Source organism: Thermobifida fusca NBRC 14071 = JCM 3263, assembly GCF_001592045.1.
GTDB lineage: Bacteria > Actinomycetota > Actinomycetes > Streptosporangiales > Streptosporangiaceae > Thermobifida > Thermobifida fusca.
In genome coordinates this window covers 1-56,057 of the sequence record NZ_BCWB01000016.1, presented here as the reverse complement: position 1 = coordinate 56,057, position 56,057 = coordinate 1, and the positions used below count along the sequence as shown (strand labels likewise).

Sequence of the window (56,057 nt, the reverse complement as noted above, 5' to 3'; positions counted from 1 at the left end):
GCACAGACCAGCGGATTGTCGCGGGAACGGAACAAAGGGGGGAGAATCATGACCACAGCCAAGGACATCATGCACGAGGGTGTCCAGTGCATTGAGACGAACACGAACCTGGTGACCGCGGCGCGCATGATGCGGGACCTCGGAGTCGGTGCTCTGCCGATCTGCGGGGAGGACAACCGACTGAAGGGCATCATCACGGACCGCGACATCGTGGTGAAGTGCCTGGCGGAAGGCAAGGACCCGAACACCTGTAACGCGATCGAGCTCGCCGAGGGCACCCCGTTCTACGTGGACGCCTCCGACGACATTGAGACCTTGCTGCAGGAGATGACGCAGCACAAGGTCAAGCGGATGCCGGTGATCGAGAACAAGCAGCTCGTCGGCATTGTGAGCGAGGCGGACCTTGCCCAGCACTTGCCGGAGGAAGAGCTCGGCCGGTTCGTGGAGGCGATCAAGTCGGGCCCGCCCGACCACATCGTCTGAGCCGGGTGGCGTGATGACCGCGGGCGGTTCTCTGCCCGGCGGCGGGGGACCGCCCGCCGGTCCGCATGGCTGCCGGCCGCTAGGCGGGCAGTCCGAGTTCCCGGGCGATGACCATCCGCTGGATTTCTGAGGTGCCTTCGCCGATTTCGAGGATTTTGGCGTCGCGGTAGAAGCGTCCGACCGGGTATTCGTTCATGAACCCGTAGCCCCCGAAGATCTGGGTGGCGTCGCGGGCGTTGTCCATGGCCGCGTGGGACGCGACGAGTTTGGCGATGGCGGCTTCTTTTTTGAACGGCTGCCCGGCCAGCAGGCGTGCGGCCGCGTCGTAGTAGGCGAGCCGGGCGGTGTGCACGCGGGCGGCCATGTCCGCGATCTTGAATTGGATCGCCTGGTAGCGGCCGATTTCGCGGCCGAAGGCGACGCGCTGGCCGACGTAGCGCAGGCATTCGTCGACGCAGCCTTGGGCGAGTCCGACGGCGAGCGCGGCGATAGCGATGCGGCCTTCGTCGAGGATACTCAGGAATTGGGCGTAGCCGCGGCCGCGTTCGCCGAGGAGGTTGGCTTCAGGGACCCGGCAGTCGGTGAACACGAGTTCGTTGGTGTCGGAGGCGCACCAGCCGACTTTGGAGTACCGCTGGCCAATAGTGAAGCCGGGAGTGCCGGCGGGGACGATGATCGCGGAGATTTCGGGGCGTCCGTCGGGCCGTTGTCCGGTGACCGCGGTGACGGTGACGAGCGCGGTGATGTCGGTGCCGGAGTTGGTGATGAAGCTTTTGGTGCCGTTGATGACCCATTCTCCGGCATCGAGGCGGGCGGTGGTGCGGGTGGCGCCCGCATCGGAGCCGCCTTCGGGTTCGGTGAGGCCGAACGCGCCGAGGGCTTCTCCGGAGCAGAGCCGGGGCAGCCAGGTGGCTTGCTGTTCAGGGGTGCCGAACCGGTAGATCGGCATTGCGCCGAGGGAGACGGCGGCTTCCAGGGTGATGGCGACGGACGAGTCGACGCGGGCGAGTTCTTCCAGGGCGAGGCAGAGCGCCAGGTAGTCGCCGCCCATGCCGCCGACGTCTTCGGGGAACGGCAGGCCGAACAGGCCCATGCGCCCCATGGCGGCGACGATCTCGTAGGGGAAGGCGGCGCGTTCGTAGTAGTCGCCGATGACAGGCGCGACTTCGGTGCGGGCGAATTCGGCGACGGTGCGGCGCAGTTCTTCGTGTTCGTCGCTGAGACGGTAGGACATCAGCGCGGCTCCTCGGTAGCAGCAGTGGTCGACGGAACGTGGGTGGCGGCCGGGGCGGCCGCCGGGGTGACGACGGCGAGGAGGGCATCAAGGGGAACGGACTGTCCGGGACGGGCGTGCAGTTCGGTGACGGTGCCGTCGACGGGTGCGGCCACGGGGTGCTCCATTTTCATGGCTTCGACGACGGCGAGGGTCTGTCCGGCGCGGACGGTGTCGCCGACGGCGACGGGCACGTCGAGGACGGTGCCGGGCATGGGGCTGCGCACGGCGCCGTCGGCGTGCCCGCTGGTGCGGCGCAGCGGGGCGGTGCGGGGGGCGTCGCGGAAGCACCAGGCCGCGCCCGCATGGCCGAGCCACAGGTCGTGCCCGTCCGTGGCGCGGGTGTAGTGGCGGGCCTGGCCCGCGTAGGTGACGTGCAGGCTGCGCCCGTCTGGGGAGCGGACCGCGGTGGCTTCGTGCGGGTCGGCGTCGGCGACGCGCACGTGGAAGCGGTGCGGGTGGTCGTGGTCGGCGCGGACGCGCACGGTGACGGGGTCGCTGCCGGGCGAGTGGAGCCGCCACACGGTCCACGCGGGTTCGCCGAGCCGCCACCCGTCGGGGATGGTGAACCGGTTGGCGGGGTCGCTGGTCGCGACCAGGTCGAGGTGCCGGTCGAGGGCCGCGGCGGCGAGCACGTCGGGGCCTGCCTGGAGGGCTGGGGCGAGCTCGGGGTGGAGGTGTTCGACGAGCCCGGTGCTGAGCTGTCCGGCGGCGACGTCGGGGTGGGCGAGCAGGGCGCGGAGGAACGCGGTGTTGGTGCCGCAGCCGAGCAGTGTGGTGCGGGCGAGGGCCGCGTCGGCGCGGCGGAGCGCACTAGCGCGGTCGTGGTCCCAGACGACGAGTTTGGCGAGCAGCGGGTCGTAGGCGGAGGTGACGGTGGTGCCTTCGCTGATGCCGGAGTCGACGCGGATGCCGGGCCCGTGGGGTTCGGCGACGTGGAGGATGCGGCCGCCGGTGGGCAGGAAGTTCCGCGCCGGGTCTTCCGCATAGATGCGGCATTCGATCGCGTGCCCCTGCCAGGTGATGTCGTCTTGGGTGAACGGCAGGGCTTCGCCGAGGGCGATGCGGAGTTGCGCTTCCACCAGGTCGATGCCGCGGGTGCCGCGGATGGCGGTGACGGCTTCGGTGACGGGGTGTTCGACTTGGAGCCGCGTGTTCATTTCGAGGAAGAAGAAGCGGTCGGTGTCGTCCCCGGGCACGATGAATTCCACGGTGCCCGCCCCCACGTACCCGCAGGCGCGTGCCGCGGCCACAGCGGCCTGGCCCATGGCGTTCCGCTGCTCGGGGGTGAGCAGCGGGGAGGGGGCTTCTTCCACGATCTTCTGGTGGCGGCGCTGGAGGCTGCATTCGCGTTCCCCCAGGTGGACGATGGTGCCGTGCGTGTCGGCGAGGATTTGCACTTCGATGTGGCGGGGGCGGGCGACGTACCGTTCCGCGAGCAGGGTGGCGTCGCCGAAGGCGGCGCGGGCTTCGCGGCGGGCGGCGGCTGCGGCGTCCGCGAGCTCGTCCGGGCTGTGGACGAGCCGCATGCCTTTCCCGCCGCCGCCAGCGGAGGGTTTGAGGAGCAGGGGGTAGCCGATCTGTGCGGCTGCGGCGGTGAGGTCGGTTGCGGACAGGGGGTGGCCGGGGTCTTCCGCGAATCCGGGGAGGACGGGCACTCCGGCGGCGGCCACGGTCTGTTTGGCGCGGATTTTGTCGCCCATGGCGGCGATCGAGTCCGGGGTCGGGCCGACGAAGACGAGTCCGGCCGCAGTGCAGGCGCGGGCGAAGCCGGCGTTTTCGGCGAGGAACCCGTAGCCGGGGTGGATGAGGGCTGCTCCGCTGGCGTGTGCCGCGGCGATGATCGCGTCCCCGTCCAGGTAGTCGGGGATGCGTAGCGCGCTGTCGGCGGCGCGCACGTGGGGCGCGTCCGCGTCCTGGTCGGTGTAGACGGCGATGGCGGGCAGGGCGAGCTGCCGCAGGGTGCGGATGATCCGCACGGCGATTTCGCCCCGGTTGGCGACGAGGACAGCGGGGGCGGTGCGTAGCGGTGCGGGAAACGGTGTGGTCATCGCGGTGCTCCGTTCTGCTGCGGGCTACATGCGGAAGACGCCGTAGCCCACCGGGTCGAGCGGGGCGTGGCGGGCGGCGGAGAGGGCGAGGGCGAGGACGGTGCGGGTGTCGACGGGGTCGATGACGCCGTCGTCCCACAGGCGCGCCGTGGAGTAGTAGGGGTTGCCTTGCTCTTCGTAGCGCGCCCGGATGGGGGCTTTGAACGCTTCTTCCTCTTCAGCGGACCAGTCTTCGCCGCGTGCGGCTTTCTGGTCGCGGCGTACGGTGGCGAGCACGGAGGCGGCTTGTTCCCCGCCCATGACGGAGATGCGGGCGTTCGGCCACATCCACAGGAAGCGCGGCGAGTAGGCGCGCCCGCACATGCTGTAGTTTCCGGCGCCGAAGGAGCCGCCGATGATGACGGTGAATTTGGGGACGCGGGCGCAGGCGACGGCGGTGACCATTTTCGCGCCGTGTTTGGCGATGCCGCCGGCTTCGTAGTCGCGGCCCACCATGAACCCGGAGATGTTCTGCAGGAAGACGAGGGGGATGGCGCGCCGGTCGCACAGTTCGATGAAGTGGGCGCCTTTGAGCGCGGATTCGGAGAACAGGATGCCGTTGTTGGCGATGATGCCGACGGGGTGACCGTGCAGGTGCGCGAACCCGGTGACGAGGGTGGGCCCGTAGTCGGCTTTGAATTCGGTGAATTCGCTGGCGTCGACGAGCCGTGCGATGACTTCCCGCACGTCGTAGGGGGTGCGGGTGTCGGTGGGGATGATGCCGTACAGTTCCGCGGGGTCGGCTGCGGGGGGCCGGGGTTCGCGCACGTCCCAGGCGGGTGCGGGCCGCGGGCCGAGGGTGGCGACGATGCGGCGGACGATGGCGAGGGCGTGTGCGTCGTCGTCGGCGATGTGGTCGACGACTCCGGAGACGCGGGCGTGGACGTCGCCGCCGCCGAGTTCTTCCGCGGTGACGACTTCGCCGGTGGCGGCTTTCACGAGCGGGGGCCCGCCGAGGAAGATGGTGCCTTGGTTGCGGACGATGACGGCTTCGTCGCTCATGGCGGGCACGTAGGCGCCGCCGGCAGTGCAGGAGCCGAGGACCGCGGCGATCTGCGGGATGCCGCGCTGCGACATGGTGGCCTGGTTGTAGAAGATGCGGCCGAAGTGGTCGCGGTCGGGGAAGACTTCGTCCTGCATGGGCAGGAACGCGCCGCCGGAGTCGACGAGGTAGATGCACGGCAGGTGGTTGTGCAGGGCGACTTCTTGGGCGCGGAGGTGTTTTTTGACGGTCATCGGATAGTAGCTGCCGCCTTTGACGGTGGCGTCGTTGGCGACGATGACGGTTTCGCGTCCGGAGACGCGTCCGATGCCGGTGATGATCCCTGCGGCGGGTGCGTCGTTCCCGTCGGGGCCGTACATGCCGTGGGCGGCGAGCGGGGAGAGTTCGAGGAAGGGCGTGCCCGGGTCGAGGAGGGCGTCGATCCGTTCGCGGGCGAGGAGTTTGCCGCGGGCTTTGTGGCGTTCGCGGGCGTGCGGGGGCCCGCCGCGGGCCGCGTCGGCCAGGCGGCGGCGGAGTTCCGCGGCGAGGGCGCGGTTGGTTTCGGCGTTGGCGTGGAAGGCGGGGCTGGTCGGGTCGATAGCGGAGGTGAGTGTGGCCGTCCCGCTCATGGTTCCTCCCCCTCCGATGTTAATGAGCATTAACAGGACCGATGTTAATACTTGCTAACATTGGCGTCCAGGATTTGGGGACCATTCGGGAGGTCACGCGTGCGTACCCGCGGGGGAGACCGTCGGGCAGCGATCCTGCGTGCGGCCGCTGAGCTGTTCGCCGCCCGTGGTTTTCGCAGCGTGTCCATCGAGGACTTGGGACGCGCTGTCGGCACGACCGGTCCCGCGCTCTACCGCCATTTCCCCGGCAAGGAAGCGCTGCTGGCGGAGGTGCTGCTCGACATCAGCGAACGGCTGCTGCGCCAGGGCACCGAGCACGTGGCCGCCCACCCGGATCCGAACGACGCGTTGGATGCGCTGCTCCGCGGCCATATCGCTTTCGCACTGGCCGAACCGGCGCTCATCACGGTGCACGACCGGGAACTGCTGCACGTGCCCGAAGAGCCGCGCCGGAAGATCCGCCGCCTCCAGCGCGCCTACCTGGAACAGTGGGTGGACGTCCTGGCCGCGGTGCGTCCCACCACCCCCACGCCGGTGCTGCGCACCGCGGTGCACGCCACGTTCGGCCTGCTCAACTCGACCCCGCACAGCGCGGGGGAACTGGACCGGGACCATCTGGCCGAGCTGCTGTTCACGATGGCCCGCACGGCACTGCTCGCCGCGGGGAAGTAGTCCGCGGGCGTGTTTGGCGCCCTAGTCCACGGGCAGCGGGAAGGGCGAGCAGACGCCTGACAGGGGAGGTCCGACGATGGCACGGCCGCGCATCGTCGTGGTCGGCGCGGGTTTTGCGGGTCTGACCGCGCTGCGCCGACTCGAACAGAGGATTCCAGAAGGCAAGGCCGAGATCGTACTCGTCGCACCCAACGACTACATGCTCTACCAGCCGCTGCTGCCCCAAGTGGCGTCCGGCCTGCTGACCCCGCAGTCGATCGCTGTCTCTCTGCACCGGCAACTGCACCGCACCCACATCATTCCGGGGATCGCCGTCGGCTTGGACACGGACCGGAACACGGTGGTGGTCCGCAAGATCTCCGGCGAGTACTCCTATGAGCGCTACGACCGGCTGATTCTGGCGCCCGGCAGCGTGACCCGGACGTTCAACATCCCCGGGCTGATCGAGCACGCCCGCGGCAACAAGAACCTGGCCGAGGCGGTGTACTTGCGCGACCACGTGCTGGCCCAGCTGGAGTTGGCGAACGCCAGCGACGACCCGGCGGAGCGCGACGAGCGGTGCACGTTCATCGTGGTGGGCGGCGGCTACACAGGGGTGGAGACCGCGGCGTCCTTGGAGCTGCTGTGCGAGGCAGCGTGCAAGCAGTATCCGAAGCTGCGCCCGCACATCCAGTGGAACGTAGTGGACATCGCCCCCCGCTTGATGCCGGAGCTGGGCGAGCATCTGGGGCAGAAGACGATGGAGCTGCTGCGCCAGCGCGGGATCGAAGTGTCGCTGGGGGTGTCGGTCCGCGAGGTGACCGAGGACAAGGTGACGTTGACCGACGACCGGGTGCTGCCGTGCCGCACGTTGATCTGGACGGCGGGCACTGCGCCGAGCCCGCTGATCGCGGCGACCGGGCTGCCCACGGAACGCGGGAAGCTCTCGGTGGGCGCGGACTTGTCGGTGCCCGGGCATCCGGAGATTTTCGGGATCGGTGATTCCGCCGCCGTCCCCGATTTGAGCAAGGGCGAGGACGGGGCGCTGTGCCCGCCTACCGCCCAGCACGCGTCCACCCAGGGGCCGGTGGCGGCCGACAACGTGATTGCTTCGCTGCTGGGCCGGTCGACGAAGCACTACTACTACCGGGACCGCGGCCTGCTCGTGGATTTGAGCGGCCGGGACGCGGTGGCCCGCCCCTTCGGGGTGGAGTTCAACGGGACCGCGGCCTTGGCGTTGACCCGGGCCTACCACTTGTATTCGCTGCCGTCGGGACCGGCCCGGATGCGGGTGGCCGCCAACTGGCTGATCCAGGCGCTGCTGGGCTGCGACGTGTCCCGCCTGGGGTTCCTCAACCGCAGCGTGGAGACGCTGGTGGACGTGGAGGAGTACTCCCGCTACCTCAAACCCGAGCAGGCCAAGGAGCGGGTGGGGCTGGCCGTGGGCGGATAGCCGCCCCACTGCCGTGGTCCGGTACGGCGGGGCACTCGGGTGTGCGGTGCCAGGTGCTGCGGCCGCCGTACCGGAGCGGGCCGGGGTCAGGCGACGACTTCGTAGCCTGCTTCCGCTACCGCGGCGCGGATCTGCTCGTCGCTGAGCGGGGCCGTGCTGTCGATTTCGACCCGCCCGCTCTCCAGGTCCACCCGCACGTCGGTCACCCCGGGCAGTTCGCTGATTTCTTCCTTCACCGAGCTCACGCAGTGCCCGCAGGTCATGCCGGTGACGGTGATGGTGGTACTGGCCATGGTGACCCTCGTCTCTTGGTCGGTGTCCACAAACGGTCAGGAGCGGACCAGTCGGGCGATCGCTTCGGACGCTTCGCGGACCTTCGTTTCGGCTTCGCTGCCGCCGTTGGCGAGGGCGTTGGCCACGCAGTGGTGGAGGTGCTCCTCGAGGAGCGACAGGGCAAAGGATTGGAGCGCCTTCGTTACCGCGGAGGTCTGGGTGAGGATGTCGATGCAGTAGGCGTCGTCCTCGACCATCCGCTGGAGGCCGCGTACTTGTCCTTCGATCCGGCGGAGCCGGTTGAGGTGCTGCCGCTTGTTGTCGTGGTAGCCGTAGGCGGCCATCGCGGTGTTCTCCTGTCGACTGGTCGCTTCCTCGAACAATGATACCCCCCACGGGTATTTCCGGGGTGGGGCGGACAGACCGGGAGCCCAGGCTTCCCGGCTCATTGCTGCTGGTTGTCGCGGTCGCTGGGAGCCGGGCGGGCCGGGTGCAGGCCGAGGCGGCGCAGCTCGAGGGCGGCGAGTTCCGCCACGACCCGCTCGTCTCCGGAGCGCCACGCCTCCGCCGGGTCGTCGTGGAGGCGGCACAGCGCGGGCACGGGCGCGGCGGTCAGGGCGCGCAGCGCGAGCAGGCGGGTCCCGGCCTCGCCGGGAAGCCGGGTGAGCTGCCGGGCCTGGCTGGCCTGCCGGATCCAGCGGAGCCGGACGGGCAGCCAGGCGCCGAGCGCGACCGCGACCGCCAGCACCGCGACAGCCACCGCGGTGAGCAGGGCGAATTCCGCCGCGGTCTGCTGGAGTCCTGTTCCGGCGGCGCTGAGGTCGTCCCCGGTCGCTTCCAGCCGGGCCAGGGGCGCGGCCAGGTCGTCGCCGACGAACGGCACGTTCCGCGCTGCTTCGGCTGCGCTGGCCATGTGGCTGGCGAGGCCGTCGCCCGCGTCGTGGAGGAGGACGCCGGGGCGGGCGAGCGCCGCCAGGGCCCGGTGCAGCGCGACCGCAGTCCACACTCCGAGCGCGATCCAGGCGAGCGCGAGCAGGTCGCCGCCGAGTTGCAGGGCACGGCGCAGGGGACGGTCAGCGTAGATCGTCATGGGGCTCCCAGAGAACAGCGATCAGGGGGTGTCGGACGATACAGGTGTGTCCGGCGTCGACAGTGGGTGTTCCCCCGCCCGCCGCAGCCAATCCGGCGTTCCGGGCATACCTCCGCATACCGTCAATGACCTGCAAAACGTGGCGTGGTGGGCTTGTATGCCGGAGCGCACGGGCTGAGCATGGGGGCATGAACGGACAGCACACTCGTGAAGAGGAGCTCATCCGGCAGATCGGGGAGCTGGTCACCGAGGAGCGTGCGCTGCGGCAGCAGCCCGGGCACCGGTTGAGCGCCGCCGAGTACGAGCGGATCAAACAGGTGGAGCGCGCGTTGGACCAGTGCTGGGATCTGCTGCGCCAACGGCGGGCGAAAGAGGAGTTCGGCGAAAATCCCGACGAAGCGCGCCCGCGCTCTATTTCCCAGGTCGAAGAGTACCAACAGTAATCTTCATGGAATTCGCGGTGTACGGGGAAAACCTCAGCAAAGTAATCCGCGTCTCATCGGCTGAAAGATCCCCTTACGTCTCCTCGCGAGGCGACGGAAGAAAAGGCACCGCGAGTGGAAATACTGACCGGAATTGGCCTGTCATCGTCGGCCGGCCTGAACGCTTACGTTCCTCTCCTGGTGGCGGGGCTGCTTTCCCGCTACACCGATCTACTGTCGCTTGGTCCTTCCTGGCAGTGGCTGGAAAGCCCGTGGGCACTGGGAATTCTGGCTGTCCTGCTGATTGTTGAACTGTGCGCGGACAAGATCCCCGCGTTGGACCACATCAACGACATCATCCAGACCGTGGTGCGCCCCACTTCCGGCGGCATTGTCTTCGGTGCGAGCGGAAGCGCGGTACTGGGGGAGCCCGAGGTCGCGGGTGATGCGGCTGCGGCCAGTGTCGGGGGAGACGTCAGCGTGTGGCTGGCGGTTGTCGGTGCGGCGATCGCCCTCTTCTTCCATTTGATGAAGGCCGCGATCCGCCTGCTGGTCAACATGCTCAGCGTCGGAGTCGGCGCGCCGGTGCTCAGCACGATGGAGGACGCCGCCAGTGTGGCGATGGCGATCCTCGCCGTGCTGCTGCCGGTCCTGGTCGTCATCGCAGTCGTGGCCACGGCCGGGCTCGGGATCTGGCTGCTGGTGCGGTTGCGCCGTCGGCGCAAGCAGAAGAAGGCGGAGAAGGCGGCGCAGCAGGACCACCAGCAATGGCCGGAGGCGCAGCAGCCGCACGCCTAGCCCGGTGACAGCGGAAGCTTAGAGTACAGGTGTGGTAGAGCAATCCCTGAGTGTGCGCAACGGTATCCGACACATCGTCTGGGACTGGAACGGCACGCTTCTCGACGACAATCACGCCAATCTCGCCGCGGCCAACCACGTGTGCGAGATGTTCGGCGTGCCGCCGATGACGTTGGAGGACTGGCGGAAGATCTTCCGCCGCCCTCTGGTCCCGTTCTACGAGGAGCTGTTGGGCCGTCCGCTGAGCGATGAGGAATGGCAGCGGCTGGACGCCGCCTACAACAGCTACTATCAGCGGCTCCTGCCGTCCTGCCGGCTCGCTGACGGTGCGGTGGACACGTTGCACCAGTGGCGTCGCGCGGGCGGTACGCAGTCGCTGCTGTCCATGGCCGCCCACGACCACCTGGTTCCGGTGATCACCGAGTTCGGCCTGGTGTCGCACTTCACCCGGGTGGACGGGCGGCAGCGGACCACCGACGCCGATTCGAAGGCCGAGCACCTGGCTGCCCACTTGGACGCCCAGGGCATCGACCCGGCCACGGTGGTGCTCATCGGGGATATCGACGATGACGCGCACGCGGCCCGCATGGTGGGCGCCAAAGCGGTTCTGGTGGCCACGGGGCTGATGAGCAGGGAACGGCTGGAAGCCACCGGGCACCCGGTTGCTGATTCGCTCACCGAGGCGGTGCAGCTCGTGCACGGCTGAGGCGGGCGAGCATGGCAACGGGGCGGCACCCGTGGTGGGCGCCGCCCCGCAGCATGTGTGGCGACGTGGAACCGACTGGGGTCAGCCGAGGGCGACCTTGCGGGCGTCCTCGAACCGCTTGGCCACGTCGGCCCAGTTCACCACGTTCCAGAACGCCTTCACGTAGTCGGCCTTGACGTTCTTGTACTGCAGGTAGAAGGCGTGCTCCCACATGTCGAGCATGAGCAGCGGGTAGGAGCCGGCAGCCAGGTTGCCCTGGTGGTCGTAGAGCTGCTCGATGATGAGCCGCTGGCCGAGGATGTCCCAGGCGAGGATCGCCCAGCCCGAGCCCTGGATGCCGGTGGCGGCGGCACTGAAGTGGGCGCGGAAGGCGTCGAAGGATCCGAAGGCGTCGTCGATGGCAGCGCCGAGCTCGCCTTCCGGCTTGTCGCCGCCGTCCGGCGACAGGTTCGGCCAGAACACGGTGTGGTTGACGTGGCCGGCCAGGTTGAAGGCGAGGTTCTTCTGCAGCAGGTTGACCTTGCTCAGGTCGCCCTTCTCCCGGGCCTCCGCCAGCTGCTCCAGAGCGTCGTTGGCGCCCTTGACGTAGGCGGCGTGGTGCTTGTCGTGGTGCAGCTCCATGATCTCGCCCGAGATCCACGGCTCCAGAGCGGAGTAGTCGTAGGGCAGTTCAGGAAGCGTGTACGGCGCGGACATCTACGCACCTTTCAATCTCTAGAGATCTGACAGTTGACCCCTGCGAAAGCTCGCTGAACAGAAAACTATCAGCCCACGGGAGTTCTGTTCGGTATCGCCTCTGCCACAGGGGTTTTCGACGGTTGCGACCCGCCTTCGCCCTTCGCTACCCGCTGCGGTTTTCCTCATGCGTACGCCCGCGTTGAGCTGGCTTTTCCGGACGGCTGTCCGGTTGCGGCCAGGCGGCGGCCCGGGGAGTGTATCCCCGTGGTCGCCGGGGGCGGCCGCAGGGGTGCGGCCACCCCCGGGGCCTGGCTAGGGGACGACGAGGCTGAGCGCTTCGGCGACGAGCGCGGGCCGGTCTTCCCCGTCGATTTCGACCTCGTGCCGCATGGTGAGCAGGATGCCTTTGGGGGTTTCTTTGGCTTCGGCGAGTTCGAGGCTGTCGCGGATGCGGGAGCCCACCCGCACCGGTTGGAGGAAGCGGACTTTGTTGAGCCCGTAGTTGATGGCCATGGCAGGGGATTTCTGCAGCCGGTAGATCTGCCAGGCGAACATGGGCAGCAGGGACAGGGTGAGGAAGCCGTGGGCGATGGTGCTGCCGAACGGTCCGGCAGCGGCGCGTTCCACGTCGACGTGGATCCACTGGTGGTCGCCGGTGGCGTCGGCGAAGGTGCTGATCTGGTCTTGGGTGACGGTGTGCCACGGGCTGTGTCCCAGGTGGCTGCCTTGCGCGGCGGCGAGCGCGTGGATGTCGGCGAATTCCCGCATGCGTGCTGCGCCCCTTTCTCAGTCCGGTCGGCACCCCACCACGAGGAACCGACTGGTTGGTATGGCTTGGGGATTACAGTACCGCCCCGCGAACGGGGACGGGCCGGACGCTCCCCGCTTGCGGGGCGGAGGGTGCCGCGGGCCCCGCAGCCTAGCCGTAGAGCAGCTCTTCCAGGCGGCGCTGGGGCACTTCCAGGTATTGGGCGATGTCGGGCAGGGACAGGCCCGCCTCGGTGAGGCCCTGCACGATCTCCCGCACTTTGACCGTGGCGATGCGGGTGGCTTCGTCAGCCATGTGCACCGCCCGCCGCGCCTCTACTGCGAGCTGGTCGAGATCCTTGTTCACCTGGGGCTGCAAGTCGATGTGGACGGTGCGCTCGTCCAAAGAGAGCTGGGCGCAGACGAACTCCTTGGCTCGTGCGGAGGCTTCGACCAAGGAGGGCGACCAGGTGACCCCCACATCGGCGACCTGGAGCTCCCAGCCGTTCTCCCATTTGCGGGCGTGCACCTCGTACAGAGCCACCGATCTTCCTTTCCGTGGATGCGTGGGTGTGGCTGTCACCCACGGGGTGTGCGGGCAGTGACGCCACCACGAAAGTGCAGCAGCGCGGCTCTCAGCACAAGAGCATTCATAAAGATCTCATCGTTCTTCTGGCGCGGAGACCCCGGGCTTCAGCCCTGGGGAGGAAGCGCCATCCTCCCATCGCAGATCGTTCTTAACTGATCTTCTAGTAAAATGTGAGACATGGCGCAGCTTGTGAAGCGGGCCTACAAGTACCGCTTCTACCCGACCCTCGAGCAGGCCGAAGAACTGCTTCGGACGTTCGGCTGCGTCCGCCTCGTCTACAACAAGGCCCTGGAGGAGCGGACCCGCGCCTACACCCAAGAGGGCCGCCGCGTCTCCTACGTGGAGACCTCGGCCGCGCTCACCCAATGGAAGAGAACCCCCGAACTCGCGTTCCTGAACGAGGTGTCGTCGGTTCCGCTCCAGCAAGCATTGCGGCACCTTCAGGCGGCGTTCGCGAACTTCTTCGCCAAGCGGGCCAAGTACCCCACGTTCAAGTCCCGGAAGAAGTCGCGGGCGTCGGCGGAGTACACCCGCTCGGCGTTCCGCTACCGGGACGGCACGCTGACGTTGGCGAAGATGAGCGAGCCCTTGCGCATCGTGTGGTCTCGTCCCCTCCCAGAAGGTGCAGAGCCGTCCACGGTGACGGTGTCGCGCGACAACGCGGGACGCTGGTTCGTGTCCATCCTGGTCGAGGAGAAGATCCGCCCGCTGCCGCCGACCGGGAGCAAGGTCGGGGTGGACGCTGGGATCACCGCCCTGGCCACCCTCTCCACCGGGGAGAAGATCACCAACCCCCGGCACGAACGCCGCGACCGGCGAAAGCTCGCCCGTGCGCAGCGGGCCCTGTCCCGCAAGGCCAAGGGGTCGGCGAACCGGGAGAAGGCCCGCCGCAAGGTCGCCCGCATCCACGCGCGGATCACCGACCGGCGCCGCGATTTCCTGCACAAAATCACCACTCGGCTCGTCCGTGAGAACCAAACGGTCGTGATCGAGGACCTGACCGTCCGCAACATGGTCAAGAACGGGCGGCTGGCCCGCGCCATTTCCGACGCATCCTGGCGGGGATTCCGCTCGATGCTGGAGTACAAGTGCGCCTGGTACGGCCGAGAACTGCTGGTCGTGGACCGCTGGTTCCCTTCCTCCAAGCTGTGCTCGGCATGCGGCACCCTGCAAGAGAAGATGCCGCTGAACGTCCGTACCTGGCAGTGCGCCTGCGGCGCGGCCCATGACCGGGACGTCAACGCCGCACGCAATATCCTCGCCGCCGGGCTGGCGGAGAGGTAAAACGCCTGCGGAGGGCCGGTAAGACCGGCCCCGGAGTCTTCCGGGGAGGCGCGGCCCGATGAAACAGGAAGCCCGACCCGGTGACGGGTTGGAATCCCCCGGCTTCAGCCGTGGGGAGGAAGTCAACATCAGATGCCCGCCAGGGGATTGGGGCGGTTTTCCACAGCCTCGCGTTGTCCAGCGGGAAAGCTACTGGACAGTGGCCTCAACCGGCCACGCAGCCCACGGGGGAGAACCGGATTGCGTAATGTCCGTAATCTTTTTCTGGTCCTGCCGCGACCAACGCCCGCGCCGCAGTTTCCCACCAGGATCAACAGGGTGTGCCGCGGAGAGCGGCCCGCTGCTGTCCGCGGCGTGGCTGGGCCTGCGCCGCAGGGTTTCGGTCACGGCCCGGCGGGGCGGGCACCCGCTCAGGCGAGGGAGCCCACCGACGCCGAACGCACCGTCAACGTGTCCACGGTCCGCTGGTCCACTTCGTGGCCGAGCCCCGGCTGGGTGAGCGGCACCGCCACCACCCCGTCGTGGGAGCGCACCGTGGGGGAGACCAGGTCAGGCACGAACCGTTCCCCGGCAGGCGGCATCTCGCACGGCAGGGTGGTGCCGGGGAGGGTGGCCAGGGCGACGACCGCGGCCCTGCCCAACCCCGATTCCTGGTCGGAGCCGCACCACACCTGCCATCCCGCGTCCACGGCCCGGTCGTGGGCCCGCCGGGCCTGGGTGATCCCGCCCATGCGGACGATCCGCAGGTTCAGCGCGGACGCTGCTTCCATGCGGATCGCCTCGTCCAACCGTTCCAGGGAGTCCACCGAGTCGTCCAGCGCCACCGGGGTGCGCAGGCTGCGGTTCAACCGGGCGTGCGCGGCCAGGTCCCCGGCAGGGAAGGGCTGTTCGATCGCGAGCAGGCCGTAGTCGTCGAGGGAGCGCAACGCGTCCAAGTGCTCCGGGCTTTCGGTGTAGCGGCCGCCTCCGTCGACTTGCAGCACAAGCGACGGGTACGCCTCCCGGACGGCACGCACCGCCTCCACGTCCCAGCCGGGGCGGATGTGCAGCCGCACCCGCTTGTATCCCGCACCGACCTGCCGGTTCACTTCCTGGACCAGGAGTTCGAGGGAGGGCTGCGGTCCCAGGGTGACTCCGGCGGTGACTGCGGTGCGCACCCCGCCGAGCGCGTGCGCGAGCGGAATGCCGCGCTGCCGGCTCCACAAGTCCCAGCAGGCAGTGTCCAACGCGGCAGCCACGGCAGGCCGGGGAGCAAGGGGCTGCCAAGCGGCTGCAGCCTCAGTGGGACGCTGCCAGCGGTGCCCCACGAGAGCGGGGGCGTACTCGTCCACCAGGGCATCCCACAGGTCGCGGTCGGCGCGCGGAATCTCTCCCCAACCGCTCGCCCCGGTGTCGTCCCGCACCCGGACCAGGATGTGCCGCACGAAGCGGTCGGACTCGCCGGGGGACCGCTGCGGCCGGGGCCGCGTCAACGCCAGTCGGACGAGTCGGATTTCCACGGCCGCCACACGGGTAAGGGTCGTCGGCTCCGTGCGTGACACTGACCTGTCGCCTCCCACATACCGGGTCACGGCCGGGTGTCTGGCCGCTGTCCTGCACCATTGACGGTATCTGTTCTACCGGCCCGACCACTAGAGGAACGGCGGGGGGACGGAAAGACGGTGCCGCGGGGCAGGGGCTATCCCGCGGCCACGACTTCGGTGACGGTGCGCGCCGCCATCCCGTGGGCTTGGGCCACGGCCTCGTTGGTGAGTTCTCCCGCGAACGTGTTGAGGCCTGCGGCGAGCGCCGGGTCGTCGGCGAGCGCGTCCCGCCAGCCTTTGTTCGCCAGGGCCAGCGCGTAGCGCAGCGTGTCTTTGGTCAGCGCCTGCGTGGCCGTGGTGGGCACCGCGCCGGGCATGTTCGACACGCAGTAGAACACCGTGTTGTGCACCGGGTACGTGGGGTCGGAGTGGGTGGTGGGCCGCGAGTCGGCGAAGCAGCCGCCTTGGTCGACGGCGATGTCGACGAGCACGGTGCCGGGTTTCATCTGGGCGACCAGGTCGCTGCTGATCAGAGTGGGGGCTTTCGCGCCGGGGATGAGCACTGCTCCGATGATGAGGTCGGATTCCAGGGCGGTCCGTTCAATCTCGTAGGCGGTGGACGCCAGCGTCCGCACCCGGCCTTGGAACACGGCGTCCGCCCGGCGCAGTTTGGCGATGTCGATGTCGAGCAGGGTGACTTCCGCGCCCATGCCCGCCGCGACTTGGGCGGCGTTCATGCCGGAGACACCCGCGCCGAGCACCATGACTTTGGCGGGCCCCACACCGGGCACTCCGCCGAGCAGGACGCCGCGGCCGCCGTTGGAGCGCTGCAAGGCGGTCGCGCCGACTTGGGGGGCGAGCCGTCCCGCGATCTCCGACATGGGCGCCAACAAGGGCAGGGACCCGTCGGGAAGCTGCACGGTTTCGTAGGCAATCGCGGTGACTCCGTGCTTGAGGAGGGCTTCGGTGCAGTCCCGGGACGCCGCCAGGTGCAGGTAGGCGAAGAGCACTTGGCCGGGGCGGAGCCGGTGGTATTCCTCGGGGACGGGTTCTTTGACTTTGAGGACGAGGTCGGCCGCTCCCCACACTTCGTCGGCGCTGTCGATGATGCGGGCGCCCGCGGCCGCGTATTCGGCGTTGCTGATGGCCGAGCCGACACCGGCGTCGCGTTCGATGAGGACGTCGTGGCCGTGCCGGACGAGCTCCTGGACGCCGGCCGGGGTGATAGCTACTCGGTATTCATGGTCTTTGATTTCACGGGGCACGCCGACGCGCACGGTTCCTCCTCGGTGTCGAGCAGATGTGTTCCCCTACCGATCCCGGTGGCGCGTCCCACTTGTGGGGACGACGACCGGGGTCGCCGCCGCGCCGTGAGACTTCCGCGGTGCCCTTAGCGATAGGCGGACAGCAGGGGACCACCACGCGGCGAGGGGTCGTTGTCCGCGTCTGAAGGTACCGGGATACCGCACAGCCACGTACCGGTCACTCGGCCTTGCAGCCTCCTCCCCCGGTAGGGCCCTCCGTCGGATGCGGGCACCCGTTGGAAGGTGTCCGGTTCGAAAGCGACCAGGTCAGCGTCGTAGCCGACTTGGATGCGCCCTTTGGTGGCGAGTCCCATCAGCTCGGCGGGGCGTTGCGCGGTCCACTGGGTGAGTTCGGCGAGGCCGCAGCCGCGTTTCTGGGCTGCGGTCCACAGTGCGGGCAGGGTCCAGCGGATCGCGGAAATCCCGGTTCCCGGCCGGTTCCCGGAGCCGACCGAGTCGACGATGACGTCCCCGAAGGATTCCGCCCCGTGCAGGAGGGCGTTCCACAGTGCTTGGCGGTTGGCGTCGGACCGCAGCGGGGGACGGCACCGGTAGGAGGGGTCGGTGTCGGGTACGTGCTCGGCGGGCAGGCACAGGTAGTGCGGGCAGGTTTGGGCGCTGACGGGGATGCCGATGTCCCGGGCCGCGGCGAGGATGGCCGCGCATTCCGCGGCGACGAACGGGGAGATGTGGACGCGGGCCCCGCTGGAGCGGGCCGCGGCGAGCACCCGTTCCAGGCCGCGCCGTTCGGCGCGCGGCGGCCGCGCGGCAAGCAGCGCACTGTTGCCGGGGCCGACGACGGTGCCGAGTTCGTTGGCGTCTTCGGCGTGGACGACGATGGGCACGTCCATGGTGGCGACTTCCGCCATGCTCTTGCTGAGGTGGATGTCGTCGAGGGCGGGCAGGCCCATGAGTTCGTCGGACAGGGAGCAGGCGAAGCCGACGACTCCGTTGGCGCGCAGGTCGGCGAGTTCCGCGGAGCTGCTGCGCGGCGTGATCCCGCCGAGGAAGGCGACGTGGGTGGCGCTGTTGCTGGCTGAGGCGTGCAGGTGGGCGCGGAGCGCTTCGGTGGAGGTGATGGCGGGCTGGGCGGGCGCGGGGGCGACGACGAGGGTGGTGATGCCCCCGGCCGCGGCTGCCCGGGTCGTGCGGGCATACCCTTGCGACAGCAGTTGGCCGGGGGCTTGCACGGCAGCGTCGACGTCCACCATGCCGGGCAGGAGTGCGGTCTCACCGAGGTCGACTTCTTTCCGGCTGGGTAGGTCGTCGAAGTAGTCGGCGACGGCAGCGATGCGCCCGTCGGCGACGGCGACCGCTGCGGGACCCACACTCGTGGGAGTGACTGCGCGTCGGGATCGGATGACGAGATCGTATTGGCGCACTTGGCCCCCTTGTGTGGTTGTCGCCGACAGCCGCCCACGCCGGTGCCGCGGCCCGGCGTGGACGTCGGGTGGCGGCGTGGCCGGATGCCCCGCCCCCCTCCAGCAGGGCGCCGGCCAGGTGCCGCTCATGGCCATTGTCTCCACCAATCGGCTGTCGCGGGGGCTTTTCGCCATACTGAAGTTGAGTTTCTACGGTCCGTAATGGATTCTGAAAGTGGCGATACCGACACATACGGTACTTATGCGGGTGGATAACGACGGCGTGTAGTACTTCGTTTAGGCTTGTCGGCAAGGGTGGTGTCCGCACTGAAGGTGATGGCCTGGATTTTTGGTGACGCGGCCGAAATTGTTGTTCCGTGGCTGTGGGGAGCACTCGGAATCGTGGTCGGTGCGGGAATCGCCGCCGCGGTCATCCACCACCGCAAGACGTGAGGACAGAGCAAGTGACGACGGAGCGTGGGCGTGGCTTCCCCCAGTAATCAACGTGTGAGAACGAACGCGCTCGCCGCGGGCGAGACCCTCGTGCTGGTCGCTGCGGCTTCCGCAGCGGTCTGCCTGATCGCGCTGGTGCTCGCCATGCTGCTGGGCGGAGCCGGATACCCCCAGATCACGCCGGGGCTGCCGGATCCGGGAATGCTGACCCGCTGGGGGTTGCCGGTCGCGAAGACGGTGATGGACGTCTCCGCCGCGCTGACGTTCGGCCTGATCGTGCTCGCCGTGTTCCTGCTGCCGGTTGCGCGCAACGGCGAGCTGGGCGAGCAGGCGCAAGGCTATGTGCGCGCCGCCTCGTGGGCCGCCCTGGTGTGGGCGGGCGCGGCCGCAGCCACGCTGGTGTTCCAACTCTCCGACATTTTGGGCCGCCCGGTCGCGGAGATCGTCGGCAACGAGATCACCAGCTACGCGAGTTCGGTCCCGCAGGGGATCGGGCTGCTGTTGACGATCCTGGGCGCGCTGGGCGCCGCACTGATCGGCCGCGTGGTGGTGACCGCCACGGGCGCGGCACTGCTCAGCCTGCTGGTGCTGGTCGGCATGCTGCCGCCCCCGCTAACCGGGCACGCTTCTTCCGCGGGCAGCCATGAGATGGCGATCGTCGGCTTGTCGCTGCATGTGGCGTCGGTCGCCTTGTGGGTGGGCGGGCTGGCCGCCTTGTTCTTCCACGCGATGCGCGGCAGCGGCGAGCACGTGCCGACCGCGGTGCAGCGGTTCAGCACGATGGCGCTGTGGGCGTGGATCGGTGTGGCGCTGAGCGGACTGGCGAGCGCGGCAAGCCGGCTGACGAGCGTGGCGAGCCTGTTCACCACCGCCTACGGCCAGGTGATGCTCGCCAAGGTGGCGGTCTTCGTCATCTTGGGTGCGCTGGGCTGGGTGCACCGCACCCGCACGGTCCCTCAGATCACCGAGGATTCGGGCCGCCGCCTGTTCCTGCGGTTCGCGGGCGTGGAAGTCGTGGTGATGGCGGCGGCGATGGGGTTGGCGGCCGCGTTGAGCCGCACCGCCCCGCCCCCGGACCTCAACCGGGCCACGGACGCGTTCCGCAACCTCACTGGGTTTTCCATGCCGCCGCCGATGAGCTTGCGGACCCTGCTCACCGAGTGGCGCCCCGACTTGTTCTTCATCCTGGTCATCGTGGTGCTGGGCGGCTTGTATGCGGCCGGGGTGATCCGGTTGCAGCGCCGCGGCGACTCCTGGCCGTGGGGGCGCACCGCCGCGTGGTTCGCGGGCCTGCTGGTGCTGGGCATCGCCTTGCTCACCGGTGTGGGCACCTACTCGTATGTGCTGTTCAGCATGCACATGGTGCAGCACATGGTGCTGTCGATGCTGGTGCCGATCCTGCTGGTGCTGGGCGCCCCGGCCACGCTGGCGCTGCGCGCGCTGCGCCCGGCGAAGCAGCGGGGGGACCGCGGCCCGCGGGAGTGGCTCACCGCGTTCCTGCACGGCTGGTATGCGCGCCTGGTGACGCACCCCGGGTTCGCCACCCCCATGTTCGTCATCAGCATCTACGCGCTGTATTTCACGCCGCTGTTCGGCACCCTGATGCAGGACCACTTGGGGCACGTGTTCATGAACGTGCACTTCCTGCTGTCGGGTTTCCTGTTCTACTGGATCATCATCGGGGTGGACCCGGCGCCGCGGAAGATCCCGTTCCTGCTGCGGATCGTGCTGCTGCTGGTGGCGATGGGCTTCCACGCGTTCTTCGGCGTGGCGATCATGATGAAGTCCGAGCCGCTCGGCATGGAGTACTACGGCCAGTTCGAGGTGCCGTGGCGGGACAGCCTCGCTGACGACCAGTACGCGGGCGGCGGCGTGGCGTGGGCGCTCGGCGAGATCCCGACGATGCTGGTGCTGATCGCGCTGGTGGTGCAGTGGGCGCGGGACGAGGAGCGCACGGAGCGCCGCCGCGAGCGGCACAGCCAGCGCGGCGGTTCGGAGGACGCCGACTTGGACGCGTACAACGCCTACCTGGCGTCGCTGCACCGCCGGACCAGCCAGCAGCAGGGCCAGCCGGGACCGGAGCAGCCGGAACAGGAACCGCAACCCTAGGAGGGGCGGGCCGCGGGCCTGCGTAAACGGGCAGACAGGCGAAGGGGGCCGCCCGCAGGGCGGCCCCCTTGGTGTGTGCGTGTCCCCGCATCCGGCGGGGACACCGGATGCGGGCGGAGTGCTGCGACGGCGAGGGGCGCGCCTGGCGGCGCAACAGCGCGGACCCACCCCCTCACCCAGGGTTGCCGCGCCCGGTGCCGCTCAGGACGCCTCAGGCCGTTTTCTCGGACGTGCCGGTGAGCCCGGGCGGTGCGGGAGCCCGGGTTAGACGAGGAGGAGTGCGGTGACGGCGCCGAGGACGCCGACGAGGACACAGGTGGCGAGCCCGCCCACGTAGAGGGTGGGCCCGGACAGTTGCGGGAGCGCTTTGGCTTGGGTGGCGCGCCGCGCCGCAATCGTGGAGAAGACGAGCGTGGAACCGAGGATGAGCAGGGCCGTGCACAGCGCCACGGTGAACGCGGACGCGAACCCGGCCTGGGGCACAGTGCTCAGCAGACGGCCCGCGGCCAGGGTGGGCAAGGCGAGAAGCAGCAGGGCGATGGCGATCCCGGAGACGAGACGCGGCCCGGTTTTGGTGGAACGGCCGATGAGGGTGAGCAGCAGTCCTTGCAGCGCAACGTTGAGTACGGCCCCGCCGAGGCCGAAGATCGCGATGGTGGTGAGCAGCGAAGTCATTGCATGATTGTCCCACTCTTGGACCGGATCTCTCCCGGGGCCGACACCGCTGTGGATAACTTTCGGCCCCGACGGGATTATGCCCCCGGGCTGCGGCGGGCCTCCGGCGGGGGTGGGATCGCCCGCGGCACCGCAACCGGGGTCTTCCGCGGCGGGGTGCGTGGTACGGGGACGGGACGCGCCGCGGGCACCACCCTGGAAGCAGCCCGGCCGGTGAAGTCGATCCGGTGGAGGCACGCGGCTTCGCCCCGGGTCACGAGGACGAGGGACCGTGCTTCGGGCACGGCCTGCTGCGGGTCACGCGCTATGGCGCGGCGCAGCGCCAGCCACCGGCGCTGGTGGGTGCGAAAGCTGCGTTCGCTGACGCGGCGGCCGCGCATGTCTTGGCCGCGCCGCGCTTCCGCGGGGGTAGCGTCCACGAACAGCAGGTGGAGTTCCGCGCCGGTGATCCGGCAGTACAGCGCGAGCAGGCGGCGCACAGTCCGGCGCGTACCGGTTTCGTGGACGACGACGGGGGCGCGGCGCCGCAGGGCGGCGAAGACCCGCACGTAGTGCAGCAGGTGGGTGGCCCATCGCCACAGCGGGTAGGGGACGGCCCGCAGATAGGGGGTGAGCCGGTTGCGGGCGTGCAGCGAGTCGAGGACCCACACCCCGTCCCGGGTGCGCACGGGTGCGGTTTCCCGCCCGGACAGCCCGTAGAGGCGGGCCAGCAGGGTGCTTTTCCCCGCGCCGGGAAGCCCGCCGACGAGCAGCAGGCTGTGCCGCGGATAGCGGAGCACGAAGGCGTCGTGGAAGCAGGCGGAGGTGGGGTGGGTTGGGGAGGCGATCACACTGGGGACGTCTCCACCGCGGGTAAAGGGACGGTAAGGGCGGGGCCGCGCCCCGCCCTGCCGCCCTGGTGCGCGGGGGCTATCTGCGCCGCGCCAGGGTGAGGCCGTCGCCGATGGGGAGGATGACCAGGTCGACCCGCGTGTCGTCGCGGGCGTGCACGTTGAAGTCGCGGATGGCTTGCACGCGGGCCGCGGTCTGCGCGGGGTCGAGGACCCGGCTGTGCGAGAACACGTTGTCGGCGAGCAGCACCCCGCCGGGCCGCACCCGCGGCACGAGTTCTTCCCAGTAGGCGATGTAGGACTCTTTGTCGGCGTCGATGAACGCCAGGTCGAACTGGGGTTCTTCGGGGAGGGCGCGCAGCGTGTCGAGGGCGGGGGCGAGCCGCAGGTCGATCCGGTCGGCGACCCCGGCCCGCTGCCAGTAGCGGCGCGCCACCGCGGTCCATTCTTCGCTGACGTCGCAGGCGAGCAGGGTGCCGTCGTTGGGGAGGCCGCGGGCCAGGCAGATCGACGAATACCCGGTGAAGGTGCCGACTTCGACGACGTTGCGTGCCCCGATGAGCTGGGTGAGCAGGGTGAGGAACAGTCCTTGTTCGGGGGCGATCTGCATGCCGACGTGGTCGGGGAAGAGCCGTTCGGTTTCCGCGGCCAGGTCGGTCAGCACTTCGTCGACGGGGGTGCTGTGCGCGACCAGGTAGGCGTGCAGTTCCGGACTGAGGTTTTCTGAGGTGCGTGTCACAGGCCCAGCCTAGGAGACGAGGGGGTCACAGGTCGGGGATGAGTTCTTTCCACGGGAACAGGTAGATGGACATGAGCACGATGGAGATGGTGAGCATGGGGGTGATGACTTTGCGTTCCACGGGCCCGTCGGTTTTGAAGCCGATGTTCTGCCCGAACCGGTATTTCCAGAACGGCCACAGCAGCGGCACCCCCATCTGGGTGGCAATGTCTCCCAGGTAGTGCAGGAGGCACCCGTAGGCCGCGGCCAGGCCGAGCCATGAATAGTCGACGCCCGAACTGTAGAGGGCGAGTGTGATTCCCGCGGTGGCGAGCGCGTTGATGAATTCGGCGGCGACCCGGTTTTTCTCCATGCCGTAGCCGAGCCCGTTGAACGCGATCCCGATGAGCAGGAAGACGAATATTTGGGCGGCGAGTTCGGACCAGAGGACGAGGAGTTGCGCGAATCCGCCGAGGAGTAGCGCGAACAGCAGCGAATGGGTGCCGTTGCGGTGCCCGCCGAACGCCCAGTTGAAGAACGCGCCGAGGGTTTCGGTGAACACCCCGTAGGTTTTGGTGATGGTTGCGCTCTTGTGGTCGAGGTCGGGGATGAGCGCGGCGCCCGCGCAGACGAGCCCGCCCGCGATGATTTCCCCGGATCCGAGTTCAAAGTTGATGCCGAGAACGTCCACCTTGTTGAGCAGGGGGACGACAGCCATCCATCCAACCACGCCGCTCAGCGCGTGAGAGTGCCCCATCATGGGCGGAACGGTAGCGGTTCGGAACGGTTTTTGGCGAGTCGGGGGTTGGGAAGCGTACCGGCACGACGACCCGGTGTGAGATTCAGCTCAATGATAGGCGGCAGAAGCCCTGGTCAATGGCCGGATACGGCCACCGTCCCGCACGCGGGCTGTTTTCTCCTCCTGTTTGTGCAGCGAAAACGCGTTTTTCCCGGATAATGCCGGGCACCGGGGCGGGTGGAACGGCGGGGCAATTCCGCGTGGTTCGACATATGCTTTGGGTAGCCGCCCGTTCCGGCTAGGCCGTCGGGAATCGGCTTGTCGGTTCCCAGAGCTGGACGTGGTCGCCGTGGCCGGTCCGCGGTGCACCTCGGCTTCGGTGCGTTCGGCATGCTCGTGGGGATCATGTCGAGGTGTCATCGGAGCACGGGCGGCCTTTGCGTGCGCGGACGGCCCGGTTCCGCCTGGTGTGCGGGTAGGGGAGTGGTCGGGCGCGCCCCCGCTCAGCGGGCTTATCAGCCTGTGCCGCGGGGAATACTTCCCGGTGCAGCCGCGCGGAAGCGGTGGCGTCCGCCGCCACGCACGCGGGGAAGCCACGGCGGCAGGCTCGGCCGCTGGTGTCTGCCGCCGTCGACTTCTTCTCCCAGTGCCTTGAGGACATCCTCCTGTCCCGGCATGCCCCGCGGGCAGCCCGGGTGTCAGGGGAGGGTGAGGATTTCTGCGCCGTCGTCGGTGATGACGAGGGTGTGTTCGAACTGGGCGGTGCGTTTGCGGTCTTTGGTGACCGCGGTCCACCCGTCGTCCCAGACTTCGTAGTCGATGGTGCCCAGGGTGATCATGGGTTCGATGGTGAAGGTCATCCCGGGAACCATGACCGTGTCGGCGCTCGGGTCGTCGTAGTGGGGGATGATCAGCCCGGAGTGGAATTCGGGCCCCACACCGTGTCCGGTGAAGTCGCGCACCACGCCGTAGCCGAAGCGTTTGGCGTAGGACTCGATGACCCGGCCGATGACGTTGATCTGCCGGCCTGGCTTGCACGCTTGGATGCCGCGCATGAGGGCTTCGCGGGTGCGTTCCACGAGCAGCCGGGATTCTTCGTCGACGTCGCCGACGAGGAAGGTGGCGTTGGTGTCGCCGTGCACCCCGTGGATGTAGGCGGTGACGTCGATGTTGATGATGTCGCCGTCCTGGAGGACGGTGTCGTCGGGGATGCCGTGGCAGATGACTTCGTTGATGGACGTGCACAGCGACTTGGGGAAGCCCTTGTAGCCGAGCGGGCTGGGGTAGGCGCCGTGGTCGCACAGGAACTCGTGGCCGATCCGGTCGAGTTCGTCTGTGGTGACGCCGGGCTTCACGTGTTTGCCGACTTCTTGGAGTGCTTGCGCAGCGATCCGGCCGGCCACCCGCATGGCTTCGATGGTCTCCGGGGTCTGCACATCCCCAGCGACCCCTTTGACGGGATGTTTCTTACCGACGTATTCGGGCCGGGGGATGGACGGCGGGACCGTTCGTGGGGGCGAGATACGCCCGGGTACCAGCGGGGTAGTCATGGAATACGAGTGTAGTCAGCGACTGACGGGAGAAGTCCGTGTTCGGTAAACGGCGCCGGGATGTCCTTCCCACCCCGGAGGACGGGGAGGACAAGTGGTGGTATTCGCTGAAGACGGGGAAGGTGGAGCGCGGCCCGGGCAGTCCGACGAAGGACCGGCTCGGCCCATACCCGGACCGGGCGTCCGCTGAGGCGGCGTTGGAGCGGGCCCGCCAGCGCAACGAGCAGTGGGAGGAAGAAGACCGCGAGTGGAACGAGTGGTGACCGTGGGTAAACAGGGGGCGGTGTACCACGGCCGACACCCCTGTTGACATGATCATGATTATGGCATCGAAGAGTTCTCCGCACGATCTTCCTGACGTCTCTGGCCTGTCGATTGCCGTGCTGGGGGGCACGGGTGATCAGGGCCGCGGCTTGGCGCGCCGGTTCGCGATGGCCGGGCACGAGGTGATTCTCGGTTCGCGGAGCGCGGAGCGGGCCCAGGCGGTTGCCGCCGAGTTGGGCGAGGGCTTGCCGATCCGCGGCATGGACAACGCGGGCGCGGCCGAGGCCGGGGACGTGGTGATCGTGGCGGTTCCGTGGGACGGTCACCGTGCCCTGCTGGAGTCGTTGAAGGATGTGCTGGCGGGCAAGATCGTCGTCGACTGTGTGAACCCGCTGGGTTTCGACAAGCGCGGCGCGTATGCGCTGCCGGTTGAGGAGGGGAGCGCTGCCGAGCAGGCTGCCGCGATCCTGCCGGACAGCCGCGTGGTGGCCGCGTTCCACCACGTGTCCGCCGTGCTTTTGCTGGACCCCGAGGTCGAGAAGGTGGATTTGGACGTGCTCGTGCTCGGGGACGACCGTGAAGCCACCGATGTTGTGCGCGCTTTGGCGGCCCGTATCCCCGGGGTGCGGGGAGTTTACGGCGGGCGCCTGCGCAACGCCCACCAGGTGGAGGCGTTCACCGCCAACCTGATTTCGATCAACCGCCGTTACAAGGCCCACGCGGGTATCCGCATCACCGACATCTAAAAAAGAAGACCTGTACGGCAGTGGCCCTGTCCCGACCGCCACAGGAGGACAGGGCCACTGGGTTGATACCGGGTTAGCTTGCCTTTTTGCGACCACCTCGGCGGGTGGTTTTAGGTCGCCATGCTTGCATGTCGCTGTCGGTGATGCCGGTGCGGTCTTTGAGCTCGGCGAGGTCTTCATCCAGGTAGTCAGCGGGGCTTTGCCCGTACTCATCCGGGGTGGTGTGCCACTGGCGCACCCAGGGGCGCAGTTCGACCAGCCCGGCTAGCAGCGGGGTCATTTTGTCGCGGTCGTCGGCCCAGCCGTGTTCGTCAAGCCGGTTGAACGCTAGATCAGTGAGGGCTTGGACTTGCTGGGCGTGATCCCATCCGGCCCAGCCGAGCACCAGGGAGCCGTCCTGGTCGGTTTCCGCACCCGGATAGGAGATGAAGCGTTCCTTGGGCACATCCAGCTTGCCGCGGTTAGCCCAGTAGGAGGCTTGGCGGAAGTCTGCGGAGGTGTAACGCGGTGGCACCGGAATGTCGAGCCGCCGCTCAGGCTCGCTTTCAGCCCGCTCGGCGTTGAGAGCATCTTCTTGGCGCTGGAGGTGCCAGACTTCTTCCCACTGCTGGCGTTTACGCAGGCCGGATTCTTTGTAACGCCATGCCGCCAGGTAGGGCACATGCTCTGCTTCTACGATCTGTGCGATCACATCGGTGAAGTCGGCATCCGGATCATAAAGATCAGCCACAGCCACCGCTTCAGGACAGACATCCCGCAACCGGTTAGCCAACTCCACCACGGTGCGAACCCGCGGAGCCTCCTCACCACTCTCAGTGGGGGCAAACCAGATCTGTCGGGTCTCGCACTTGTCCAGCAGCCAGGCTTTCAGCGCCGCCTTTTCCTTCTTCTCCCAAGGCTCGGTCTGCCAGCGCCGCTTGTACTCGGGACGCTCCAGAAGAGCGAGGTCTTTGCGGGCTTCGATGAACTTGATCCGACGAGCCACCACCCGCTTGTATGCCTCAGGCCAATGCGCAGGAATCTCCGTAACCGGGGTAGCGCCATGCCGGGCAAACCATTCGGTCTTCACCTCGCCTGCGGCGAGTTTGCGGGCCAGCACGATCTCAAACGCCCGCTCCCCAAACGCAATCCCCGGCACCGCAGCCGTATCAGGCATCACCAACTCAGCACGCTCAGCATCGCTGATGAGGCCATAACGGTGATAGACATCCCAGTCCAACTCTTCTTGCAGCGCAATCATGCGGGATCGAATCCTGAAATACTCCGCACGCGCCTCATTCAACCCAGCACGGGACGGCGTGCCAGCCTCCACCACCGCTGACGGCTCCAGCAAGGAAAGCTGCTGAGCGAGAGCATCCAACTCCCGAGCACGCTCCAACGGCAAAGAACCAGGAAGCGGAAACTCCTGAAGCTTCGTACCAGTGAATTCATAGAAGTCTTCCCAAGGGACTGAAGTCTGTCTAGCGTTTTTTGAATCTACTCCACTTCCCTTATTGTGACTCACTTGTTTGAGCCAGAAGCAGGCCGTAGAAGAATTCAACACCCCCAAAAGCTCCAGGTGCTGATCCTCCGTAGCCCCCTCGGGAAGCTTGATCACCGGAGCAGAACGGTTGAAGACCTTCCCACCCCGATCCAACACGAAGTGGTTGTGTGTAGCTACGAAAGCAAAAGCGATAGAGAGGGGATATTCTAGTTTTTCTCGGTATAGTTCTCTGTGTTCATACCATTTGAAATGGGGAATAGTTTCTACTATTTTACCGAACCTTTTTCTTTTTTGGAGAATTTGTCGGTTTTGCCAGAGGAGTTTTATGGAATTGGGAATGTTTTCTATATTTTCAGGTTTTAGGAGAGGGGAGTAAGGCCATAGTGCCTCAACTTGTGAAGTTAGTCGATAGTCGCGAACCACATCCCCCATGATCATGGGAATCGATGATTCAATCCTGTGGCGCCTAATAGAAGACCTATCGGGAAGAAAAAAAGCATCGTCTTCGCCAGTGATTGCAACAAATCCTATTTGAGACACTCTTTCTTCCAGGCGTGAACGAGAGGAATCAATGGTTTTCAGAAGTTCGCTGGCACCACCGCCGCTCAGACTCCATGGGTGCTTCTTGAAGCGTTCCCATGGAAAGTCAGCGACACTAATCCACTCGCTCTCGCTTCCTGGCTGTTTGATCTGGTTGGTTATGGCAGACCAGACCAAACCGCCGGCAGGGCTATCCGGCTGAGAAGGTTCCCCCTGAATGCCAAGAACCGCACGGATAGTCGCGGTATGGGTGTTGGGCATGTTACGACCAAACAGGATGACCGTCGGAGTCCCATGCCCAGGGATATAAGCTCCAGAAGTGTCGATGATGTGGGTGAGGCGTACCTGGTTGCGGAAGAACTCGTTGATGAGTTTTTTACCGAACTCGCGTTTCATGAACGAGTTCGCTGTAATCTGTCCAACGAATCCTGCGCCTACTCCGTCGCCACCAGCTCGCTTGGCGAGGTTGAAGAACCGTTCAGCAAACGGAACAGAAAGTGCGTATTCCCGATAGCAGGTTTGGTATCGTTCTCGATAATTCTGGTTTTCTTTCTTGTCTTTAACGGTGATGTAGGGCGGGTTGCCTACCACTGCGTGGTAGCTGTTGACCCCGAGCAGGTCATATTCGGCTTGGTAGTCGTGGACGTCTTCGGTGGCATAGTGGTGGACCTGCTCATCATCGAACAGAGTCTTCTTGCGCTGCGGGGCTCCTCGGCCATGGATAAGGGAGTCTCCGGTGGCCACGACGATGGGCCAATCAGGGTTGCCTTGGGAGAGGGTGGTGATGCCTGCTTCTTTCATCGCCGCAATCAGCAGGCGAAAGCGGGCGATGGCGACGGCGTAGGGGTTTTTGTCCACACCGTGGATGCTTCTTAGGGTGCGGGCGATCAAATCCCAGTCAGAGGCCCCGGGGTCGGCTTCCCGCCAACGAGCGAGGATGCGGTGGAAGGCGCCGATGAGGAAGTGCCCCGACCCGCAGGTGGGGTCGATCAAACGGAAGCCTTGGCTGTTGGCCTGGTAGACGCGGCCGCCTTGCCCATCCAGGCCGAATTCGTCGATAGCGGGCTCAAGGGTGTATTTGAGGATGAACTCCTCAACAAACTCCGGCGTCTGCAACAACGCGTAGTTTTTGCGGATGTCTTCAGACAGGTCTTGGTACAGGTCCCCAAGAAACCGGGTGTTCCAGTCGGGGTCGGTGAAGTCATGCCGGATGTGGCCGTCATCCCCGACCTCGCGCCAAAAAGCGATGAGGTTCTTAGCCGCCTGATGCGAAGGGGTGATAGTCCACATGGGGTTGTGGGCCCGATCAAACAACCCCCGCACAATCGGCGACACACTCATCGCCTCAAACGCGTGGATCAGCCAGTCACGGTCCGTGCGCGACCGGTCCTCAGCCACCCACGCATCCCGCAACTCCTGAGCAATGTCATAACGCCCACTCGCATCCCTGGGCCCAGAGATAAAGGGCTGCTCCAACAGCCGGTTGTCCTCACAAAAACGGACGAACACGGTGGCCAACACCCACGCCACCGCCGCCTGCGTCACCCGCTCATCCCGCCAGGCCCCATAGGTAGCAGCTGTGCGCCCAGCATCAAACGCCCGCTGATACTCCCGCCGAAGCTCATCACAGAACGGGATGCCGGTGTGTTCGTTGAGGGCTTCCGGGTCTTCGCTGCGCTCACGCAGGTCCTCTTCAAGGACGCGGACCTGCTTCTTCAAGTCGGCAAGCAGTAGAGCGTGGTCAACCACCAAGGCCTCCAGGCCACAACAAGGATAAAAAAGGGGGACAGTGTTGGATCATCCTATTGTGGCCCAGGAGGCTGACAACAGAGTCAACAAACCGAAAAAGACTTAGAGATGCTCTTCCCGCGCTGCTTTCAGGAACGCCACCCACTCGCCAGCAGGGAAGAACAGCGCACCCAGGTCACGGTTCTTGCTGTCGCGAACCCCAGTCAGAGGCCCCTCGGAGACCTCCACGCAGGCTCCTCTCTCAGTGGTGTAGGTCGACTTGTGCCAGCCCTGAACAGACACGCTGATGTTGTCGGTGACCATGGCTCTCTCGCTATCTGTGTTGGTGAAGTCTGTCAATGGTTCAGGGAGTGGTTACTCGAGAGCGCTTCAGAGCTCTCACCATCTCGCGCGGCTCCTGAGCGATGTCTAGCAACCCCAGCCTCCTAACCGCACCGAGAGTTGGGTATACCCGGACCTCTCGATGCGGTTCAGGAGGCTGATGCTAGGCCCAGGTACCGCCTCTTAGTGGCGCTCTTCTTGTGCCATACGGAGGAACGCCACCCACTCAGCGGAGGGGAAGCGCAACACACCAGCCTCAGGGTGCTTAGAGTCACGGACAGCGGTAGCGCCGGGGAGGTCGGCAACCTCCACGCAATAGTTGTTAACTCCGCTGTAGCTGCTCTTACGCCACACTTGCTGCTCGGTCATTCACTCACCCTTCAATGACTAGGGAGCTTTCTTATGTGGTCAAGATTTGCTGTTCTCTGTAGCCAGTTGAGGAAGGGGAGACAGGGTTTCCTGTTGTGACTAGTCGGAGAAATAACGTCAATATTTCTGACAGGGTTAGATGTTCTTCTCCTTGAGAACCTGGAGGAAGGCGGTCCACTCTGTCGCGGGGAAGACCAGCACGACTGCCTCAGGGTGTTTAGAGTCACGCACAGCGGTGGCATTGGGGAGATCGGAGACCTCTACGCAGTTGTTGTTAACTCCGCTGTAGCTGCTCTTACGCCATACTTGATGCTCGGCCATCCGCAGCTTCCTTTGTCAAGAACCAAGAGGTTAACGGATGAGCCGCAGAAAGTTCGGCAATCTTAGAGAAAAGTTCAATCTCCAGGAAGATCGCGTTGAGCTTCGCTAGCCCTTCGCGCCCACAAAACATGCGCTGGAGACTGGTATCTCCAAGAACCGACACTTAGACTGAGCGGCTTCAGGAACCCATGATGGCAAAAATTTTTGTGGTTGGGAATGTGTCGGCAAAGGACACTTTCTAGTTTCCCTGAAGAGCAACGCAATGCGTCCGATGTCAAAAACACATTAGTGTTCGATGGTAACTCTCATCACGAGAAGAACACCAGTATGATCATCGGACGTTTGAGTGGATTTTTGACCGAAGGGGCTCTTATCTAGAAGTAAGGATGTCGCTTGAGAGATCCGAGAAAAAATTCGGTATGTTTGCCCTTCTGGTCACAATGGGGAAAAGGGGAGATTAGTTTCCCCATTGTGACCATCAGAGCGACAGCGGTGCCGACCCCTCCGGGGAAGTTAGACCTGCTCGCTTTTGGCTGCTCGCAGGAAGGCGGCCCACTCGGAAGCAGGGAAGGTCAGCACGGCTGCGTCGGGATGTTTGGAGTCGCGGATGGCGGTAGCGCCCGGGAGGTCAGCGACCTCAACGCAGTTCTCCAGACCTCCGCTGTAGCTGCTTTTACGCCACACTTGCTGCTCGGTCATTCACTCACCCTTCAATGACTAGGGAGCTTTCTTATGTGGTCAAGATTTGCTGTTCTCTGTAGCCAGTTGAGGAAGGGGAGACAGGGTTTCCTGTTGTGACTAGTCGGAGAAATAACGTCAATATTTCTGACAGGGTTAGATGTTCTTCTCCTTGAGAACCTGGAGGAAGGCGGTCCACTTTGTCGCGGGGAAGACCAGCACGGCTGCATCGGGGTGTTTGGAGTCACGCACAGCGGTGGCATTGGGGAGATTCGAGACCTCTACGCAGTTGTTGTTAGCTCCGCTGTAGCTGCTCTTACGCCATACTTGATGCTCGGTCATTCGAAGCTTCCTTCGTTAAGAACCAAGAGGTTTACGGATGAGCCGCAGAAAGTTCGGCAATCTTAGAGAAAAGTTCAATCTCCAGGAAGATCGCGTTGAGCTTCGCTAGCCCTTCGCGCCCACAAAACATACGCTGGAGACTGACATCTCCAAGGAACCGACACTTAGACTGAGCGGCTTCAGGAACCTATGATGGCAAAAATTTTTGTGGTTGGGAATGTGTCGGCAAAGGATACTTTCTAGTTTCCCTGAAGAGCAACGCAATGCGTCCGATGTCAAAAACACATTAGTGTTCGATGGTAACTCTCATCACGAGAAGAACACCAGTATGATCATCGGACGTTTGAGTGGATTTTTGACCGAAGGGGCTCTTATCTAGAAGTAAGGATGTCGCTTGAGAGATCCGAGAAGAAAAATTCGGCATGTTTGCCCTTATGGTCACAATGGGGATGAGTGACGGGGGATAAGTCTCCCCATTGTGACCATTCAGAGCGCCAAGAGCGTGAACACTGTTCAGGCGACTAGAGCTGCTTGTCTTTGACGGCCTGGAGGAAAACGGTCCACTCTGCGGCGGGGAAGGCCAGCACGGTTCCCTCCGGGTGCTTGGAGTCGCGGACAGCGGTAGCGCTGGGGAGGTCAGCAACCTCAACGCAGTTGTTGTTGGCACCGCTGTAGCTGCTCTTGCGCCACACGAGCTTCTCAGTCATTCGGATCACCCTTCCAGCGAGTCGATGACTTCATAGATGAACTTTAGGGAGTCCGCCGGAGTTAGTGAGGAGCCCAGCGCTCCACTGAAGATCGCGTTGAGTTCCGCAAGCTCCTCACGTTCTTCAACGTACACGCTGGAGGTTGGCGTCTCCGCGTAGCCGACGCTTGCATCGAGAGGGTTCGGGAAGTCGATGATGACAAAGCTTCCCATGGTCGAGGGATGCGCACCTGCAGAGAAGGGCAGCACGGAGATGTTGATGTTGTGCCGCGTCGCCATGTGGGTGAGGTGGCGCAACTGCACCTTCATCACCTCGGGAGAGCCGACTGTGCGGCGCAGAGCGGCCTCGTCGAGGATCACCCAGTACTCAGGCGGATCTACCCGGTTCAGGATCTCCTGACGCTTGAGCCTGGCGGCGACTCGTGCCTGGATCTCCTCTTCGGTGCGGACCAGGTTGGCACGGAAGATCGCCTCGGCGTAGTCAGGAGTCTGCAAGAGTCCGGGGACCACCTGGCATTCGTAGGTGCGGATCGCCGAGGCTTCGGCTTCAAAATCCGGCAGGGCTGAGTCCAGCACGTTCTTGTACCGCGACCACCAGCCGCGCTCATTGGCTAAGCGGGCGCATTCGTGCAGTTCAGCGCGTATTTCGGGGCGTTTCTCCTTGTAGTAGTCGAGGAGCGCGTCGAGTTCATCTGCCTGAATGGTCTTCTTTGCCCCGGTTTCGATGCGAGAGATCTTCGTCTGCTGCCAGCCCAGGTCTTTTGCCACCTCACCGGTGGTTTTGCCAAGCGCCTCTCGGTACTTGCGCAGCCGAGCACTGAGTCGTCGCCGCCGAATACTCGGGCTGTAAGGGGCCTTCATGCTCGGCATCCTACCGACCTCCAGTGGATCTGCATTATCTAAGTATTCGCTTGACTGTTTGCATAATCTAAGCAACCATTACTGATGTCGATCTAAGACCATCGTTCCACAGTTCAGTCGAATATGTGGGAGGTTTCGCTGTGCTCATGACTAATTCTTCAGCCACACAGCCCCAGCCCGACAGGTCACCCCCGCGAACCACCCTCCTCACCGAGCTCGCTGACGAGGTCCGTGCGCTCGGTGGGACCGCGCTGGTCGCCCTGTCGGCGACCGCTCACCCCGTGCTCTACGTGCGCCGCACGGGTGGGCGTCTCATCCCGGTCGTGGTGGTGGAAGACGCCGCCGCCAACCGGTGGTTCATCTGGGGGCGCACCGGGTCGGAGCACGTCTCGCGGCCCAAACAGGCTGCTGCCGCACTCTGCGGTCTGGACCGTCTCCCGCCGCGCTCGTGGGTGAACCCAGTGGCCGCGCGCCGCGCCGCCGCGAAAGGAGCGGCCTGATGACCGACACCGCCAACACCAGCGACAACGACTCCGAACCCGGAGCCGGTCGGCTCCGCGCCGTCTCAGAATTCTGGGAACTGCCCGGCGACCCCGCGTTCTGCCCAGACCTGCGCGGCCGCATCCGACGCAGCCTCACCGGCTTCCCGCACGCCGCCGCGGACGCCGAACTCGTCGTCGCGGAACTCTTCGCCAACGCCTGCCGGCACAGCCTCAGCGGAGACGGCGGCAAAGTCACCGTCACCCTCGCCGGGCTCCGCACCGGCCTCGTACTCGTCACCGTCACCGACCAAGGACCGCGCCCCGACCCGGCCACGGGACGGCCCCGCATCCCCCAAACCCGTCCGCTCGACGGGACGCTCGCCACCGGGGGACGCGGACTGCGGCTCGTCGCCGCGCTCGCCACCGACTGGGGACACTGGCGCACCGACACCGGCGGACACGCCGTGTGGGCTGTCTTCGACCCCCGTCGCTGACCCGCCCGTCCCACCCTCACCCCTGATCCCCACCCCAAGGCCCAGGGCACGCTTCTGCCCGCCGCACCCGGCCACGCCACCCCCGTGGCGGCCACCACCCTGGCCTGCCCGGCACGTGCGGCAACTAAAAGAAAAGGGTGTCCCCGTGTACACCCACCGGGAACACCGTGGAAGCACGCCGGGCACAACCCCAGCCCTGGGAACACCCGAACCCCGCCCCTGTCCAGCAGAGACACGGGCAGGCTTCAGGACTTCCCCTATTGCGGCCTAAAAGGCTGACGCTAACCTCACCGCGGCCAGGCGAACTTTGTCACGCCCGCCCCGCCGCAGCCCGCGCGAAAGCCACCCAATCAGCAGCAGGAAAGCACAAACCGCCCTGCCCCGATGCGGGTGTTTCCACCACCCGTGGGTGGACCTTTCGAGACTTCCCCCCAAGCAGCCGCTTCATGTGTATAGCTAGAAGTGTGCCGCTCGGCGAACCCGAGTGGCGGCCTGGTGAACGGGGACTGTATCTCACCCATCGGCGTCTTCCAGCTCGGCCAGAACACGGCGGAGGTAACCGGGAGTCTCCTGCGGAGGCAACGCCGTGGCCTGCAACAACTCGAACCGCTGCGCATAGGCCGCGACCCTGTCGCCTCCGTCCACGAAACAACCGTGCGGGGGGACGCCGATGTACCCCACCTTCGCACCACCGTCGAGGCGCAACACCGTGAAGGTGGCGGGATGAGCCATGCCCTGCGACAAAGGGAGTACTTGAATGACGAGATTAGGATGCTTCACCAGCTCGAGAAGGTGCGTGAGCTGGGCGCGCATGACCTGCGGGCCGCCCACCGCGCAGCGCAGCGCCGACTCGTCGACCACCGACCAGAACCGCGGCGGATCGTCGCGCTCCAACACCGCGGCCTGCCGTTGGCGCAGCGCAGCACACAGCTTCTGGTACTCCGCGGACCCCGCGGGCACTCTGCGCCGCACCAGCGCGGCCCAGTAGTCCGGATGCTGCACCAGTTCCGGAACCAGGCCGACAGCATACTCCTCGATCAAGGTCGCCTCGTATTCTACGCTGTAAAAATCGTTTCCCGCACCCTCCTCAAACTGAGACCACCACGGTTTATGCCTGCGGGCAGCCTTAGCAATAGCGACCAATTCCTCAAATAACCCGTCATCCGCCCCATACAGGCGGCATAGCGCGGCAACCGATTCAGGATTAAGCCGGACGAAGCGGCCATTCTCAATCCGATAAAGCTTGCTGACATCCCAACCCATTTCTTCGGCGACCTGCTCTTGAGACAACCGCGCCTCCGCGCGCAACCGTTTGAGTTGGCTGACCAGGTAGTGCTTGCGCACTGGCGAGCCCCGGGACACGACCATCGCCTCCATACCGGCAATCTCGTTGCTGAACGATGTGGAACATCATCCCATCCGTGAAACCAGACAAAGTCCAACAATAAAGACCAGTTTTCTTACATGCGTTGCAAGTTACATGGCCTGCATTTAGCTTAAAGCTGTCAGATCACAGGATCTGAGCCGCAGTGACCGCATATCAGCGGTGTCATATGTGAGGAGAGCTATGTCCGCACATGCCGAAAAAGGCGTCCCCCGGCAGGTGTTACTCGCCCGCCTTCAAAAACAGATTCAGGAGCAGGGCGGTTCAGCCTTCCTCGCCCTGTCGGCGAGCTCACATCCGGTTCTCTGCGTCGGCGCCGGGGACTGTCGCACCTCGGTCGTGGTCGTGGAAGACAACGCCGGGGAGCAGTGGTTCATCTGGGGACGCACCGGCAGCGCGCACGTCTCACAGATCGACCACGCTGCCACCGTACTGTGCAACACAAACCCGCGGCCCGCCCGCCCCACGGCAGCAGCGCGCCGCACCGGGGGCAGGGGAGCCGCTTAATGATGGAACACCTCGACCACAGCTACGACGAACACCCGGACGACGTGCTGTCCCCCGCCACATCAGCCTCCCAGCGGGAGGAAGACGAAAAACCGCTCGTCTCCGACGAGTGGGAGATGCCCGCGGAATCCGCGCTCTGCTCGGAACTACGCCACCGGGTCCGCGACATCCTGGACGTCCACTATTCGGCGACTACCGTGGACGACATCGAACTCATCGCCTCAGAACTGTTCGCCAACTCCTGCCGGCACAGCCTCAGCGGAGACGGCGGCAAAGTCGGCATCATCCTCCGCGGCTGGTCCGAGTGGGTGTACCTCGCGGTCGACGACCAAGGCCCGAAAGGCGGTGCGCGCGTGCTCTGGGAGCCGGAGGTGATCGATCCCCTCGCACCCGACGGGCGCGGACTGCTCCTCGTGCACATGCTGACCGACGGGTGGGGCCAGCACTACCACGACGGAACCCACCGGGTCTTCGCCTGGTTCAGAATCGGCTGGGAGCACCCGGAACGCCTTCCGAACCTGAAAGAACTTCCGATCCGCCCCGGGATGCTGTCCGACTTCATCCCCGACGATCCGTCAGACCCTATCTTCAACCACTACTACTAATCGCCCGTCCCGGCAGTCGACTCCCCCAAGGACGAGCGGAACGCCACCCCCGACCTTCGCGCCGCCCGGGCGCGCATCTCCTCCCTGTGACGCTCCCACAATCCGTGCGGACGAGCTGCCCCGGTATTGCTGCAGCATGCCCCCAAACCCCCGCGTGGCGGGGGAGCAGTGCCGTGGACTCGGCCGGGCACCCGGCCGAAGCACACCCGGGCATACCCCCGGGCACACCCGGTGATAGTGCCGCTGACCTTGTGGTCGCTGCGGTACTGGACCCGGCACGGGCGTCGACCCGCCCGCGCCGGAACCAGTACAGCCCGGGTCGGGTCCGTGCCGATCACCAGCCCGCGGCACGGGCCCGACCCGCGGCACCCCAGGGGCCGGGACCGGTACGGGGAAGACCGTTCAACGGTGCTGCCGGTCCCAGCCCGCCCAGAAAAAGGAGAATTAAAGCCAGTTTTTGACCTTTTCGAGCAGTGCGACCGGGTCGCCGCCCACCGGGATCAGGTTCAGGTGGGTCACCCCGGCCTCCCGGAACGCTTCAATCCGTTCGCGCACATACGATTCGGGGCCCACCAGGTTCGTCAACTCGACCATCTCGTCGGGCACCGCCGCGGCAGCCTCCTCCTTCTTGCCTGCCAGGTAGAGGTCCTGGATCCGCTCCGCGGCCTCCTCGTAGCCGTAGCGGCGGGCCACCGAGTTGTAGAAGTTCTTGCCCTTCGCGCCCATGCCGCCCACGTACAGCGCGATCATCGGACGGGCCAAGTCCAGCAGCTTCTTCGTCTCCTCGCCCTCGCCGATCGCGAGCAGGCCGCCCGCGGCGATCTGCAGCTCCCCGAGCTCCGGGGACCGCTTCGCCTTGCCTGCGGCCAGCGCCTCACCCCACACCTGCGGCGCCTTCTCGGGGATGAACAAGTGGGGCAGCCAGCCGTCGGCGATCTCCGCGGTCATCTCCACGTTCTTCACGCCCAGCGAAGCCACGAAGATCGGGATGCGGTCCCGCACCGGGTGGTTGATGATCTTCAACGGCTTGCCCAGGCCCGTGCCCTGGTCCGGCGGCAGCGGCAGCTGGAACACGGAGCCTTCGTGGGTGAGCGGGCCCTGCCGCGCCCACACCTTGCGGCAGATCTCGATCACCTCGCGCGTCCGCGCGAGCGGCTTAGTGTAGGGGACGCCGTGCCAGCCCTCGATCACCTGCGGGCCGCTCGCACCCAAACCGAGAATGGCGCGGCCGTTCGACAAATAGTCCAACCCGGCGGCGGTCTGCGCAATCAGCGTGGGAGTCCGGGAATACAGCGGCAGAATCGCCGAACCGATCTGCACTCGCTCCGTGCGGGCCGCGATATAGCCCATCAGCGAAACCGAGTCGAAACCGTAGAGCTCCGCCACCCACACGGTGTCCAAGCCGACCTTTTCCAGCTCCACCACCTGGTCGACGGCCTGCTTGATATCCCCCGAATAGGTCAACGGCATGGAGATCTGCATGGAAAGCCTCCGCTGTCCGGTGCGCCACAGTCCCGACCATGCTACTACCGAGTACCGTTCTAGTCTCGGGGGAGAAAGAAACCCCGCGGCACGCGCCGCGGGGCCCACACTATGCGGAGCACGCCGACCTAGGCGTAGGAGTGCTGCTCGTCCGGGAACGTGCCCGCCACCACTTCCTCCGCGAAACTCGTGGCAGCGTCCCGCAACTGCTCCGCCAGATTCGCGTACGACTTGACGAACTTGGCGACCCGCGGCGACAACCCGGCCATGTCCTGCCACACCAGCACCTGGGCGTCCGTGTCCGGACCCGCGCCGATCCCGATCGTCGGCACCGTCAACTGCCGGGTGATCTCCGCGCCCACCCGCGCAGGCACGCACTCCAGCACCACCGAGAACACGCCCGCCCGCTCAAGCTCCTTCGCATCAGACAGCAGCGCCTCGGCCGCCTCCTCGCTGCGGCCCTGCACGCGGTAGCCGCCCAGCACATTCACCGACTGCGGCGTCAACCCGATGTGGCCCATCACCGGGATACCCGCCGACACCAAAGCCTCCACCTGGGCGATGACCCGGTGGCCGCCCTCCAGCTTGACCGCCTGGGCGCCGCCCTCCTTCATCAGCCGCGCCGCCGACTCCAAAGCCTGCTCCGGACCGGCCTGGTAGGAGCCGAACGGGAGGTCAGCCACCACCAGCGCCCGCTTCGTCGCCCGCGACACCGCGGCCGTCAACGGGATCATGTCGTCAAGGGTGACCGGGATCGTGGAGTCGTAGCCGAACACCACCATCGCAGCAGAGTCACCCACCAGCAGCACCGGAATGCCCGCCTCGTCGAAAATCCGGGCAGTCAGCGCGTCATAGGCGGTGAGCATCGGCCAGCGTTCGCCGCGCTCTTTCGCTGCGGCCAAGTCCTGAACCGTGACCCGGCGGTTTGCGGAGCCGCCATACAAAGCAGGAGCGGGGGTGTGAGAACTCATGGGTGCGTTTCCTCCGTTGTCTCGAAGCGCCGTTACGGCGTCCCCGGACGTTGTCGGTCGCGGCCGGCGCGGACACGCCGGACGATCTCATCATGTCACGCATGAATTGCGCGTCTCTACCGAAGAGAACCGATTTGTCACCCTATTTCCTCCCGGTGGGCAGCACCAAGCGCCGCAAGGCACGCTCCGTGGCCGCACAGAAACCGAACGCACAGCAAAGCGGGTGGCCTGGCGCGGCCACCCGCATCGGAAACCGGAACGTTACAAAGTCGGCAGATAGCGTTCGAGCTCGTACGGGGTCACCTGGCGGCGGTAGTCCTCCCACTCCGCCTTCTTGTTGCGCAAGAAGAAATCGAACACGTGCTCGCCCAGCGCCTCTGCGACCAGCTCGCTGCGCTCCATCACCCGCAGCGCCTCATCCAGGCTCTGCGGCAGCGGCATGATCCCCAGCGCCCGGCGCTCCGCATCCGTGAGCGCCCACACGTCGTCCGACGCGCCCGGAGGAAGCTCGTAGCCCTCCTCGATCCCCTTCAACCCCGCGGCCAGAATCACCGTGAACGCGAGATAAGGGTTGCACGCCGAATCCAGCGCCCGGAACTCGATCCGCGCCGAATTGCTCTTGCGCGGCTTGTACATCGGCACCCGCACCAGCGCCGACCGGTTGTTGTGCCCCCAGCAGATGTACGCGGGCGCCTCACCGCCCGCCCCCGCGGACGCCGCGGCATTGCCCCACAGCCGCTTATACGAGTTCACGAACTGGTTGCACACCGCCGTGATCTCCGCGGCATGCCGCAGCAGCCCGGCAATGAACCCGCGGCCGATCTTCGACAACTGGTACTCCGCGCCCGCCTCGTAGAAGGCGTTGCGGTCCCCCTCGAACAGAGACATGTGGGTGTGCATGCCGGACCCGGGATGCTCGGTGAACGGCTTCGGCATGAACGTGGCATACACGCCCTGCTCGATAGCCACCTCCTTCATCACCATGCGGAACGTCATGATGTTGTCGGCGGTGGTCAACGCATCCGCATACCGCAGGTCGATCTCCTGCTGGCCGGGCCCGCCCTCGTGGTGGCTGAACTCCACCGAAATGCCCATCTCTTCCAGCATCATGATCGCGTTGCGGCGGAAATCCCGCGCCAGACTATGCGGCGTGTGGTCGAAATAGCCGCCCTCGTCGCTCGGCTCCGGCAGCTCCCCGCGCTCCGGCTTCTTCTTCAGCAGGTAGAACTCGATCTCCGGGTGCGTGTAGAACGTGAACCCCAGATCAGAAGCCCGGCTCAACTGCCGTTTCAGCACGTTGCGGGGGTCGGCGTAGCTGGGCGAGCCGTCCGGCAGCAGGATATTGCAGAACATGCGCGCCGCACCGTGCGGCTCGTTGCGCCACGGCAGCACCTGGAACGTCGTCGGGTCCGGCTGGGCCAGCATGTCCGACTCATAGACCCGCGCAAACCCTTCTATAGCGGAACCGTCGAACCCGATCCCTTCCGTAAAAGCGGCCTCCAGTTCGGCGGGAGCCACCGCAACCGACTTGAGGTAACCGAGCACGTCGGTGAACCACAGTCGCACGAAGCGGATATCGCGCTCCTCAAGAGTCCGGAGCACGAATTCCTGCTGTCGGTTCACGGTCCACCTTCCTCGTTTCGAACTCGCGGGACATCTGAGGCGTTCTTACCAGACTCCCACTGCCAGTGTGCCCTGCCCGAGTTACCAGCACGTTAAGCGGATTCTGTTCGTCCCTTACCCGGTGTGCCGGGCGGAACACCGAAGCCGGGGGACATGCGGCGATAAAACACCACGAGACGTTAGGCTCACTTCCGTGGCACAACTGCGATTGGCTATGGCCCAGGTCAATCCCACGGTGGGGGACCTCGAAGGCAACAGCGACCTCATCGTCGACTACACCCGTCGCGCCGCCGACGCCGGAGCGCACCTCGTCGTCTTCCCGGAAATGGTGCTCACCGGCTACCCAGTGGAAGACCTCGCCCTCCGCGGCGCCTTCGTCGACGCGTCCATCACCGCCCTGCACGCCCTAGCCCGGCGGCTCGCCGACACCGGGCTCGGCGACCTCCCCGTCGCCGTCGGCTACCTGGACCGGCACCGCAACACCGTGGCCCCCACCCGGGGACAGCCCGCCGGAGCCCCGCACAACGCGGTCGCGCTCCTCTACCAAGGGCAGCCGGTCTTCACCTCCGCCAAACACCACCTGCCCAACTACGGGGTGTTCGACGAAGCCCGCAACTTCGTGCCCGGCACCACGCTGCCCGTCGTCCGCCTCCACAGCATCGACGTCGCCTTCGTCATCTGCGAAGACCTGTGGCAGGACGGCGGACCCGTCGCCGCGGTCCGCGAAGCCGAAGCCGGGCTGCTCGTCGTCATCAACGGCTCCCCATACGAGCGCGGCAAACGCGACACGCGCCTCGGGCTGTGCACCCGGCGGGCCCGCGAAACCCAGGCCACCGTCGCCTACGTCAACCTCGTCGGCGGCCAAGACGAACTCGTCTTCGACGGCGACTCCCTCATCGTCCACCCCGACGGGCGCCTGCTCGCCCGCGCCCCCCAGTTCGAAGAACACCTGCTCGTCGCCGACCTGGAACTCCCGGACGCGGTCGGCGCCGGCATGTGGGGAGCCTCCGCGGACGCCCCGGGCATCACCATCCAGCGGCACCTCGTCTCCGCCGACCCCGTGCCCGCCTACGAGCCGCAGCCCGCCCCGCTCGCCCCGCGCAGAGACGAGATCGGCGAAGTCTACGCCGCCCTCGTGCTCGCCACCCGCGACTACGTGCACAAGAACCGGTTCCCGTCGGTGCTCCTCGGCCTGTCCGGCGGCATCGACTCCGCACTCGTCGCCACCATCGCCGTGGACGCGCTCGGCGCCGACCGGGTCCACGGCGTGCTCATGCCCAGCCGCTACTCCACCGACCACTCTGTCACCGACGCGGAAGAACTCGCCCGCCGCCAAGGCATCAACGCGCGCATCATCCCTGTCGCGCCGCTCGTGGAAGCGTTCGAGAACGCGGTGAAAGTCGACGGCCTCGCCGAAGAGAACCTGCAAGCCCGGGTCCGCGGCCAGCTCCTCATGACCCTGTCCAACCAGGAAGGCCACCTGGTGCTCACCACGGGCAACAAGAGCGAGCTCGCCGTCGGCTACTCCACCCTCTACGGCGACTCCGCGGGCGGATTCGCCCCCATCCGGGACGTGTGGAAGACCCTCGTGTGGGAACTGGCGCGGTGGCGCAACGCCGAAGCGGAACGGAACGGCCAAGTGCCGCCCATCCCCGAGCACTCCATCACCAAACCGCCCAGCGCTGAACTGCGGCCCGGACAGTTGGACACCGACAGCCTGCCCGAATACGACGTCCTCGACGCGCTGCTCGACGACTACGTGGGCACCGACCTGGGCCGGGACGAGCTCGTCGCCGCGGGCCACGACCCCGAGCTCGTCGACCGGGTCATCCGCATGGTGGACCGGGCCGAATACAAGCGCCGCCAATACCCGCCCGGACCCAAGATCAGCACCCGCAACTTCGGGCGGGACCGGCGAGTGCCCATCACCAGCCGGTGGACGGTCTAGACAGCACACGAGGCGGTGGCGAAAAACGGTCCACCGCCTCTTCGGTTTTCGGGCTTACCAGAACACCGCGACTGCGATGTTGAGCAGAGCGAGCAGGCCAGCGGCCAACGCGAGCTTCGGCGCGGGCTTCCGGACGTTGAGAATCGCCAGCACGATCACGATCAGGTTCACCGCAAGCTTGACGCCGATCTTGGCGTGATTAACGGAACCCCCGTTCATCTCGAGGAATCCCACCAAGAGCAGGCCGAGCACCAGTTGGGTGAGCGCGCTGTGCAGCAGCACCTTGGGGGCCTTGGCGTAAGCGCCGAGCTGCTGCATCAGCCATCCGGAGATGATCCCCGCCAGGGTCACGAAGTGAAGAAAAACAAGGAAGGAGTACAAGATTTCCATAACTCGCACACTACTACCCCGGGTAGTCGCTAACGTTATGTGTGCAAGCCCTGCGAAAGACACCGCCCCGGGAGGGGAGGGGCGGTGTCGCCCTGGAAGCGCGCCGGCGGGTGGGATCACGGGGGAAGAGAACACCCGCCGGCGCCTCGCAAACTGCCGCTACCTCCCCGGCGGGGGAGGAACGGGGAGGTAGCGGCCTCAGGGTCAGCGCCAGGAGTCGTAGAAGTTCTGGGAACAGCCGCCCCCGCTGTCATCCACGGTGGCGATGCGGTTGCCGCCCTGCTCCCACTCCACGGTGCCGTCCGGGTTGAGCTTCACGTACTTGTACTCGAAACCGACCCCGGCGGGCAGGTCCACCGCGCCCGACCAGACGGGATAGGTGCCCGAGTCCGTGCGCAGCCGCACCCCCTGGGCGGGCTGCCAGGAGCCCAGCTCGGGGATCGACCCCACCACGGCGACCTCCTGGCCGTACCAGGTGGTGACGGTCGCGTGGAACCGGGCCGTGACCGTGGTGCAGTCGTCCCCGCCACCAGGCGGCGTACCGCACCCGTCCGGGCCGCACGAGCCGGGCGCCTCCACGTGCAGCGCCACCGCGCCGTTCGCAGGCACCGTAGCGGTGAACTTCCCGCCGGACACCTGGTAGCTGGGGCCGTCGCACACCCCGTCGACGAAAGTGCCGTTCGCCACATCGCAGTAGACGCCGTCCGGCAGGGAAGTGGTGAACGTGCGCGTCCACGCGGTGTTCGTCGCGTTGAACGCGGCATACCCGGCGGAGCCGCGGGCGAACGCCAGGCGGCCGTTGCCGTCGGTCACCGCAGACCCGATGCCCTGCCCGGCCACCGCGTTGTGGAAGCCGACCATGCCCGCCACCGCGCGGTGCTCGCACAGCCAGCGGTCCGCCGAGCAGTCGGTGGGCCGGGTCGTGCCGTCGGAGTGCATCGGCGGCCCCGCCTTGTCGTCACCCGACCACGTGTAGCTGGACATCACCTTCGGTGTGCCGTACGGGTGGGCCAGCATGAACTTCTGCGCCAGGTCGTAGCGCGCCCCGTCGGTGTGGGTGAGGATCGGCTCGTAGCGCTGCGTGTCGTGGTTGACCACGAACACCACGGCCTTGTCGCTGGGGGTCAGCCCGCTGCCCAAGCCGGTCAAGTGGGCGATGTTCCCGTTGGCGAACGCGTGGCTGATGTCCCGGTGGTACTGGAACTCGGTGACCGACCCCAGGTGCGTGTAGGAGCCGGTGCTGATCGTGCTGTCCGCGATCACCTCCTGGAAGATGTACGGCTTGCCGCCGCCCCACGCCGGGTGGACGTTCTTCAGGCGGGAGAGGATCGCCTGCAGGTCGCCCTCGGGGATGTGCTTGGCGGCGTCGATGCGGAACCCGGCCACGCCGAGGTCGATCAGCTCGTTGAGGTAGGCCGCGATCCGGTCCTGGACGTAGGGGGAGGACGTCTTCAAGTCGGCGAGGCCGACCAGCTCGCAGTGCTGCACCTCCCACTTGTCGTTCCAGTTGGTGATGTCGCGGCGGCAGTCGTTGAAGTCCTGGCTCTGGTAGATGCCCGGGTAGTCGTACTTGCTGTAGCTGGAGCCCGCGCTGCCCGGACCGGCACCCGCGGACCCGGTGCCGGTCATGTGGTTGATGACCGCGTCGACGTAGATCTTGACGCCCGCCTCCCGGCAGGTGTTGACCATGTCGATGAAGTCGGCCCGGCTGCCGCGGCGGGTCTGGTCGAGCTTGTAGGACACCGGCTGGTAGTCCTGCCACCAGGGGTAGTCCTCAGCGGGCAGGACCACGTGCTCTTGCGGCGGGGAGACCTGGACTGCGCCGAAGCCGTGGGGGCCGAGCGTGGTCCGGCACTCGTCGGCGATCGACTTCCACCGCCATTGGAACAGGTGGACGATGACGTCCCGGTTGCCTGACGGCGCGGCATGAGCGGGGGAAGCCGCGACGGTCAGCGCAACCAGGGACGTGGCACAACCCAGCAGGGCCGCGAGCAGCGCGGCCAGGGATCTGCGCACTCCCATCGGTACTCCAAAAAAGTGAGGGGGGTTCCCGCCTGAAAAAGCGCTTGCGATTTGTGCAATCTTTGCAAGAACTTTCAGGCTGGGATGAAGATAACAACCGATGGGCGGTTTGTGAACCTCTGTTTGCGGATCAGCTTCCGATCACAAGGAGGCAATTTGTCTTAATTGTCGGTTTTATGGGTGTTTTTTGGTGGGGGAGTGGCAGGAGAGCATGCCGTTCCATGCCGGAAAATCCTGCAAAATACGCAATCTCTTGCAGAAGCGGGTGGGGGAGTGCGACACCAGACGACACACACCCGCACCACCCCGCCGCCCCGCGGCACGCCGACAGCCGCACCCCGCCCGGCCGCACCACAGCCACGGGCAGGGCACAGCCCGACCATGTCAACTGTCGTAGAACACGCGCTCCATCACCGCGCGCGCCCGGCGCGTCGCCCGCCGATAGTCCTCCACCATCCGCTCACCCGGGCTCCCCCCGCCATTCTCCATGCGGTAGCCCAACGCGCTCGCAATCGCCGACCGATCCCGCCACCCCACCGGGATAGAATCGCCGCCCCTGCCGCGCACCAGCGTGATCGCCCCGCGGATCCGCGACGCCAACCGCCACGCCACCTCCAGCGTCGCCCCGTCGTCCGGATCCAGCAGCCCGCACTGCACCGCCGCGTTCAACGCCTGCAACGTCCCCGTCGTCCGCAACTCCGGCACCCGGTAGGCGTGCCGCAACTGGAGCAGCTGCACCGTCCACTCCACATCCGACAGCCCGCCCCGGCCCAACTTCGTGTGCAACGCGGGATCCGCGCCCCGCGGCAGCCGCTCCGCCTCCATGCGCGCCTTCAACCGGCGGATCTCCCGCACCGCCTGGTCGCTCGGACCCCCCTCCGGATAGCGGACCGGGTCGATCACCGCCACAAACCGTCGGCCCAGCTCGGCGTCGCCCGCCACCGGCACCGCGCGCAACAGCGCCTGGCTCTCCCAATGCGACGCCCACCGCTGGTAGTAGGCGGCATACGCGTCCAATGAGCGGACCATCGGACCGTTCTTGCCCTCCGGCCGCAGCCCCGCATCCAACCGCACCGGCGGCTCCGACGACCCCGGAAACTCCAACAGCCGCATCAACTCCCGCACGATCGCCTCCGCGGTCGCAGCCGCCTCCCCCGCATCCGCCCCCGGCAGCGGATCGTGCACAAACATCACATCGGCGTCGCTCGTATAACTCAGCTCGCTGCCGCCGAACCGGCCCATCGCGATCACACACATGCGCGTGACCGGCTCCGTGCCGCGCTGGCGGGCCACCCGCTCCGTCGCCGCCCGCAACGCGGCATCCACCGTCACCGCCGCGATCGCCGTCAACGCGTCCCCGACCCCGTTGATGTCCGTGACCCCCAACAGGTCCGCGGCCGCCGTCCGCAGCAGCTCCCGGCGGCGCAGCGCCCGCACCGCCGCCACCTGGTTCTCCGCCGTGTCATGCCGCCGCAGCGCCGCATCCGCCTCCGTGGCCAGCTCCGCGTCACTGCGCTGCACCAGGTCGCGGTCGTCAGCGAGCAGCGCCACCGCCTCCGGGGCACGCAGCAGCAGCTCCGTGAAATAGCGGCTCGTCCCCAACAAGTGGGCCATCCGCTCCGCCACCCGCACATCGTCGCGCAACAGCCGCAAATACCACGGCGTCGTCCCCAACGCGTCGCTGACCTGCCGGAACCCCAGCAGCCCCGCATCCGGGTCCGGGGAATTCGCGAACCAGCCCAACATCACCGGCAGCAGCGTGCGCTGAATCGCCGCCCGCCGCGACACCCCGGCCGTGAGCGCCTCCAAATGGCGGAGCGCCCCCGCCGGGTCCACAAACCCCAATGCCTCTAATCGGATCCGCGCATGTTCCAGAGAAAGCTGCACCTCGTCCTCAGGCAAACGCGCGACCGCCTTCAACAGCGGCCGGTAGAACAACTTCTCGTGCAGCCGGCGCACCTCCGTGGCCCGCCGCCGCCACGTGTCCACCACGCCCCCCACCGGATCCGCGGTGAACCCCAAAGAGCGGCCCAGCCGACGCAACGCCCACTGGCCCTTGTCGGACTGCGCGTCCGGCAGCAAATGGGTGCGGCGCAGCCGGTACAACTGGAGCAGATGCTCCACCCGCCGCAAAAAGCGGTACGCATCCGCCAACGCCGCCGCATCCTGGCGGCCCACATACCCGCCCTGGGACAGCGCCGCCAACGCCTCCAACGTGTTCCCCGAACGCAGCGACTCGTCCCGCCGCCCGTGCACCAGTTGCAGCAACTGCACCGCAAACTCGATATCGCGGAGCCCGCCCCGGCCCAGCTTCACCTCCCGGTCCGCCTGGGCACGCGGCAGATGCGCCTCCACACGGCGGCGCATCGCCTGCACGTCCTCCACGAAATTCGGCCGCCCCGCCGCCTGCCACACCAGCGGGCTGATCGCCTTCATGTAGGCCGCGCCCAACTCCGCGTCCCCCGCGATCGGCCGGGCCTTCACCAGAGCCTGGAACTCCCACGTCTTCGCCCACCGCTCGTAGTAGGAGACGTGCCCGCCAAGCGACCGCACCAGCGGACCGTTCCGCCCGTCCGGGCGCAGCGCCGTGTCCACCTCCCACAGCGTGCCCTCAGCGTCCGTGGCCGTCGGCACCTCCAACAGCGCGGACGCCAACCGGGTCGCCGCCGCCAACGCCGCAGCCTCGTCCGGGCAGGCCTCGGTCGGCTCAGCCACGAACACGACGTCCACGTCGCTCACATAGTTGAGCTCCCGACCGCCGCACTTGCCCAACCCGATCACCGCGAGCCGGCAGCGCTCCGCCTCCTCCGGGAACCGGGCGCGAGCCAGCGCCAGCGCCCCCTCCAGCACGGCCGCCGCCAAATCGGCGAGCTCCGCGGCCACCTCCTTGAGATCCTGCACCCCGGTGAGATCCCGCCCGGCCAGCCGCAGCACCCGCCGCCGGTACGCCAACCGCAGCGCGTGCGCCGCCTCCGCCGCGTCCCGCCGCGACACATCCGCCACCGGGGCAGGGGAGTAGGGGTCGGCGCCCACCACCGCCAACAAGCCCGCACGCAGCTCCTCAGCGTCCGGCGGGCGGGCCGCGTCCGCGCCCCGCAGCTCCCGCCAATCCCCCGGATGCCGCACCAGGTGGTCGGCGAGCGCCCGGCTCGCCCCCACCACCTGGCACAACCGCTCCCGGAAATCCGCGTCCTCGTGCAACGCGGACAGCAACTCCCCCGGATCAGCCGACCGCTCCAGGATCCGCACCAGCCCGAACAAGGCCAGATCCGGGTCGGCCGCCCGGCACAGCGCGTCCACAATCACCTCGTGCGCGGCGTCCGCCAACCCGCTCTCCGCGAGCAGCCGTGCCGCGCGCGTCGCATCGCCGAACCCTCGACGGGCCAGCGCCCCCACACTCGTTCCCGTGCTGTCCCGACTCGCCACAGCACCACGGTAACTCTCAACGCGACCGCATAGGCGGTGCAACGGACGCCACCACAGGCGTCCCCCCACCGAATGCACCATGGCCACCCCAAAGAGACACTCTGGGGGAGTACTCACCAATTGCGGGCTTATGTGGGGGAATCATGCAGTGGCTGCTCCTCATCGGTGCGATCCTCACCGAAGTCACCGGAACCATCTCACTCCGGCTCTCCGACGGGTTCACCCGTCTCGTGCCGTCCCTCATCGCGCTCACCAGCTACGGGATCGCGTTCACCCTGCTCGCCCAAGTCCTCAAACTCGGCATGGGCGTCGGCGTGGCCTACGGCATCTGGTCGGCGCTGGGCGTCACCCTCGTCGCGGTCATCGGCGCCGTGTTCCTCGGCGACACCCTCACCTGGGTCCAGATCGTCGGCATCGTCCTCGTCATCGCGGGCGTCGCCGCCCTCGAACTCGGCGCGGCCCGCTAGCCGCGGCCCCCGCACCGCTGCCCTCCCCGCAACAGCCGGTGCGGGGCCTGCGGTACTACCGAGGCGACCCGACGCGCGCCCATGCAGAACCGCCCCGGTGGGGCGCCCCACACCTGGGACACCCCACCACACCGGAGCCCCTCCCCCGGGTCTCCACCCTGCTGCGGCCCGCAGTGCGGAATACGGGCCGCGAGCAGGATCAGACGTCGTAGTAGAGCTCGAACTCGCGCGGGTGCGGACGCAGCCGGACCGAGTCGATCTCCACCGTGCGCTTGTAGTTGATGTACGTCTCGATCAAGTCCTCGGTGAAGACACCGCCCTCCACCAGGTACTCGTGGTCCTCCTCCAAGTGGTCCAGCGCCTCCTCCAGCGACGCCGGCACCTTCTCGATCTCCGCGGCCTCCTCCGGCGGCAGCTCGTAGAGGTCCTTGTCCAGCGGCTCCGGCGGCTCGATCTTGTTCTGGATCCCGTCGATCCCCGCCATCAGCATCGCGGAGAACGCCAGGTACGGGTTGGCCGACGGGTCCGGCACCCGGAACTCCAGCCGCTTCGCCTTCGGGTCAGACCCGGTCAGCGGGATACGGATGCACGCGGAACGGTTCCGCTGCGAGTACACCAGGTTGATCGGCGCCTCGTAGCCGGGCACCAGGCGGTGGTAGGAGTTGATCGTCGGGTTGGTGAACGCCAGCAGCGACGGGGCGTGCTTCAACAGGCCGCCGATGTAGTAGCGGGCGATGTCGGACAACTGCGCGTACCCGTTCTCGTCGAAGAACAGGGGAGCGCCGTCCTTCCACAGGCTCTGGTGGCAGTGCATCCCCGAGCCGTTGTCGCCGAACAGCGGCTTCGGCATGAACGTCACCGTCTTGCCCGCCGCGTTCGCCACGTTCTTGACGATGTACTTGTACAACTGGACCCGGTCAGCCTGCTGCAGCAGCGTGCCGAACTTGATGCCGATCTCCGACTGGCCCGCCGTGCCCACCTCGTGGTGGTGCAGCTCCACCGGCAGCCCCACCTCGATCATGGTGCGCACCATGCGGGACCGCAGGTCGCTGTAGTGGTCGCTCGGCTCCACCGGGAAGTAGCCGCCCTTGTAGCGCGGCCGGTAGCCGAGGTTGCCGCCCTCCCGCTTGCTGCCGGTGTTCCACGCGCCCTCCACCGAGTCGATCGCGTAGAAACCGGTGTTCGGCGCGGTCGCGAACTGGACGTCGTCGAAAATGTAGAACTCGGCTTCCGGGCCGAAGTACGCGGTGTCCGCGATCCCCGTGCTCTTCAGATACGCCTCGGCCTTGCGGGCCACGTTCCGCGGGTCGCGGCTGTAGGACTCGCGGGTCAGCGGGTCGTGCACGAAGAACGTGATGTTCAGCGTCTTGTATTCGCGGAAGGGGTCGAGGACAGCGGTGCTCAGGTCCGGCAGGAGCAGCATGTCGGACTCGTGGATCGCCTGGAAGCCGCGGATCGACGAGCCGTCGAACATCTGCCCGTTCGTGAGGAAGTCCTCGTCAACCTTCTCGGCCGGAAGCGTCACGTGGTGGACACCACCGAACAGGTCGGTGAACCGGACGTCCACGAACTGAACGCCTTCGGTGCGGATATAGGCAAGAGCCTCGTCAGCGTTGCTGAACACGATTACCTCCGTGCAGGTTCACAGGACCGCGGGGATGGACGTCCGAGATGTCGCGAAGATCCTCCGCCACCTCCCAGCCACGTAAGTGACGCTAAGAGCAGCCGATTTCCTGGCCGTGTCCCGAATGTTTCGCCGATGTTACGGCCGCTTTTTTCCCCCCAAACCGGGACACCGGGCCCCGTCACGCCCACCGCGCACCCCCAGTACGGTGAAGACATGGGCGAATCGAAAGACCGCGACGGGCAGGCCGCGACCACCGACACCCCCACCGGGAACGAGGCGGAATTCCGCTACCGAGGCAGCCGGCTCGGCTTCCCCGAAACCGGCCCCGGATCCGTGCCCGGCTTCGGCCGCCGCCTCATCGCCGTGATCATCGACTGGATCCTCGCCAACTGCCTGGCGTCACTCCTGTTCGGCACCCCCGTGCTCGGCGGAAGCACCACCCCCGCCGCAGGGGTCACCCTATGGCTACCACTCTTCGTCTTCGCGGTGATGACCGCCGCCCTGCTCGTGCTCTTCGGCACCACGGTCGGTAAACGCCTCGTCGGCATCCGCATCACCGCCACCGGGGAACGGAACTGGCCCTGGCCCGTGGCCATGGTGGTCCGCACCCTTCTGCTGTGCCTGGCGCTCCCCGCCGTCGTCTACGACCGCGACCAGCGCGGCCTGCACGACCGGGCTGCGGGAACCGTCAACCAGCGCCTCTGAGGCCCGAAAACGACAACTGGCGCTGCCGGAACCCGGGACACCCGGTTCCACCAGCGCCAGAAAACCCTGGACGAAACAGGATCAACGCGGCCGGGGGCGCGGCATCTTCGGCATCTTGACCCCCTTAGGGATCGGGCCGCGCGGGGCCTGCATCGCCGGAGGCAGCGCCTTCAACCGGTAGCGCAGCTCCGACAACTGCGGCTTGTTCATGCTCGGCGGCAGCTTGAGGATCCGCTTGCGCAGCTCAGCAACCTTGACCTGGCCATCACCGTTGCCGACCGTCATGTCGTAGATCGGCGTGTCGTAGGCCACCCGCATCACCCGCTTGCGCTCCGCGGCGATCAGCGACTTCAACCGGTTCGGGTCGCCCTCGCCGACCAGCACCACCCCGGGGGGACCCACCGCCCGGTGCACCACGTCCATGTTCCGGTTGGCGTTCACCCCGGCGTCCACCGTCCAGTTGCCGCGCAGACTCTGCAGAATCGCCAATCCGGCGCCCAACTGCCCGTCCAGCAGCTTGTACTGCACCCTCTGCGCGCTCTGCGAGAACGTGATGAGACCGGCAAGCAGCGCCAACGGGATACCGAGCACAAGCGGATACAGCCAGGAGCCCGTGAGGACGGCAACCAGGATCGCCACGGCCAGAACAGCCACCATCACCCCGAGTGCGATCGGGATGCTCTTCGGACTGTGCTGGTGCACGATCTTGGCGACCATGCCGAACTGTTTGAGCCTGCCGGGCTGTTTCGCGGCGGCACCCTGAGCCGTACCGGCCGGGGCGGTCTTGGAGTCCTTGGGCTTCTTGGCCATACCTCAAGGATAGGTCGGGAAAAAGGACATGTGGGACGGCGGCGGGCGACCACCGCCGCCCCAGGACAAACAACGTTACGATTTCGCGTCCGCCTTGCGACGCTCGATCGCCTGGCGGTACAACCGGCCCGCCCGGTACGACGACCGCACCAGCGGACCCGACATCACCCCGGCGAAACCGATCTCCTCGGCCTCCCGGCCCAGCTCCACGAACTCCTCCGGCTTCACCCACCGGTCCACCGGGTGGTGCAAGCGGGACGGCCGCAGGTACTGGGTGATCGTCAACAAGTCGCACCCGGCCTCGTACAGGTCCCGCATCGCCTGGCTGATCTCCTCCCGGGTCTCGCCCATGCCCAGGATCAGATTCGACTTGGTGACCAGCCCCGCCTCGCGGGCCCGGGTGATCACCTCCAAAGAACGCTCGTAGCGGAACCCGGGACGGATGCGCTTGAAGATCCGCGGCACCGTCTCAATGTTGTGCGCCAGCACCTCCGGCCGGGAGCTGAACACCTCGGCCAGCAGGTCCGGGTCGGCGTTGAAGTCGGGGATCAGCAGCTCCACGCCGGTGCCGGGGTTCAACTCGTGGATCTTGCGGACCGTTTCCGCGTACAGCCACGCGCCCCCGTCGTCCAAGTCGTCGCGGGCCACCCCGGTGACCGTCGCATACTTGAGACCCATCGTGCGCACCGACTCGGCGACCCGCAGCGGCTCCCCCCGGTCCAACGCCGCCGGCTTCCCGGTAGCGATCTGGCAGAAGTCGCAGCGTCGCGTGCACTGGTCGCCGCCGATGAGGAACGTGGCCTCCCGGTCCTCCCAGCACTCGTAGATGTTGGGGCACCCGGCCTCCTGGCACACCGTGTGCAGGCCCTCGCGTTTGACCAGGGCGTGCAGCTCGGTGTACTCCGAGCCCATCTTCGCCCTGATCTTGATCCACGGCGGCTTCTTCTCAATCGGGGTAGTGCTGTTGCGGGCTTCGATCCGCAACAGGCGGCGGCCCTCGGGAGCGATGCTCACAGCCGGCCTTCCTTTCGTTTCGCTTGTGGCGCGTGCCCGCCGACGTGGCTCATGCGTCGACGAACTCGGGGAGAACGGGCCATCCCGCGATCCTGCGGTAGCTGGATGCGCCGAGAACAGCGGCCAGGTGGTGTTCGGTGGCCTCCAGGATGTCGCCCACCCCCACCGTGCGGTCCAGTTCGGCGGTCAGGGAGGTGACCCCGGCGTCCCTAATCCCGCACGGCACAATCCGGTCAAACCACGACAAGTCGTTGTTGCAGTTCAGCGCGAACCCGTGCATCGTCACGCCTTTGGCGATCCGGCACCCGATCGCGGCGATCTTGCGCTCCGGCAACCCTCGATCCGGGGCAGCGGCAAGCCACACCCCCGTGCGGCCCTCCACCCGCATCCCCGACAAGCCGAAATCACCGATCACCCGGATGATCGCCTCCTCCAGCATGCGGACATAGGCGACCACATCCAGCGGAGCCGGCAGTTTGACGATGGGGTAGGCGGTGAGCTGGCCGGGGCCGTGCCAGGTGATCTTGCCGCCCCGGTCGATGTCGATCACCGGGGCACCCGGGTCGGTCAGCGGACGGTCCCACGGGCCAGTCCGCTTTCCCGCGGTGTACACCGGTTCATGCTCCAACAGCAGCACCGTGTCCGGCACCTGGTCCGCGACGCGGCGCTTGTGGAGCTGCCGTTGCAGCTCCCAGCCCTCCATGTAGGGGACCGGGGACTCACCCAACCAGTGGTACAGGAGCTCACTCACACTCTTCACCTTATGCGCTGCCCCGCCCCAGCGGACGCGCGGAAGACGCCGCAGCCCTGCCGCCCCTGAAGAGCCGAGGAGACGGATTTCCAGGAAACAGCCCCATTCACAACTTTGAGTGATAGCCTGATTACATCAAGCTTGTCCGGCGGTTCGCCGCGACAGGCACGTCTCGGCACCGGGGCACGGAAGCCGGGCAACTGAAGACCTTGGTGGTGGGGATCACCAGGGGATGATGGTGGGGTATGCGGTGGGGCGGCACCACACGGTGCCGCCCCACCGTGCGTACGGTGATCGGCCACCCCCGGCCCACGCCGGAAGCGGCCGACCCCGCGGCTCCTACTTGAGCCCCACAGCGTCCTCGAACGCGCCCTCCTCCAACCGGCGCTTCACATCGGAGAGGAACCGGGCCGCATCCGCGCCGTCGATGAGCCGGTGGTCGAAGCTCAACGACAGGTACACCATGGACCGGACCGTGATCACCTCGCCCAGCTGCGGCTCCTCGACCACCACCGGACGCTTCACCACGGTGCCCGTGCTCAACACCGCCACCTGCGGCTGGTGGATGATCGGCGTCTCCACCAGCGCGCCGTACGCGCCGCTGTCCACCATGGTGAACGTGCCGCCGCTCAACTCGTCCGGCACCAGCCGCGCCGTGCGCGCCCGCGCCCCCAAGTCGTCGATCCGCCGGGCCAGCTCCCGCAGCGACAAGCGGCCCGCGTCCTTGACCACCGGGGCCAGCACACCCTGCTCGGTGTCGACCACCACCGCCAGGTTCTCGGTGTCGTGGTAGGTCACCTCGGTGCCGTCGATCACCGCGTTGAGCTTCGGGTGCCGCTGCAGCGCCTCCACCACGGCCAGCGCGAAGAACGGGAAGAAGCCCAACTCCACGCCGGTCTCGGCGGCGAACCGCTCGCCCACCTGCTCCCGCAGCCGGGCGATCGCGGTGACATCCACCTCCACCACCTGGGTGAGCTGCGCCGCCGTGTGCAGCGACTCGACGATCTGCTCGGCGAACGTCTGCCGCAGCCGCGACATCGTCTCCGTGCGGCCCCGCAGCGCCGTGTCCGCGGCCGCGGGCGCCGGTGCCGCAGCAGCACGCTGCCGCTGCTCCCGCATCCGCCGCGCCGCCTCCAACACGTCCTGCTTGCGGATCCGGCCACCCACCCCGGTGCCCCTCACCTGGGACAGGTCCACACCCTCCTGGGCGGCAAGCTTCCGCACCAGCGGGGTCACATACCCTTCACTGGTCGCGTCCGTGCCCAGCACCTGGCCGGTGCCGCTGATCGTCTCCAAGTCCACGGTCGGGGTCTCATCGTCCCGGGTGCGGCGCGGCTGCGGTGCGGGCTCCGTGCGGGCTGCAGCTTCCGGCTGCGCAGCAGGCTGCGGTGCGGGCTCGGGCCGTGCCTCCGGCTTCGGCTCAGGTGCGGGCTGCGGAGCCGCCGGGGCAGCAGGCGCAGCAGCCTGCCCGGCAGGACTGATCAGCGCGATCTGCGCGCCGACCTCAACAGTCTCGTCTTCGCCGACCAGGATCTTCGTCAAGACACCGGAGATAGGGG

55 protein-coding genes are annotated in these 56,057 nt (G+C 66.8%); 18 read left to right on the top strand and 37 right to left on the bottom strand.

Annotated elements, in window-relative coordinates:
- The first annotated feature begins 48 nt into the window (after positions 1-48).
- Positions 49-483, top strand: a complete 435-nt coding sequence (locus TF1_RS02940) for a CBS domain-containing protein (protein WP_011291392.1) — start codon at positions 49-51, stop codon at positions 481-483.
- A 79-nt stretch (positions 484-562) separates the two neighbouring features.
- Here the strand turns inward: TF1_RS02940 and TF1_RS02935 are convergent, their stop codons facing one another.
- Genes TF1_RS02935 through TF1_RS02925 form a run of 3 tightly spaced genes read right to left on the bottom strand, consistent with a single transcriptional unit; the run spans position 563 to position 5,457 of the window.
- Complete coding sequence (locus tag TF1_RS02935; protein WP_011291393.1) at positions 563-1,717, bottom strand: acyl-CoA dehydrogenase family protein; 1,155 nt, start codon at positions 1,715-1,717, stop codon at positions 563-565.
- Entirely contained in the window at positions 1,717-3,807 is a 2,091-nt protein-coding gene (locus tag TF1_RS02930) for an acetyl/propionyl/methylcrotonyl-CoA carboxylase subunit alpha (protein WP_011291394.1), read from the bottom strand. Before TF1_RS02930 ends, TF1_RS02935 begins: the two co-directional genes overlap by 1 nt.
- A 24-nt stretch (positions 3,808-3,831) precedes the next feature.
- Complete coding sequence (locus TF1_RS02925; protein WP_011291395.1) at positions 3,832-5,457, bottom strand: carboxyl transferase domain-containing protein; 1,626 nt, start codon at positions 5,455-5,457, stop codon at positions 3,832-3,834.
- Between the two features lie 99 nt (positions 5,458-5,556).
- On the opposite strand from TF1_RS02925, the gene TF1_RS02920 reads away from it, so the two are divergent.
- Together TF1_RS02920 and TF1_RS02915 are read left to right on the top strand one after the other, a co-directional pair.
- Positions 5,557-6,129 (top strand): SACE_7040 family transcriptional regulator, encoded by a 573-nt coding sequence (locus tag TF1_RS02920; protein WP_011291396.1) that lies wholly within the window; start codon positions 5,557-5,559, stop codon positions 6,127-6,129.
- A gap of 76 nt (positions 6,130-6,205) precedes the next feature.
- Positions 6,206-7,561 (top strand): NAD(P)/FAD-dependent oxidoreductase, encoded by a 1,356-nt coding sequence (locus TF1_RS02915; protein WP_061783614.1) that lies wholly within the window; start codon positions 6,206-6,208, stop codon positions 7,559-7,561.
- Between the two features lie 86 nt (positions 7,562-7,647).
- On the opposite strand, the gene TF1_RS02910 is transcribed toward TF1_RS02915, so the two are convergent.
- The 3 genes from TF1_RS02910 to TF1_RS02900 form a co-directional block, all read right to left on the bottom strand.
- Positions 7,648-7,854, bottom strand: coding sequence for a heavy-metal-associated domain-containing protein (locus tag TF1_RS02910; protein ID WP_011291398.1), 207 nt, complete (start codon positions 7,852-7,854; stop codon positions 7,648-7,650).
- Positions 7,855-7,890: 36 nt separating this feature from the next.
- Entirely contained in the window at positions 7,891-8,178 is a 288-nt protein-coding gene (locus TF1_RS02905) for a metal-sensitive transcriptional regulator (RefSeq protein WP_016188425.1), read from the bottom strand.
- 101 nt (positions 8,179-8,279) lie between these two features.
- Positions 8,280-8,924, bottom strand: coding sequence for a hypothetical protein (locus tag TF1_RS02900; protein WP_016188426.1), 645 nt, complete (start codon positions 8,922-8,924; stop codon positions 8,280-8,282).
- 188 nt (positions 8,925-9,112) lie between these two features.
- On the opposite strand from TF1_RS02900, the gene TF1_RS02895 reads away from it, so the two are divergent.
- From TF1_RS02895 to TF1_RS02885, 3 genes are all read left to right on the top strand, one after another.
- On the top strand, positions 9,113-9,367 hold the full coding sequence (locus TF1_RS02895; RefSeq protein WP_016188427.1) for a DUF2630 family protein: 255 nt from the start codon (positions 9,113-9,115) through the stop codon (positions 9,365-9,367).
- 114 nt (positions 9,368-9,481) lie between these two features.
- The gene (locus tag TF1_RS02890; RefSeq protein ID WP_061783613.1) at positions 9,482-10,144 is read left to right on the top strand and encodes a DUF4126 domain-containing protein; all 663 of its coding nucleotides are present in this window, start codon (positions 9,482-9,484) and stop codon (positions 10,142-10,144) included.
- Positions 10,145-10,196: 52 nt separating this feature from the next.
- Positions 10,197-10,850, top strand: a complete 654-nt coding sequence (locus TF1_RS02885; protein ID WP_016188429.1) for an HAD family hydrolase — start codon at positions 10,197-10,199, stop codon at positions 10,848-10,850.
- An 81-nt stretch (positions 10,851-10,931) separates the two neighbouring features.
- Here TF1_RS02885 and TF1_RS02880 read toward each other — a convergent pair whose 3' ends face one another.
- The 3 genes from TF1_RS02880 to TF1_RS02870 form a co-directional block, all read right to left on the bottom strand.
- Positions 10,932-11,546, bottom strand: coding sequence for a superoxide dismutase (locus TF1_RS02880; protein ID WP_011291404.1), 615 nt, complete (start codon positions 11,544-11,546; stop codon positions 10,932-10,934).
- Positions 11,547-11,840: 294 nt separating this feature from the next.
- Entirely contained in the window at positions 11,841-12,296 is a 456-nt protein-coding gene (locus TF1_RS02875; protein WP_061783612.1) for a MaoC family dehydratase, read from the bottom strand.
- 151 nt (positions 12,297-12,447) lie between these two features.
- Positions 12,448-12,819 (bottom strand): hypothetical protein, encoded by a 372-nt coding sequence (locus TF1_RS02870; RefSeq protein ID WP_011291406.1) that lies wholly within the window; start codon positions 12,817-12,819, stop codon positions 12,448-12,450.
- A 222-nt stretch (positions 12,820-13,041) separates the two neighbouring features.
- Here TF1_RS02870 and TF1_RS02865 point away from each other — a divergent pair, with 222 nt between their 5' ends.
- Positions 13,042-14,148 carry an RNA-guided endonuclease InsQ/TnpB family protein gene (locus tag TF1_RS02865; RefSeq protein WP_061783611.1) on the top strand — a complete coding sequence of 369 codons (1,107 nt, stop codon included), beginning with the start codon at positions 13,042-13,044 and terminating at the stop codon, positions 14,146-14,148.
- A 410-nt stretch (positions 14,149-14,558) separates the two neighbouring features.
- Here TF1_RS02865 and TF1_RS02860 read toward each other — a convergent pair whose 3' ends face one another.
- The 3 genes from TF1_RS02860 to TF1_RS02850 form a co-directional block, all read right to left on the bottom strand.
- On the bottom strand, positions 14,559-15,689 hold the full coding sequence (locus tag TF1_RS02860; RefSeq protein ID WP_011291407.1) for an enolase C-terminal domain-like protein: 1,131 nt from the start codon (positions 15,687-15,689) through the stop codon (positions 14,559-14,561).
- 137 nt (positions 15,690-15,826) lie between these two features.
- Entirely contained in the window at positions 15,827-16,948 is a 1,122-nt protein-coding gene (ald, locus tag TF1_RS02855; RefSeq protein WP_011291408.1) for an alanine dehydrogenase, read from the bottom strand.
- Between the two features lie 113 nt (positions 16,949-17,061).
- A complete protein-coding gene (locus TF1_RS02850) occupies positions 17,062-18,357 on the bottom strand; it encodes an amidohydrolase family protein (protein ID WP_038043458.1) in 1,296 nt (431 codons plus the stop codon).
- A 297-nt stretch (positions 18,358-18,654) separates the two neighbouring features.
- On the opposite strand from TF1_RS02850, the gene TF1_RS16425 reads away from it, so the two are divergent.
- Both TF1_RS16425 and TF1_RS02845 read left to right on the top strand, forming a co-directional pair.
- Complete coding sequence (locus TF1_RS16425; RefSeq protein WP_255266129.1) at positions 18,655-18,789, top strand: hypothetical protein; 135 nt, start codon at positions 18,655-18,657, stop codon at positions 18,787-18,789.
- Between the two features lie 54 nt (positions 18,790-18,843).
- Positions 18,844-20,898 carry a cytochrome c oxidase assembly protein gene (locus TF1_RS02845; RefSeq protein ID WP_016188432.1) on the top strand — a complete coding sequence of 685 codons (2,055 nt, stop codon included), beginning with the start codon at positions 18,844-18,846 and terminating at the stop codon, positions 20,896-20,898.
- 264 nt (positions 20,899-21,162) lie between these two features.
- Here TF1_RS02845 and TF1_RS02840 read toward each other — a convergent pair whose 3' ends face one another.
- From TF1_RS02840 to map, 5 genes are all read right to left on the bottom strand, one after another.
- Positions 21,163-21,573, bottom strand: coding sequence for a hypothetical protein (locus TF1_RS02840; protein WP_011291411.1), 411 nt, complete (start codon positions 21,571-21,573; stop codon positions 21,163-21,165).
- A gap of 77 nt (positions 21,574-21,650) precedes the next feature.
- Positions 21,651-22,403 carry an AAA family ATPase gene (locus TF1_RS02835; protein ID WP_011291412.1) on the bottom strand — a complete coding sequence of 251 codons (753 nt, stop codon included), beginning with the start codon at positions 22,401-22,403 and terminating at the stop codon, positions 21,651-21,653.
- A gap of 79 nt (positions 22,404-22,482) precedes the next feature.
- Positions 22,483-23,142 (bottom strand): O-methyltransferase, encoded by a 660-nt coding sequence (locus tag TF1_RS02830; protein WP_061783610.1) that lies wholly within the window; start codon positions 23,140-23,142, stop codon positions 22,483-22,485.
- Positions 23,143-23,167: 25 nt separating this feature from the next.
- Positions 23,168-23,881 carry a metal-dependent hydrolase gene (locus TF1_RS02825; protein WP_061783609.1) on the bottom strand — a complete coding sequence of 238 codons (714 nt, stop codon included), beginning with the start codon at positions 23,879-23,881 and terminating at the stop codon, positions 23,168-23,170.
- A 677-nt stretch (positions 23,882-24,558) separates the two neighbouring features.
- Positions 24,559-25,410, bottom strand: coding sequence for a type I methionyl aminopeptidase (map, locus tag TF1_RS02820; RefSeq protein WP_011291415.1), 852 nt, complete (start codon positions 25,408-25,410; stop codon positions 24,559-24,561).
- Between the two features lie 38 nt (positions 25,411-25,448).
- On the opposite strand from map, the gene TF1_RS02815 reads away from it, so the two are divergent.
- Together TF1_RS02815 and npdG are read left to right on the top strand one after the other, a co-directional pair.
- Positions 25,449-25,673, top strand: coding sequence for a hypothetical protein (locus TF1_RS02815; protein WP_011291416.1), 225 nt, complete (start codon positions 25,449-25,451; stop codon positions 25,671-25,673).
- Positions 25,674-25,733: 60 nt separating this feature from the next.
- On the top strand, positions 25,734-26,420 hold the full coding sequence (gene npdG, locus TF1_RS02810; protein WP_061783617.1) for an NADPH-dependent F420 reductase: 687 nt from the start codon (positions 25,734-25,736) through the stop codon (positions 26,418-26,420).
- Positions 26,421-26,493: 73 nt separating this feature from the next.
- Here npdG and pglX read toward each other — a convergent pair whose 3' ends face one another.
- The 8 genes from pglX to TF1_RS02770 form a co-directional block, all read right to left on the bottom strand.
- Positions 26,494-30,192, bottom strand: a complete 3,699-nt coding sequence (gene pglX / locus TF1_RS02805) for a BREX-2 system adenine-specific DNA-methyltransferase PglX (RefSeq protein ID WP_061783608.1) — start codon at positions 30,190-30,192, stop codon at positions 26,494-26,496.
- A gap of 102 nt (positions 30,193-30,294) precedes the next feature.
- On the bottom strand, positions 30,295-30,495 hold the full coding sequence (locus tag TF1_RS02800; protein WP_061783607.1) for a DUF397 domain-containing protein: 201 nt from the start codon (positions 30,493-30,495) through the stop codon (positions 30,295-30,297).
- Between the two features lie 201 nt (positions 30,496-30,696).
- Positions 30,697-30,882, bottom strand: a complete 186-nt coding sequence (locus tag TF1_RS02795; protein WP_016188440.1) for a DUF397 domain-containing protein — start codon at positions 30,880-30,882, stop codon at positions 30,697-30,699.
- Between the two features lie 135 nt (positions 30,883-31,017).
- Entirely contained in the window at positions 31,018-31,203 is a 186-nt protein-coding gene (locus TF1_RS02790; RefSeq protein ID WP_061783606.1) for a DUF397 domain-containing protein, read from the bottom strand.
- A 513-nt stretch (positions 31,204-31,716) separates the two neighbouring features.
- Entirely contained in the window at positions 31,717-31,902 is a 186-nt protein-coding gene (locus TF1_RS02785) for a DUF397 domain-containing protein (protein ID WP_061783605.1), read from the bottom strand.
- Positions 31,903-32,037: 135 nt separating this feature from the next.
- Positions 32,038-32,223 carry a DUF397 domain-containing protein gene (locus TF1_RS02780; RefSeq protein ID WP_061783604.1) on the bottom strand — a complete coding sequence of 62 codons (186 nt, stop codon included), beginning with the start codon at positions 32,221-32,223 and terminating at the stop codon, positions 32,038-32,040.
- 521 nt (positions 32,224-32,744) lie between these two features.
- A complete protein-coding gene (locus TF1_RS02775; protein ID WP_061783603.1) occupies positions 32,745-32,930 on the bottom strand; it encodes a DUF397 domain-containing protein in 186 nt (61 codons plus the stop codon).
- 5 nt (positions 32,931-32,935) lie between these two features.
- Positions 32,936-33,799: a helix-turn-helix domain-containing protein gene (locus TF1_RS02770; protein WP_340147985.1), complete on the bottom strand. Its 864-nt coding sequence runs from the start codon at positions 33,797-33,799 to the stop codon at positions 32,936-32,938.
- A gap of 137 nt (positions 33,800-33,936) precedes the next feature.
- On the opposite strand from TF1_RS02770, the gene TF1_RS02765 reads away from it, so the two are divergent.
- Both TF1_RS02765 and TF1_RS02760 read left to right on the top strand, forming a co-directional pair.
- Positions 33,937-34,290, top strand: a complete 354-nt coding sequence (locus tag TF1_RS02765; RefSeq protein WP_061783616.1) for a hypothetical protein — start codon at positions 33,937-33,939, stop codon at positions 34,288-34,290.
- Positions 34,290-34,766 (top strand): ATP-binding protein, encoded by a 477-nt coding sequence (locus tag TF1_RS02760; RefSeq protein ID WP_011291423.1) that lies wholly within the window; start codon positions 34,290-34,292, stop codon positions 34,764-34,766. The genes TF1_RS02765 and TF1_RS02760 overlap by 1 nt, the downstream gene beginning before the upstream one ends.
- 513 nt (positions 34,767-35,279) lie before the next feature.
- Here TF1_RS02760 and TF1_RS02755 read toward each other — a convergent pair.
- On the bottom strand, positions 35,280-36,143 hold the full coding sequence (locus TF1_RS02755; RefSeq protein ID WP_016188442.1) for a helix-turn-helix domain-containing protein: 864 nt from the start codon (positions 36,141-36,143) through the stop codon (positions 35,280-35,282).
- A 190-nt stretch (positions 36,144-36,333) separates the two neighbouring features.
- Between TF1_RS02755 and TF1_RS02750 the strand changes: the two genes are divergently transcribed.
- A complete protein-coding gene (locus TF1_RS02750; RefSeq protein WP_016188443.1) occupies positions 36,334-36,657 on the top strand; it encodes a hypothetical protein in 324 nt (107 codons plus the stop codon).
- Positions 36,657-37,262, top strand: coding sequence for an ATP-binding protein (locus TF1_RS02745; protein ID WP_011291426.1), 606 nt, complete (start codon positions 36,657-36,659; stop codon positions 37,260-37,262). Before TF1_RS02750 ends, TF1_RS02745 begins: the two co-directional genes overlap by 1 nt.
- A 444-nt stretch (positions 37,263-37,706) precedes the next feature.
- Here the strand turns inward: TF1_RS02745 and TF1_RS02740 are convergent, their stop codons facing one another.
- The 3 genes from TF1_RS02740 to TF1_RS02730 all read right to left on the bottom strand — a co-directional run bounded on the left by TF1_RS02740 (position 37,707) and on the right by TF1_RS02730 (position 41,338).
- Complete coding sequence (locus TF1_RS02740; RefSeq protein ID WP_011291427.1) at positions 37,707-38,744, bottom strand: LLM class F420-dependent oxidoreductase; 1,038 nt, start codon at positions 38,742-38,744, stop codon at positions 37,707-37,709.
- A 128-nt stretch (positions 38,745-38,872) separates the two neighbouring features.
- Positions 38,873-39,715, bottom strand: a complete 843-nt coding sequence (gene panB / locus TF1_RS02735) for a 3-methyl-2-oxobutanoate hydroxymethyltransferase (RefSeq protein WP_011291428.1) — start codon at positions 39,713-39,715, stop codon at positions 38,873-38,875.
- 261 nt (positions 39,716-39,976) lie between these two features.
- Complete coding sequence (locus tag TF1_RS02730) at positions 39,977-41,338, bottom strand: glutamine synthetase family protein (protein ID WP_011291429.1); 1,362 nt, start codon at positions 41,336-41,338, stop codon at positions 39,977-39,979.
- A gap of 214 nt (positions 41,339-41,552) precedes the next feature.
- Between TF1_RS02730 and TF1_RS02725 the strand changes: the two genes are divergently transcribed.
- Entirely contained in the window at positions 41,553-43,286 is a 1,734-nt protein-coding gene (locus TF1_RS02725) for an NAD+ synthase (protein WP_061783601.1), read from the top strand.
- Positions 43,287-43,340: 54 nt separating this feature from the next.
- Here TF1_RS02725 and TF1_RS02720 read toward each other — a convergent pair whose 3' ends face one another.
- The 3 genes from TF1_RS02720 to TF1_RS02710 form a co-directional block, all read right to left on the bottom strand.
- The gene (locus TF1_RS02720; protein WP_016188445.1) at positions 43,341-43,676 is read right to left on the bottom strand and encodes a hypothetical protein; all 336 of its coding nucleotides are present in this window, start codon (positions 43,674-43,676) and stop codon (positions 43,341-43,343) included.
- A gap of 204 nt (positions 43,677-43,880) precedes the next feature.
- The gene (locus tag TF1_RS02715) at positions 43,881-45,698 is read right to left on the bottom strand and encodes a carbohydrate-binding module family 20 domain-containing protein (RefSeq protein WP_011291432.1); all 1,818 of its coding nucleotides are present in this window, start codon (positions 45,696-45,698) and stop codon (positions 43,881-43,883) included.
- A 384-nt stretch (positions 45,699-46,082) separates the two neighbouring features.
- On the bottom strand, positions 46,083-49,205 hold the full coding sequence (locus tag TF1_RS02710; RefSeq protein WP_011291433.1) for a bifunctional [glutamine synthetase] adenylyltransferase/[glutamine synthetase]-adenylyl-L-tyrosine phosphorylase: 3,123 nt from the start codon (positions 49,203-49,205) through the stop codon (positions 46,083-46,085).
- A gap of 62 nt (positions 49,206-49,267) precedes the next feature.
- Here TF1_RS02710 and TF1_RS02705 point away from each other — a divergent pair, with 62 nt between their 5' ends.
- Entirely contained in the window at positions 49,268-49,591 is a 324-nt protein-coding gene (locus tag TF1_RS02705; protein WP_011291434.1) for a DMT family transporter, read from the top strand.
- Between the two features lie 199 nt (positions 49,592-49,790).
- On the opposite strand, the gene glnA is transcribed toward TF1_RS02705, so the two are convergent.
- A complete protein-coding gene (glnA, locus tag TF1_RS02700) occupies positions 49,791-51,215 on the bottom strand; it encodes a type I glutamate--ammonia ligase (protein ID WP_011291435.1) in 1,425 nt (474 codons plus the stop codon).
- A gap of 216 nt (positions 51,216-51,431) precedes the next feature.
- Between glnA and TF1_RS02695 the strand changes: the two genes are divergently transcribed.
- Entirely contained in the window at positions 51,432-51,923 is a 492-nt protein-coding gene (locus TF1_RS02695; RefSeq protein ID WP_016188448.1) for an RDD family protein, read from the top strand.
- Positions 51,924-52,004: 81 nt separating this feature from the next.
- Here TF1_RS02695 and TF1_RS02690 read toward each other — a convergent pair whose 3' ends face one another.
- The 4 genes from TF1_RS02690 to sucB form a co-directional block, all read right to left on the bottom strand.
- Complete coding sequence (locus TF1_RS02690; RefSeq protein ID WP_061783600.1) at positions 52,005-52,733, bottom strand: DUF4191 domain-containing protein; 729 nt, start codon at positions 52,731-52,733, stop codon at positions 52,005-52,007.
- Positions 52,734-52,808: 75 nt separating this feature from the next.
- Positions 52,809-53,747 carry a lipoyl synthase gene (gene lipA, locus TF1_RS02685; protein ID WP_011291438.1) on the bottom strand — a complete coding sequence of 313 codons (939 nt, stop codon included), beginning with the start codon at positions 53,745-53,747 and terminating at the stop codon, positions 52,809-52,811.
- A gap of 49 nt (positions 53,748-53,796) precedes the next feature.
- Positions 53,797-54,498: a lipoyl(octanoyl) transferase LipB gene (lipB, locus tag TF1_RS02680; protein WP_041427809.1), complete on the bottom strand. Its 702-nt coding sequence runs from the start codon at positions 54,496-54,498 to the stop codon at positions 53,797-53,799.
- A gap of 339 nt (positions 54,499-54,837) precedes the next feature.
- Positions 54,838-56,057 (bottom strand): 2-oxoglutarate dehydrogenase, E2 component, dihydrolipoamide succinyltransferase (gene sucB / locus TF1_RS02675; protein ID WP_061783599.1); only part of this gene is annotated, 1,220 nt, incomplete at its 5' end.

Excerpts from the sequence above, each read along its gene's own strand:
- TF1_RS02940 (WP_011291392.1), top strand. The coding sequence starts at position 49 with ATGACCACAGCCAAGGACATCATGCACGAGGGTGTCCAGTGCATTGAG.
- TF1_RS02935 (WP_011291393.1), bottom strand. The coding sequence starts at position 1,717 with ATGTCCTACCGTCTCAGCGACGAACACGAAGAACTGCGCCGCACCGTC.
- TF1_RS02930 (WP_011291394.1), bottom strand. The coding sequence starts at position 3,807 with ATGACCACACCGTTTCCCGCACCGCTACGCACCGCCCCCGCTGTCCTC.
- TF1_RS02925 (WP_011291395.1), bottom strand. The coding sequence starts at position 5,457 with ATGAGCGGGACGGCCACACTCACCTCCGCTATCGACCCGACCAGCCCC.
- TF1_RS02915 (WP_061783614.1), top strand. The coding sequence starts at position 6,206 with ATGGCACGGCCGCGCATCGTCGTGGTCGGCGCGGGTTTTGCGGGTCTG.
- TF1_RS02910 (WP_011291398.1), bottom strand. The coding sequence starts at position 7,854 with ATGGCCAGTACCACCATCACCGTCACCGGCATGACCTGCGGGCACTGC.
- TF1_RS02905 (WP_016188425.1), bottom strand. The coding sequence starts at position 8,178 with ATGGCCGCCTACGGCTACCACGACAACAAGCGGCAGCACCTCAACCGG.
- TF1_RS02900 (WP_016188426.1), bottom strand. The coding sequence starts at position 8,924 with ATGACGATCTACGCTGACCGTCCCCTGCGCCGTGCCCTGCAACTCGGC.
- TF1_RS02895 (WP_016188427.1), top strand. The coding sequence starts at position 9,113 with ATGAACGGACAGCACACTCGTGAAGAGGAGCTCATCCGGCAGATCGGG.
- TF1_RS02880 (WP_011291404.1), bottom strand. The coding sequence starts at position 11,546 with ATGTCCGCGCCGTACACGCTTCCTGAACTGCCCTACGACTACTCCGCT.
- TF1_RS02875 (WP_061783612.1), bottom strand. The coding sequence starts at position 12,296 with ATGCGGGAATTCGCCGACATCCACGCGCTCGCCGCCGCGCAAGGCAGC.
- TF1_RS02865 (WP_061783611.1), top strand. The coding sequence starts at position 13,042 with ATGGCGCAGCTTGTGAAGCGGGCCTACAAGTACCGCTTCTACCCGACC.
- TF1_RS02840 (WP_011291411.1), bottom strand. The coding sequence starts at position 21,573 with ATGACTTCGCTGCTCACCACCATCGCGATCTTCGGCCTCGGCGGGGCC.
- TF1_RS02825 (WP_061783609.1), bottom strand. The coding sequence starts at position 23,881 with ATGATGGGGCACTCTCACGCGCTGAGCGGCGTGGTTGGATGGATGGCT.
- map (WP_011291415.1), bottom strand. The coding sequence starts at position 25,410 with ATGACTACCCCGCTGGTACCCGGGCGTATCTCGCCCCCACGAACGGTC.
- npdG (WP_061783617.1), top strand. The coding sequence starts at position 25,734 with ATGGCATCGAAGAGTTCTCCGCACGATCTTCCTGACGTCTCTGGCCTG.
- TF1_RS02800 (WP_061783607.1), bottom strand. The coding sequence starts at position 30,495 with ATGGTCACCGACAACATCAGCGTGTCTGTTCAGGGCTGGCACAAGTCG.
- TF1_RS02795 (WP_016188440.1), bottom strand. The coding sequence starts at position 30,882 with ATGACCGAGCAGCAAGTGTGGCGTAAGAGCAGCTACAGCGGAGTTAAC.
- TF1_RS02790 (WP_061783606.1), bottom strand. The coding sequence starts at position 31,203 with ATGGCCGAGCATCAAGTATGGCGTAAGAGCAGCTACAGCGGAGTTAAC.
- TF1_RS02785 (WP_061783605.1), bottom strand. The coding sequence starts at position 31,902 with ATGACCGAGCAGCAAGTGTGGCGTAAAAGCAGCTACAGCGGAGGTCTG.
- TF1_RS02780 (WP_061783604.1), bottom strand. The coding sequence starts at position 32,223 with ATGACCGAGCATCAAGTATGGCGTAAGAGCAGCTACAGCGGAGCTAAC.
- TF1_RS02775 (WP_061783603.1), bottom strand. The coding sequence starts at position 32,930 with ATGACTGAGAAGCTCGTGTGGCGCAAGAGCAGCTACAGCGGTGCCAAC.
- TF1_RS02770 (WP_340147985.1), bottom strand. The coding sequence starts at position 33,799 with ATGCCGAGCATGAAGGCCCCTTACAGCCCGAGTATTCGGCGGCGACGA.
- TF1_RS02765 (WP_061783616.1), top strand. The coding sequence starts at position 33,937 with ATGACTAATTCTTCAGCCACACAGCCCCAGCCCGACAGGTCACCCCCG.
- TF1_RS02760 (WP_011291423.1), top strand. The coding sequence starts at position 34,290 with ATGACCGACACCGCCAACACCAGCGACAACGACTCCGAACCCGGAGCC.
- TF1_RS02755 (WP_016188442.1), bottom strand. The coding sequence starts at position 36,143 with ATGGAGGCGATGGTCGTGTCCCGGGGCTCGCCAGTGCGCAAGCACTAC.
- TF1_RS02750 (WP_016188443.1), top strand. The coding sequence starts at position 36,334 with ATGTCCGCACATGCCGAAAAAGGCGTCCCCCGGCAGGTGTTACTCGCC.
- TF1_RS02745 (WP_011291426.1), top strand. The coding sequence starts at position 36,657 with ATGATGGAACACCTCGACCACAGCTACGACGAACACCCGGACGACGTG.
- TF1_RS02740 (WP_011291427.1), bottom strand. The coding sequence starts at position 38,744 with ATGCAGATCTCCATGCCGTTGACCTATTCGGGGGATATCAAGCAGGCC.
- panB (WP_011291428.1), bottom strand. The coding sequence starts at position 39,715 with ATGAGTTCTCACACCCCCGCTCCTGCTTTGTATGGCGGCTCCGCAAAC.
- TF1_RS02725 (WP_061783601.1), top strand. The coding sequence starts at position 41,553 with ATGGCCCAGGTCAATCCCACGGTGGGGGACCTCGAAGGCAACAGCGAC.
- TF1_RS02720 (WP_016188445.1), bottom strand. The coding sequence starts at position 43,676 with ATGGAAATCTTGTACTCCTTCCTTGTTTTTCTTCACTTCGTGACCCTG.
- TF1_RS02715 (WP_011291432.1), bottom strand. The coding sequence starts at position 45,698 with ATGGGAGTGCGCAGATCCCTGGCCGCGCTGCTCGCGGCCCTGCTGGGT.
- TF1_RS02710 (WP_011291433.1), bottom strand. The coding sequence starts at position 49,205 with ATGGTGCATTCGGTGGGGGGACGCCTGTGGTGGCGTCCGTTGCACCGC.
- TF1_RS02705 (WP_011291434.1), top strand. The coding sequence starts at position 49,268 with ATGCAGTGGCTGCTCCTCATCGGTGCGATCCTCACCGAAGTCACCGGA.
- TF1_RS02695 (WP_016188448.1), top strand. The coding sequence starts at position 51,432 with ATGGGCGAATCGAAAGACCGCGACGGGCAGGCCGCGACCACCGACACC.
- TF1_RS02690 (WP_061783600.1), bottom strand. The coding sequence starts at position 52,733 with ATGGCCAAGAAGCCCAAGGACTCCAAGACCGCCCCGGCCGGTACGGCT.